The sequence below is a fragment of the Williamsia sterculiae genome (assembly GCF_900156495.1).
GTDB classification, from domain to species: Bacteria; Actinomycetota; Actinomycetes; order Mycobacteriales; family Mycobacteriaceae; genus Williamsia_B; species Williamsia_B sterculiae.
Genome location: NZ_FTNT01000007.1, coordinates 114,834 through 172,504, shown reverse-complemented (window position 1 = coordinate 172,504; position 57,671 = coordinate 114,834). Strand labels below are relative to the sequence as shown.

Here is a 57,671-nt window from a genome sequence, read left to right as displayed (position 1 = left end):
GGCGACCGGATGGCGCCAGTGCACCGCGATCACCGCGCCGCCGGCCGCCAACGCCACCGGCAACCAGTCCACGGTGGCGGCCAGCTGATCGGCCGACGCGTAGTAGAGCACCTCGCTGAGCACGATGAGGTCGAACGGGCCCGCGGGTCGGTCGGCGAAGAAGTCCGTCACCCGGATGTGTACGCGGTCACCGAACGATCGCACCCGCTCGGCGGCGAGCTCCGCGGCGCGGGGCTCGAGTTCGAGACACAGCAGCCCGTCGCATCGGCGGGCCAGCTCGGCACTGAGCACCCCGATGGAACTGCCGATCTCCAGGCCGCGGCCATAGCGCGAGCGCGGCAGCAACGCGGTGGTCAGTGCCACCTTGCGGTGCTCGTACCAGCGGTCGGTGAACCCCCACGGGTCGTCGTGATCGTGGTACATCTTGCGGAAGTAGTCGGGGTCCACGACTCAGACCACCACGGTCTCGGTGGTGCGCAGATGCCGCGCCAGCACCGCAGGTGGCAACACCACCCGGTCGGCCGGATGCGAGGACAGCGGGGCGATCTGGGTACGGAACCGCCGTAGCGCGGAGCTCTTGGCTCGTCGGTGCGCCTCAGACAGCGGCAGCCTGCGCAACCGCGACACGGGCAGCGCGGGGTCGCCAGGAGTGGCCCAGTGCCACATCCAGATCGGATAACGGATCAATGGGATCCCGCATCGGTCCGCGGTCTCGACAGACGCGTCGCCCACCACCTCGTGGTCGGGGTGGCCGTCGTGCTCCCACACCGACACCAGCAGCGTGGCGGTGACCGGTCCCTCACGCACCACGTCGGTGAGCACCTCGACCAGTCGTCCGCGACACTGCCCCAGACCGCCGTCGGGCAGCCCCGTCCATCGGACGTCGGTGACACCGAGAACACCTGCGGCGTCGATCAGTTCGTGATGCCGGAGCGCTCCGAGCTCGGGCGGTGTGTACGTCGGCGACCCGGGATGCGATCCGGCCCCGTCGGACATGCAGACCACGGTGACCGGAACACCGCGGGCGGCCATGGCGGCCATCAGTCCGCCTGCACCGAGGACCTCGTCGTCGGGGTGCGCACCCGCCACCACCACCCTGCGCGGAGTCATCACGTCGAGTTCGGCGAGCTGTCCGGACGGGGTGGCGAACCATTGCTGCCAGACCTCCTCCGGGGTGCCCTCGATCGACGCCGCGGCCAACCGTGAGCGTGCGTCCGCGCTCACAGAACCGGACCCGGCTCGGTCCCCGCGACCACCCGGCCGAGGTCGACCAGGTCGCGGACGCCGTGCGATTGGCGTAGATACACCGTCAGATCGGCGACGCGGGCGGCGTGGGCGGCATCGGTGACCAGGGGTCCCGGACCGAGCGCTTCCCCCACCTCGGCGGTCACGGCGCCGGCGACCTGCTCGACCACCCAGCGCGTGCGCATCGCGGTCCGGCGGGCGACCGCCACCGAGCGCGGGTCGGCATCGATGACGGCGGCGGCATCGCGCAACGCGGCGGCACCGGTCGCCAACCAGGCGTCCACGCAACCCAGCTGGGCCAGCAGGATCGGGTCGGGGTCGGCGGTCACCCGGGATCGCAACCGGTCCGCGACACCGGTCGCGCCGCCCAGCCAACAGGCCGCCACACCCACGCCTCCGTGCCAGAACCCGGGTCGCCGCAGGTAGTCGTCGGCCCCACCGACCGGTGTGCCGGGCACGCCGTCGAAGTGCACCTTTCGGGTGTCGGTTCGGCTCATACCCGCGGCATGCCAGCTCGTCTCACCGACACCGATCCCGGCATGCGCGAGGTCGACGGCGAACAGCGGTCGGGTGTCGCCCACCCGAGCGGTGACCAATGCGTGGGTCGCCGAGGAGGCCGCGGAGCACCACGGTTTTGTCCCACACAGTGTCCAACGGCCGCCGTTGCGGCGCGCGGTGAGCAACGGAGAGGGTGGTTCCGCCGCCCACACCCCCCACAGCTGGTCGTCGCCGACGACCGGACCGTCGAGCTCCGCCGCGATGACGACCGCGTCGAGATGGGCTTCGAGGACTCGCCCGACCGGGATGTCATCGCGGGTGTGCTCGGCGAGGTAACGGAACCGCTCGACGGTCGCCCCGGAGCCGGGCCGCGGAACCCACGTACCCGGCCGCTCGGCTCCGAGGATCGCCCGCGCAGCCTTTCCGGCGTCGGTCACGCGGGCCGGCCGATCTCGTCCTCCGCAAGCGACTGCAGGTATCCGGCGAATCCGCCGGGCGCACGTCCGTCGCTGCGGGTGGAGGTGCGCACCGGGATCCCACCCGACCACTCGAGCCGCGCACCGTGATCGACCAGTCGGGTGACCAGGTCCACGTCCTCGTGCGCGACGAGACCACGGAACCCACCGATGGCGCGGTAGACGGACGCGGCGACACCGAGGTTGGCGCCGTGCACGTGGCGATGACCGTCGCGAGCGTGGTAGTCGTCGCGAAACCGGCGGGCCACCGCTGGTGGCCAGTCGGACCAGTCGTCCGGTTCGACGGTGCCGATCACGGCGTCGACACCCGTCGCCGCGTGCCGCAGATGCGTTGTCAGCCAGTCGGCCGGGACCCGGGAGTCTCCGTCGGTGGTGGCGAACCAGGTGTGTTCCGACGACGGCACCGCCGCGAACCCCCGTGCCCGCGCGACCCCGACGTTGCGGTCATCGATCTGCACCAGTCGTACCGTCGGCGGCACCACGGTCACCGTGTCGTCGGTGCAGGCGTCGGCGACCACCACCACCTGCACCGGCACCTGCGCCACGGCATCCGCTGCACCGGCCACCGACGCCAGACATCCGCCCAACTGCCCGGCCTCGTCGTGCGCCGGTATCACCACCACGATGTCACTGACCCGCACGATCACTCACCCGCGCTCTCGGCCGATGAGCGACCACGGCATCAGACCTTTGCCCGCATCGACGACCGCGCCGGGTTGGCCTGCTCGTCGGCTTTCGGGTCCCCTTCGTCCTGCTTCTCGGCGACGTCTGCCTTGATGCGCGCACCCAGGTCGGGGTCGATGCGGTGCCAGTACTCGTAGGCCCGCTCCAGCACCGGGTCGGTGACACCGTTGAGCAGATGCCCCACCACGTTGTCCACGAGTCGAGTACGCGCCGCGTCGTCCAACACCTCGCGGACGAGAGTTCCGGCCTGACCCCAGTCGTCGTCTGCGGGGTGGTCGACGTAGGCGGTCCGGACGATGTCACCGTCGGCCGCCCACTGCGGCTCGTGCTGGCCACCGAAGGTCGCGGCAGGCCCTCCCTTGGAGTTGGGTGCGTACACCGGGTCGGATACCGGGGTGATGCGCATGCCACCGTCCTTGGAATACGAGTGCACTTCGTTGCGCGGTGCGTTCACCGGGATCTGCTTGTAGTTGACCCCCAGTCGCGCTCGGTGGGCGTCGGCGTAGGAGAACACGCGACCGAGCAACATCCGGTCCGGACTGAACCCGATTCCGGGCACGGTGTTGTTGGGCTCGAACGCCAACTGCTCGATCTGGGCGTGGTTGTCGGTGGCGTTGGTGTGCAGCGTGAACCTACCGACCTCGCGCAGCGGGTAGTCGGCGTGCGGCCACACCTTGGTCAGGTCGAACGGGTTGAACCGGTAGCTGATCGCGTCGTCATACGGCATCAACTGAACCTTCAGGGTCCAACTCGGAAAATGCCCCGCAGCAATGGATTCGAACAGATCACGGGTGTGGAAGTCGGTGTCTGCCGACGCCATCTGGTCACCTTCGTCCTGGGTGAGGAACTCCAGACCCTGATCGGTGTGGAAATGGTACTTCACCCACGTCTTCACCCCCTGGGCGTTGACCCACAGATAGGTGTGTGAGCTGTAGCCGTTCATGTGCCGCCAGGTCTTCGGAATTCCGCGGTCACCCATCAACCAGGTGACCTGATGCGCCGACTCCGGGGACAGCGTCCAGAAGTCCCACTGCATGTCGTGGTCACGCAGATTGTTGTCGGCGCGGCGCTTCTGCGAACGGATGAAGTGCTGGAACTTCAACGGGTCCTTGACGAAGAAGACCGGCGTGTTGTTGCCGACCATGTCGTAGATGCCCTCGGTGGTGTAGAACTTCAGCGCGAAACCGCGGGGGTCGCGCCAGGTGTCTGGGCTGCCCCGCTCCCCCGCGACGGTCGAGAACCGTGCCGCCATCTCGGTTGTGACTCCTGGCTGCAGGAACGCCGCGGACGTCACGTCGGAGACGTCGGCGGTGGTCTCGAAGGTGCCGAAGGCGCCGCTGCCCTTGGCGTGCGGTTGGCGTTCCGGGATGCGTTCCCGGTTGAACTGCGCCATCTGCTCGATCAGGTAATGGTCGTGCAGGACGATCGGGCCGCTCGCGCCGACGGTCAGCGAATGCTCGTCACTGTCCGCTGGGGCACCGGAATCACGTGTGGTGAAAAAAGGACTGTCAGACATCATGCCTCCCATGGGCAACTCGCGAATCGCGAGCGTCTCACCCCCTGGGGCTGCAGGGGTCGTCGGTTCGAGTCTAGACACCGCCGACGTCGCAGTGTCAACGAACGCCCGCGCCCACCTTGCGCACGCCGACCACGATGCCCACCACCGCGACGACGAGTGCGGCGAACGCACCCTTGCCGACCGAGCCGTCGGTGAGGTGACCGGCGAACAGCGACCGCTCGGCGGTGACCACGTAGGCCAACGGGTTGACGTCTACCAACAGCCGCATCCACCGTGGCGCGTTGTCCAGCGGCAACATGGTCCCGGAGAGGATCAGCATGGGGAACATCAGCGTCTGCTGGACGGTCCAGAACATCCAGTCCTGATTGCGGACCGTCAACGCCAGCGTGTACGAAAGTGCGCCGAGACCGATTCCGAAGAGGCCCAGGATGAGGATGCCGATGGCCGCACCGGCCAGGTCGATGCCGAAACCCAGGGGAAGGCCGATGAGCAGGATCACCACCGCCTGCGCGGCCAGCGGCACCATCTCCTTGAGCGCCCGGCCGATCAGCAGCGCACTACGCGACAGCGGGGTCACCAGCATCCGCTCGTGACTGCCCTGTTGCATCTCGGCCAGCAGGTTGGATCCGGTCATCGACGTACCGAAGATCGCGATCATCGCCAGCACGCCAGGGATGAACCAATTCCACACGTTGCCTGCGGTGTCGGCACCGGGCACGCCGTCGAGCAGCGGACCGAACAGCGCCAGCAGGATCAACGGTTGGATGAGGCTGAAGATCACGGTGAACGGGTCACGGACGGTGGGCCGCAGTTCACGGACCATGACCAATGACGAGTCGCGGACGACGGCGGGGGCGGAAACGGACATCGGTTTCTCCTGTGGTCGATGGAAATATCAGGCGGCGGTGGCGGATTCGCGCAGACTACGGCCGGTGAGGCCGAGGAACACGTCGTCGAGGGTGGGGTGTGTGGCCTCGGCTGCGGTGACGGTGATGCCCTGATGGGCGGCGAGGGTGATGAGTTCGGCAAGGAGTTGTCGCGACCGGGTCACCCGTAACGTGACCGTCGCGCCACGCCGGACCACCGCGTCGACCGCTGGGTTGTCTCCGGCGAGGTCTGCCAGAGCGATTGCCGCCGTGTCCTGTTCGACCGTCAGCGCGATCCGGTCACCGGCCAGGTTCGCTTTGAGCGCGGTGGCCGAATCGTCGGCGATCACGGTGCCGTGGTCGATGACCACCACCCGCTCGGCCATCGCGTCTGCCTCGTCGAGGTAGTGGGTGGTCAGGATGATGGTCGCCCCGGTCTGCTCACGCAGACGGCCGATGTGATCCCACAGGTTGGCGCGGCTCTGCGGATCCATGCCGGTGGTCGGCTCGTCGAGAAAGATGATCTCCGGACGATGCACGATGCCCAGGGCGATGTCGAGGCGACGGCGCTGACCTCCGGACAAGGTGCCCACCCGACGGTCGACGAGCTCACCGAGGTCCAGCGCGTCGACGAGTTCAACAGCCCGAGTGACGCTTTCGATCTTGCTCAGGCCGTAGCACCGACCCTGCATGATCAGTTCCTCACGGACGCGCTGGTTGTGCCCGGCGCCGTTGCCCTGACCGACGTAACCGATCCGCCTGCGAACCTCATCGGGCTCGTCGACCACGCTGCGCCCGGCCAGCAGCGCGGTACCAGCGGTGGGCTGGAGCAGGGTGGTGAGCATCCTCAGGGTGGTCGATTTGCCGGCCCCGTTCGGTCCGAGCAATGCGACCAGTTCACCGCGGCGCACCGTGAGGTCGATACCGGCGACCGCCTCGACGATGGTCTTGTGGCGTCGGAAGGTCTTGGTCAGCCCCCGCACCTCGATGACGGGGTCGGCGACGATGCTGCCTGGGTCCACGATCTCACTGATGGTCATCTGCACTCCCGGTCTGTTGTTCTGACGGTGATCACGACGCTAGAAGCAATCGAGGACAGATTCGGTCCTCGATGTGCGCGATGATGATCGACATGTTGGACACCTCGGCGCGGCTGCTGCGCCTGCTCTCGCTGCTGCAGACCCGGCGCGACTGGTCGGGGGCGGAGCTCGCGCGACGGCTCGACATCACCACCCGGACGGTGCGTCGCGATGTGGAGCGGTTGCGCGACCTCGGTTATCCGGTGGAGGCGACGGTCGGCGTCGGCGGCGGCTACCAGCTGGGCGCCGGGGCCGAGATGCCGCCGTTGTTACTCGACGACCAGGAGGTGCTGGCGGTGGCGGTGGGGCTCGACGCCGCGGCCACCGGAGCGGTGTCGGGTTTGGAGGAGGCGTCGGTGCGAGCCATCACCAAGCTGCGGCAGGTGATGCCGTCCCGGTTGCGCCATCGCCTGGACGCGCTGCAGGTCGAGTCGGTCAGCCGTCCCGCGCCGCGGTCGTCGGTGGATGCCGATGTGCTGGCCCAGATCGGGGTGGCCTGCCACCGCACCGAGCGGTTGCGGTTCGACTACCGATCCCACGACGGGACCGAGAGTCGCCGCGAGGTGGAACCATATCGGCTGGTGCGCAACGGGTTGCGGTGGTATCTGCTCAGTTGGGACATCAGCCGCGACGATTGGCGGTCGTTCCGGGTGGATCGGATGACCCCCAAGATCCCGACCGGCCCGCGATTCACCGCGCGCGCGTTGCCCGACGGTGGGGCCGCGGCGTTCGTCGCACGCAGTCTGGGTACGGTACGCCGCTCCGCGGTGGCCCGCGTGCGCGTCCACGCGCCATTGGAGACGGTCGCGGCGATGGTGCACGAGGACTGGGGCTCGGTCGAGTCCGGTGACGAATCGTTCTGTGACGTGACGCTGTTCGGACAGTCGATGACCTCGCTGGCACGATGGTTGAGCGCGTTCGACCAGGAGTTCACGGTCATCGGGCCGACGGAGTTGCGCGACGAGTGTCTCGCTGTCGCCGAGTACCACGATCGTGTGGGAGCACGCTATCGGCGGGCGATTAGGGTGGCAGAAACGTCATCCGATGTGGACCATCCGCAAGCGTAGAGGTAGCGAACAACACACCATGACCACTGTCTACGACTTCACCGCCACCGATATCGACGGCCACCAGGTCGACCTGGACATCTTTCGCGGAAAACCGCTGTTGATCGTCAACACGGCGTCACAGTGCGGGTTCACGCCGCAATACAAGGGCCTCGAGGCGCTCCACCGGGAATTCGCGGATCAGGGGCTCGAGGTGCTCGGGTTCCCCTGCGATCAATTCGGCCACCAGGAGCCGGGGAACGCCGACGAGATCAAGAACTTCTGCAGCCTCACCTACGACGTCACCTTCCCGATGTTCGCCAAGATCGACGTCAACGGCGGTGACGCACATCCGCTGTATCGGTGGCTGCGGTCGCAGAAGTCGGGCGTCCTCGGTGGCCGAATCAAGTGGAACTTCACCAAATTCCTGGTCGACCGGTCCGGCGGTGTGGTCGATCGCTACAGCCCGGCGACCAAGCCGGAGAAGCTGACGGACAAGATCGCCAAGGTGCTGTAGGGCGTCACGATGCGCAGGCCCCTGCGTGGTCGGCCTCTGGTAACCGACCGGTGCACGGGTCGGAGTCAACGGGACGCAGTATCCGCTCCAACCAACATCGCTGAATTCAGCGATGTTGGCACAGCGTTGTGTTTGAGGCCGTGAAGAGAGCCGTCGTACGGTAGTGGGCGTACGACGTGGCGCTAGGAGACGTGGATGCTGGGTGACGGCACGGATTGCATGAAAGCCCGATACCGCGAATACATCACTACGTGCAACGAGCGCCGGTTCAGCGACTTGGGTGACTTCGTTGCCGACGATGTCGTCGTAGCCGATGGCCCGGTCGGGTTGAGCGCGTATACCCAAGGACTACGTGACGTCGTCGCAGGATTTCCGGATTACCACTGGGAAATCGAGGACATCATCGTCGAAGGCTCTTTGATATCGGCACGTCTCACGGACACCGGTACTCATACGGGACTCTTTCGTGGTGTCGAACCAACCCATCAGCGGGTCAATGTGCAGGAGTTGGCTATGTACACGTTGGCCGACGATAAAATCGTCCGCTGCTGGGGCGACCTCGCCGCCGCGGTACGGGATCACCTGGTGGCAACTGGGGCCACCTTACGTTCGTTGTCCTGAATTCATAGCCGGTAGGTGACTGTAGAAATCGTCAACGTTGAAGACGTAACTCCAGGCCTCATCAGACCCTAAATCGTCTATCCAGTTCGCTATTTCAGTCCCGTTCACACCCTGACCAAGAAGCAGTCGGGGTACGCCACTTGTTCCTAACGCACCAAAAGACACGTTGTGATGGGCGTTGTACTGGTACAAGGCCTCGGCCGCTATGTCGATAACATCTTGCGGAAGATCATCACTGATCGCGTCGTACGAGCGTGCCCAGGGTCTGACCTATCGTTTCATCCGGCAGCTGTGTAATCAGCGGCTTATGTTGTCGGACCTGTAGTTCGCAGTCATATAGCCACTCAAGCATTGGCTCCAACTCCAGATTTCCGCGCAGCAGAACGTGCTCACGGGCAGGCTGCCCTTCGTAGGCGACCAGCACTACGTCCTCGAACCAATCCGGGTGTCGACCCCCGTCGTGACGTGGTCCGCGCACTTCCAGGCGCAACGCAACAATTGAAGGACTCATTTTCCCTTCCTCAATTTGATGTAATCCGATTTGGAAATATCCCCGCGATTTCGGAGTTCCCTCAGAACTTTAGTAGGAATCCGCTGCGTACGTTCTTCGCGATATCCATGGTATCCATCTTGCTCATCAGGCTGAAACACGTAGACTTTGCCGTCTTTGACCCCATACCCGTCCGACTGAATCGCCCCGGGTCTGATGGAGGCTTTCAATCCTGGGAAGGATGATGAGAGTCATGGCAGCACCGAGGAAGTACAGCGTTGAGCTTCAGCAGCGGCGACGTGGATGGCGTTGGACGCCCGGACGGACGCTAAGTCCGCGCGCGGGGGCGATCAAGCGGGTGGCCGACCATTAGTGACAGTTTTGATGATCGTGACATCGCACAAGAGACGAAGGAACCCTCTGACCTGGTGCGCGCAGTAGGATTTGAACCTACGACCGCTGGTGTGTAAGACCAGAGCTCTACCGCTGAGCTATACGCGCCTGACCGCGCGATGGGTGACCTGGGGTCCGCGCGACCATCAAGAATCTAGCGCGGCCACCGCGTTCGCCCAAAGCGACTGGTCCCGCACCTCACCGGGTCCGTTCATCTCCGCGAACGCGATCACCCCGTCGCGATCCACCAGGAACGTGCCGCGTTGGGCGTATCCGCGGTGTTCGTCGAAGACCCCGTAGCTCCGGGCCACCTCACCGTGCGGCCAGAAATCCGAGAGGATCGGGAACAGATATCCCTGCGCCGACGCCCACACCTTGTGTGTCGGAGGTGGACCCACCGACACCGCGATCACGTCGACCTGGTCGTTCTGGAACAGCGGTAGCCGGTCACGGATCTGACCGAGCTCGCCCTCGCAGTTTCCGGTGAACGCCAACGGGAAGAACACCAGCAGCACTGCTTTGCGCCCGCGACGATCCGCGAGCGTCACCCACTGATTGTTCTGGTCACGCAGCCGGAAGTCCGGCGCATCGGCCCCTACTCCCGGCGATCCCGTCGCCGGGCCCACCTCGACCGAACCCGACGTGGTCATGGACGTTTGCCGGCACGCGCCTTGGGCTGCACCAATCTCGACCCCGACCAGTCACCGAGGCTGACCGTGGAGGTCGGCGTGAGCCCCGCGGTGGGGGCGCTCTCCGCGATCTCCGACGGATCCACGTGCCCGGGGCTCCCCGTCTTGGGGGTGAACACCCAGACGAATCCGTCGTCGGCCAACGGACCGATCGCGTCCATCAGTGCGTCGACGAGGTCGCCGTCACCGTCGCGCCACCACAGCACGCTGACATCGATGACGTCGTCGGCGTCCTCGTCGAGCATGTCGGCACCGATCGCATCCTCGATGTCGGCGCGCAGGTCGTCATCGGAATCCTCATCCCAGCCGAGCTCCTGCACCACCATGCTGGGGGTGAATCCGAGCTTCTCTGCACGATTCTTCTCTGGGCGATTACCGTCCGCGGCCGTGACCAACGGGTGCGACCTCCTGCCGAATAGTGCGTAGACCGATTCATGTCACCTTCAGGCGCAGTCGACGCGGGGTTGTGTCCAGAGAACATGCTGGGCACGCAACTTGCAACCCGGTGCGTGGATTCCTCCTGTACATCACCGCCGGTCACCGCCCCATGCAGTTGTTCTCGAGCCCGGTGCCAACCGCCTCGACATGCGGCACGATGAGTGGTGAACCCCACGTGACCGCCCACCGGTGGTCCGCGTGGGAGCCGTTCGATCACACCAACGGCGGCGCAAGACGGGGGTCGACCTGCCCGGCGCACCCGACCGGCAGAGACAAGGAGTTGCAGTCAGTGCCTGACACACGCAAAGGGTCCACAACGAGCGCAGGGTCCGACACGAGTGCCGAGAACGGCTCAGACAAGCCGGGCACCGGGCCGTCTGCACCGCGACAAGGCGACCGGCAGCGGGTCCGCGTCATCCGCGAGGGTGTCGCGTCGTACCTGCCGGACATCGACCCCGACGAGACCGGCGAGTGGCTCGAGTCGTTCGACGCCATGCTCGACGAGGCCGGTCCGTCACGGGCCCGCTACCTGCTGCTACGGCTGCTCGAACGGGCTGGTGAGAAGCGGGTATCGATCCCGTCGTTGACCTCCACCGATTACGTCAACACGATTCCCACCGAGAACGAGCCCTGGTTCCCGGGTGACGAGGATGTCGAGCGCCGCTTCCGCGCCTTCATCCGTTGGAACGCCGCGATCATGGTCCACCGGGCCCAGCGGCCCGGCGTCGGCGTCGGTGGCCACATCTCCACGTACGCATCGTCGGCTGCGCTCTACGAGGTCGGGTTCAACCACTTCTTCCGTGGCCACGACCACCCGGGTGGTGGCGACCAGATCTTCATCCAGGGCCACGCCTCCCCCGGTATCTACGCCCGCGCCTACCTCGAGGGGCGCATCGACGAACAGCGCATGGACGGTTTCCGCCAGGAACACAGTCACGCCGGCGAGGGCGGTGGTCTGCCGTCGTATCCACACCCTCGGCTGATGCCCGACTTCTGGCAGTTCCCCACCGTGTCGATGGGTCTCGGTCCGATGAACGCCATCTACCAGGCCAGGTTCAACCATTACCTCGACGACCGAGGTATCAAGGACACCTCCGACCAGCACGTCTGGGCCTTCCTCGGCGACGGCGAGATGGACGAGCCCGAGTCGCGTGGCCTCGCGCAGGTCGCGGCGACCGAGGCGCTGGACAACCTGACCTTCGTGATCAACTGCAACCTGCAACGCCTCGACGGGCCGGTGCGCGGCAACGGCAAGATCATCCAGGAGTTGGAGTCGTTCTTCCGCGGCGCCGGTTGGAACGTCATCAAGGTGGTCTGGGGTCGCGAGTGGGACTCCCTGCTGCACGCCGACCGCGACGGCGCTCTGGTCAACCTGATGAACACCACACCGGACGGCGACTACCAGACCTACAAGGCGAACGACGGTGCTTTCGTCCGCGAACACTTCTTCGGCCGCGACCCGCGCACCAAGGAACTCGTCAAGAATCTCACCGACGACCAGATCTGGAACCTCAAGCGGGGTGGCCACGACTACAAGAAGGTGCACGCCGCCTACGCCGCGGCGATGGCGCACAAGGGCCAGCCTACGGTGATCCTGGCCCACACCATCAAGGGCTACACGCTGGGTAAACACTTCGAGGGCCGCAACGCGACCCATCAGATGAAGAAGCTCACGCTCGACGACCTGAAGGACTTCCGCGACAGCACCCGCATCCCGATCAGCGACGCCGAGTTGGAGAAGGATCCGTATCTGCCGCCGTACTACCACCCGGGACCCGACGCCCCGGAGATCCAGTACATGCTCGACCGCCGCAAGAAGCTGGGCGGCTTCCTCCCGGCCCGACGGACCAAGGCCAAGGTGCTCAACCCGGCCACTGACAAGGTGCTCAAGACCACCGCCAAGGGGTCGGGTAAGCAGCAGGTCGCGACCACTATGGCCCTCGTCCGCATCTTCAAGGAGTTGTTGCGCGACAAGGAGGTCGGCCCGCGCATCGTGCCGATCATCCCGGACGAGGCCCGCACCTTCGGGATGGACTCGTGGTTCCCGTCGCTGAAGATCTACAACCGCAACGGGCAGCTCTACACCTCGGTCGACGCCGAACTGATGCTCGCCTACAAGGAGAGCGACCACGGTCAGATCCTGCACGAGGGCATCAACGAGGCGGGTTCCACCGCGTCGTTCACCGCCGTGGGCACGTCGTATGCGACACACGACGAACCGATGATCCCGATCTACATCTTCTATTCGATGTTCGGCTTCCAGCGCACCGGTGACAGTCTGTGGGCCGCCGCCGACCAGATGGCACGCGGATTCGTCATCGGCGCCACCGCAGGTCGGACCACGCTGGTCGGCGAAGGGCTGCAGCACGCCGACGGGCAGTCGCATCTGCTCGCCGCGTCCAACCCCGCCGTCGTGTCCTACGACCCCGCGTTCGCCTACGAGCTCGGCCACATCGTGGTGGACGGATTGCGACGGATGTACGGCGAGAGCCCGGAGAACATCTACTACTACATCACCGTCTACAACGAGCCCATCAGCCAACCGGCCGAACCCGACGACGTGGACGTCGAAGCACTGCTGAAGGGCATCTACCTGTACCAGAAGGCCCCCGAGGCCAGGAAGTACACGGCCAACATCCTGGTGTCGGGGGTGACCATGCCCGATGCGTTGCGCGCGGCGGAACTGCTCGCCGACGACTGGGATGTGGGGGCGAACGTGTACTCGGTGACCTCGTGGAACGAACTGGCCCGCGATGGCGCGGCCTACGAGCGCGCGATCCTTCGCGACCCCGCGGGGGATGTCCCGGAACCGTTCCTCGCGCAGTATCTCGCCGACAGCGAGGGCCCGTTCGTCGCGGCGAGCGATTACATGCGCGGGGTCGCAGAACAGATTCGTGGCTGGGTGCCGGGCACCTACCTCACCCTCGGCACCGACGGCTTCGGATTCTCCGACACGCGCCCCGCCGCGCGTCGGTTCTTCAACGTCGACGCGGAGTCCATCGCGGTGGGTGCGCTCACCGCCCTGTCACGCGACGGGGTCATCGACGCCGACGTCGCGGCCGAGGCGGCCGAGCAGTACCAGATCACCGACGTGCTGGCCGCGCCCGAGCAGACCAGCGATCCGGGCGTGGCCTGACCCCGGGCCGCCTCGCCGGACACTCGACGAACGGACAGGAATACATTGACCCGATGGTGACCAACTCCGGCGCGGAATCCGAGGCGCCGGGCGATCCGTTCAGCGTCCGAGGTGCGCACGTACCGGCGCCCGCGGACGTGCACGACGCGCTGCCGGACACCCTGCTGCGTCGCATCAAGCAGTACAGCGGGCGGTTGGCCACCGAGGCTGTGCACTCCATGCAGGACCAGCTGCCGTACTTCGACACCCTCGAGGCCGCCCAGCGGTCCAGCGTGCAGCTGGTGGTCCAGACGGCGGTGGTCAACTTCGTCGAGTGGCTGCAGGACCCCGAGGGCAACGTGAAGTTCACGGTGCAGGCGTTCCAGGTGGTCCCGCAGGATCTCGCGCGCCGCATCAGCCTGCTGCAGACCGTCGAGATGGTCCGCGTGGCGATGGAGTTCTTCGAGAAGTGGCTGCCGCTGCTGGCTCGCAACGACGCCCAGCTGCGGGCGCTGACCGAGTCGGTGCTCCGCTACGGCCGGGAGATCGGGTTCGCGGCTGCGGCGATCTACGCCTCGGCCGCCGAGTCGCGGGGAGCCTGGGACTCCCGGCTGGAGGCGCTCGTCGTCGATGCCGTCGTCCGCGGTGACTCCGGCGCGCAATTGCTGTCCCGGGCGGCGGCACTGAACTGGGACGCCGATGCCTCGGCGACGGTGGTGATCGGCCGACCGCCTCCCGAGCAGAACGTGTCGGTGCCGCTGGCCATCCACAACGTCGCGCGACAACACGGCCGAGCCGCCCTGTCGGTGGTGCAAGGTACCCACCTGGTGGCCATCGTCAGCGGGACCATCGAACCGAGTGCGGACTTCGCCGTCGAACTGCTGGCCAACTTCGCCGACTCACCGGTGGTGATCGGGCCGACCATGCCCACCCTGGGCTCGGCGCACGACAGCGCGATCGAGGCGATGGCGGGTATGGACGCGGTGATCGGGTGGCCGGGCGCCCCGCGGCCGGTGCACAGTTGGGAGCTGCTGCCCGAGCGGGCCCTGCTCGGCGACCGCGCCGCGACGGACTCCCTGAACACCTACGTCGTCAAGCCGTTGGCCAAGAACGGGGCCACTCTGACGGCGACGCTCGACGCCTACCTCGACGCCGGCGGCTCGGTGGAGTCGTGCGCGAGGCAGTTATTCGTTCATCCAAATACTGTTCGCTATCGTCTGAAGCGAATCGCCGAGATCACCGGCCGAGATCCCATGAATCCCCGCGACGCGTACGTTCTGCGAGTTGCCTCGACCGTCGGTCGTCTAGCACAGCATGGACACAAACCATTGTCATGAACCACACAGGTAACAACTGTCACCGACCTCCGGAATATGACCGAGCTCACATCCGGGGACCACTCGGAGACCGTTCCGGCGTCTCGAACGGGTGACGAAGCGAACACAGCGACGGCGGCTTTTGTAGGGAACTCACAAACTGCGCGGGCAAGGTTCATCGTCAACAACACCCACAGAAGTCACCTCCAGGGTGTTCCCTAGTCACGTGCTTTCGTTGCTTGCGCCCGGACAGGGCTCTCAGACTCCCGGAATGCTCGAGCCGTGGCTCGATCTCCCCGGTGCGCGTGATCAGCTCGCCACGTGGTCCAAGCTCACCGGTCTGCAGCTGGAGAAGCTGGGCACGGTCGCGACCGCCGAGGAGATCACCGACACCGCGGTGACGCAGCCGCTGGTCGTCGCGACGACACTCCTCGCATACGACGAGTTGGACAAGCGAGGCGCCGTGCCCGACGACGTGGTCGTCGCCGGACACTCGGTCGGCGAGCTCGCCGCGGCGGCCATCGCCGGTGTCATCAGCGCCGACGAAGCTGTCAGCCTTGCCGCCGTCCGCGGTGCGGAGATGGCCAAGGCGTGTGCGCTGGAACCGACCACCATGGCCGCGGTCCTCGGCGGCAAGGAGGAGGATGTGCTCGGCCGACTCGCCGAGCTGGACCTCAGCCCGGCCAACCGCAACGCGGCCGGTCAGATCGTCGCCGCCGGTCGGGTGTCCGCGATCGAGGAGCTCGTCGCCGGTCCCCCCGCCGGCGCCCGAGTGCGTAAGCTTGCCGTTGCCGGGGCGTTCCACACCCGGTTCATGGAGCCCGCGGGAGAGGCGGTCGCCGCGGCGGCGGCCAAGATCACCCCGCAGCGTCCGACGACCACGCTGCTGTCGAACGCGGACGGCGCGCCGGTCACCTCGGGCGCCGATGCCCTGGCCAAACTGGTCGCCCAGGTCACGAGTCCCGTCCGCTGGGATCTGTGCTCCGCCGAGATGCGCGCCTCCGGCACCGACGCCGTGGTGGAACTGCCGCCCGCCGGTGCGCTCTCCGGCATCGCCAAGCGTGAGCTCAAGGGTGTGCCCAACCGTGCGGTGAAGACCCCCGATGATCTCGACATCGAGGGACTGGCCTCCTAACAGACTTGGATCGTGGCGCCGACGACCGTCGACGTCCCCGGGAAGCCGGCCGACTTGCTCACCGCAAGGCCGTCTCATCCAAACAGCTATTCAGCTGCTCCGGAATCGCTACCGAGGTAGCACTCCCACGGGAACTGATCCACAGATGGGTGAAACCATCGAGGTCCCGTGAACGACAACACAGTCAAGGAACATGGAAGGGAGCCACCGAGTGGCCGCCACGCAGGAAGAAATCATTGCCGGTCTCGCCGAGATCATCGAAGAGGTCACCGGCATTGAGCCGTCCGAGGTGACCATCGAGAAGTCGTTCGTCGATGACCTGGACATCGACTCGCTGTCGATGGTCGAGATCGCCGTGCAGACCGAGGACAAGTACGGCGTGAAGATCCCCGACGAGGACCTCGCCGGACTGCGCACCGTCGGTGACGCCGTGAACTACATCCAGAAGCTCGAGTCGGAGAACGCCGACGCCGCGGACGCGATCCGTGCCCGCATCGAGGCCGACAAGAGCGAGTAAGACGACGTGACTCCCTCCCTCCGCGAATACTCATCACTGGGTGGGGACTTTCCGAACGTGGTGGTGACCTCCATGGTCGCCACCACGTCCCTCGGAGAGGATCTCGACTCCACCTGGAAGAAACTGATCGCCGGCGAGTCGGGCATCAAAGAGCTCACCGACCCGTTCGTCGAGGAGTACAACCTGCCCGTCCGCATCGGTGGACGGCTGGTCAGTGACCCCGCCGACGAGGTCTCCCGCGTGGAGGCCCGCCGGATGTCCTACACCGAGCGCGTCTCGCATGTGATGAGCAAGCGGTTGTGGGCGCAGGCAGGCGAACCCGAGGTCGACAAGGACCGGCTCGCCGTGGTCATCGGGACCGGTATCGGTGGTGTCGATGCGATCGTCGACGCCAACAACGCCATGCGGGACACCGGCAACTACCGCAAGGTGTCTCCGCTGGCCGTGCCGATGTCGATGCCGAACGGGCCCGCCGCTGTGGCCGGACTCAACGTCGGGGCCCGGGCCGGGGTCATCACCCCGGTCTCGGCGTGTTCGTCGGGCTCGGAGGCCATCGCCCACGCCTGGCGGCAGATCGTGCTCGGTGACGCCGACATGGTCGTCTGCGGCGGCGTCGAGGGCCACATCGACGCGGTGCCCATCGCGAGCTTCGCGATGATGCGGGCAATGAGCACCCGCAACGACGACCCCGCGGCCGCGTCACGCCCGTTCGACAAGGACCGCGACGGCTTCGTGTTCGGCGAGGCGGCCGCGATGCTCATCATCGAGCGCGAGGACCACGCCCGGGCCCGCGGCGCGCAGATCCACGCCCGCCTGCTCGGCGCGGGGATCACCTCCGACGGTTACCACCTGGTGGCCCCGGAACCCGAGGGCACCGGCGCCGCCCGCGCCATGACCCGCGCGTTGCAGACCGCGGGCCTGAAGAAGTCCGACATCGACCACGTGAACGCTCACGCCACGTCGACGTCGATCGGCGACACCGCCGAGTCGCTGGCCATCAACTCGGCGCTCGGCAACGACATCGCGGTCTACGCACCGAAGTCGGCACTGGGTCACTCGATCGGCGCCGTGGGTGCTCTCGAATCGGTCCTGACGGTGAAAGCGATCGAAGACGGGGTCATCCCTCCGACCCTCAACCTGGAGAACCAGGACCCCGGATGCGATCTCGACGTCGTCTCGGGCGAACCGCGCTATGGGCAGATCGAATTCGCGATCAACAACTCATTCGGATTCGGTGGGCACAATGTTGCGCTCGCCTTCGGACGGTACTGACCCCACCCGGTCGATGCCGTGGTGTGCGACAGCGCACCCGTTGTAAGGGAGACACGATGACAACAATGGCCCCCATCACCGGCCAAGACGAAGCCGTCGATCCGCGCGACCCGCTGCTGCGGTTGACCAACTTCTTCGACGAAGGATCGATGTCGCTGCTGCACCCCCGTGACAAGTCGGGTGTGCAGGCCGCCGTCGGCCGAGTCAACGGAGTGCGCACCGTCTCGTACTGCACCGACGGCACCGTCATGGGCGGCGCCATGGGCATCGTGGGGTGCAGCCACATCGTCAACGCGATCGACACCGCGATCGCCGAGCAGGCACCGGTCATCGGCATCTGGCATTCGGGCGGCGCCCGTCTCGCCGAGGGGGTGGAGGCCCTGCACGCCGTCGGCGGCGTGTTCGAGGCGATGGTCCGCGCCTCGGGGTACATCCCCCAGATCTCGGTGGTGGTGGGCTTCGCCGCCGGCGGTGCGGCGTACGGTCCCGCGCTCACCGACGTGGTGATCATGGCCCCGGCGGGGCGCGTCTTCGTGACCGGACCGGACGTGGTCAAGAGTGTCACCGGTGAACAGGTCGACATGGAGTCGCTGGGCGGTCCGCTGACCCATGGCAAGAAATCCGGCGTCTGCCACATCATCGCCGACTCCGAGCCGGACGCCTACTGGCGGGCTCGTCGCCTGGTGGGCACGTTCAGCCAGCAGGGACACTTCAGCAGGCAGCAGGCCGAGGCCGGGGACACCGACCTGCGTGCCCTGTTGCCGGAGTCCAATCGACGCGCGTACGACGTGCACCCGGTGGTCAACGGGCTGCTCGACACCGGGTTGGCCGCCGACGGTGAGACCGAGATCAGCTCCTTCGAGGAACTGCAGGCCAAGTGGGCCCCGAACATCGTGGTCGGTTTCGGCCGGTTGTCGGGCCGCAGCGTCGGCATCATCGCGAACAACCCGCTGCGGATGGGTGGTTGTCTGAACTCGGAGAGTGCGGAGAAGGCGTCACGCTTCGTGCGTCTCTGCGATGCTTTCGGCGTCCCGCTGATCGTCATCACCGATGTGCCCGGATACCTCCCCGGCGTCGGGCAGGAGTGGAACGGCGTGGTCCGCCGCGGCGCCAAGCTGCTGCACGCCTTCGCCGAGGCGACGGTCCCCCGCGTCACCCTGGTCACCCGGAAGATCTATGGCGGTGCCTACATCGCGATGAACTCCCGCGCGCTCGGTGCCACCGCGGTTTTCGCCTGGCCCGGTTCCGAGGTCGCCGTGATGGGGGCCAAGGCCGCCGTCGGCATCCTGCACAAGAAGGCCCTCGCGGCCGCACCCGAGGACGAGCGCGAGGCACTGCACGACCGGTTGGCCGCCGAACACGAAGCCATCGCCGGCGGTGTGGGGCGTGCCCAATCGATCGGGGTGGTGGACGAGGTCATCGACCCGGCCCACACCCGCAGCATCATCGCCGAGGCGCTGGCCTCGGCCCCGGCTCGGCGCGGTCGACACAAGAACATCCCCCTGTGACGAGCTGACCCACACCACGAGGAAGGCCCCCGACCATCTGGTCGGGGGCCTTCCTCGTGGTCGGTACCGCTGAGGCGAGCGCTCAGCCCACCCGCTGCTGCAGCCAGGTCACCTCGGCGCCGGCGCCACCCATGCGGAATCGCTCCAGCGCCTCGTCCCACTCCGTGCCCAGCGCCCGGTGCAGCGCGGCCTCGGTTCCGCCGAGTCCCGCGTGGGTGGCCAGGATGGAGCGCAGTTGCATCTCACCGATCATCACGTCACCGTTGGCGCTCATGGAACCGTGCCACAGACCCAGACCGGGTACGTAGCAGAAGCGCTCACCGTCCACACCCTCGCTGGCGCTCTCGGTCACCTCGAACCGGAGCGTGGGCCATTCGCGTAACGCGTCGGTCAGCCGTGCCCCCGTGCCCACCGGACCCATCCAGTCGACGGTGGCGCGCTGCAGCCCGCCGCGGGAGTCGTCGTGCGCCTCCTGCGCGGTCCACTTCAGGTTCGCCTGTGCGTCGAGGGTCGACGACAGAGCCCACTCCACATGTGGGCACAGCGCGGTCGGTGACGAATGGATGTACACCACACCTGTCGTCAGGTCCGCAAACTGATGTAGGTTGCGCACTTTCCACCTCCGGTTTCGACAAGGTACGTCTTCCCCAACGACCTCAGAAACCCCAGGAGCTTCATCAGCCCCGGTGGATATCACACGCAACGCGTTTATTGTGCCTCATGTGGCCCGTGTTGCGCTAGTGCTGAGTGAATCCACAGCGCGCTACTACCGGTGTGCTGCCACCTCGTCGACGACCGCGACGTTGAAGTCTGCCCACCGCGGTTTGGCCCAGCCGCCGAAGGCGCGGTCGGTCAGCACCACGCAGGCCGCGCCGAGGTCGGGATCGACCCACAGGTAGGTGCCCGACTGTCCGAAGTGCCCGTACGTCTGCGGGGAGTTGTTCGACCCGGTCCAATGCGGTGATTTCTCCCCACGGATCTCCGGGCCCAGCCCCCAGTCGTTGGGTCGGTGCTTGCCGTAGCCGGGTACGAATCCGTCGAGTCCCGGGTACTGCACCCGGGTGGCTTGGTCGTGCTGCGCGGCGGAGAGCAGTCGCGGCGCCAGATACTCGCGGGCGAACACCGCGAGGTCTCCGGCGGTGGATGTCGCGCCGTGACCGGCCGGACCCCACAACGACGTGGAGGTCATCGACAACGGGGCACAGACGGCCTCATCGAGGTAGTCGGCGAAGGCGATCCCGGTCTCCCGCTCCACCAGCTCGGCCAGGATCTCGTAACCACGGCTGGAGTAGATGCGCTCCTCGGCCACACCGGCCTGTACCTCGTCGGAGTCGAACGCCAGACCCGACGCGTGGGCGAGCAGGTGGCGCACCGTGGCGCCGGGCGGCCCGGCGGGCTGGTCGAGCGCGATGGCCTCTTCTTCGACCGCGATCAACACCGCCTCGGCGACCAACAGCTTCGTCACCGACGCGAGGGCGAACTCCTCGTCGACGTCCCCGTATCGCGCGATCTCGTCGTCGGCGGTCACCACCACCGCTGCGGCGCTGTCGACCGGCCATGCGGAGATCTCATCCAGGACACTCACCCGCTCATCGCATCACAGCTCGGGTGTAGAGCGCGAGGGAGCCCGTCGCATCGGCGTGGGGATTCAGTGCAGGGCGGCATCCTTGCTGCCGTAGGTCTCCCGCAGCCGAGGTTTGACCACCTTGCCACCGGCGTTGCGGGGCAGGTCGTCGACGACGACCAGCCGCTTGGGGTGTTTGAAGCGGGCCAGGTTCTCGTTGAGGTACGGCTCCAGGTCGGCCAGCTCGAGCGGGTCGTCACCGGTGAGAGCCACCACCGCGACCGGCACCTCACCCCATTGGGGATGCGCCTCGCCGATCACCGCGACGTCGCGGATCCGCGGATGACCGAACAGGACGTTCTCCACCTCGGCGCAGTAGATGTTCTCGCCGCCGGAGATGATCATGTCCTTCACCCTGTCGACGACGAAGACGAACCCCTCGTCGTCCTGTCGCACCAGATCTCCGGAGTGGAACCACCCACCGCGGAAGGCGTCTGCGGTGCCCTGCGGGTTCTGCCAGTACCCCGACATCAGGTTCGGACCGCGGTAGACGATCTCACCCACCGTCCCCGCCGGGACGTCCTGCATCTGATCGTCGACGATGCGCGCGTCCACACACGACACCACCCGTCCCACCGACCCGATCTTGCGGATCGAGTCGGCACCGTCCATGACGCAGGTGAGCGGGGACAGCTCGGTCTGGCCGAACACCGCCACGTTCAGAGCGTCCGGGAAGGCCTCGGCCATCGACCGCAACAGGGTGTCCGAGGCCGGCGCCGCACCCCAGGTGACGACACGCAGGGCGAGGTGTCGCGGATGGGCGAGCTGTGCGGCGCACACCAGCTGCCACTGCGCGGGAACAAGGAAGATGGATGTCGTTCTCTCCCGCTCGAGTGTGTCCAACAATTCGTCGGGATCGAAGGAGCCCAGCGGATGGATCACGGTGGTGGCGCCGACGTACAGGACCGGCGCCATCGAGCCGATCGCCGCGATGTGGAACATCGGTGCCGCCGACGACAGCACGTCGTCATGCCTGGTGCCGAGCGCCTGCAGACATGTCAGCGTCTGCGCCTGCATGTTGGCGTGCGAGAGCATCGCACCTTTCGGCGTGCCGGTGGTACCCGACGTGTACATGATCAGCGCGGTCGCCTCATCGGGGACATCGATGACGGGAAGAGCCGACGGATCCTCGGCGATCAGATCGGCATAGTCGAGATGCCGCGTCGACTCCGAACCGCCGACCACGATGGTGTGTTCGAACGCGCCCGCGGCCTGTGCGGCCGCGTCGACCAGTGGAGCCAGTGCGGTCTCGGTGACCACCACCGCGGCGCCAGAGTCGGTGATGAGAAAGGCGACCTCGGCCGGACTCATACGGACGTTGACCGGCACCGCGATCGCCCCGAGCACGTTGGCCCCGAGTACTGCCTCGAGGTACTCCGGCCGGTTGAGCATCACCAGCAACACCCGATCGCCGAACCCCACCCCGCGACGATGCAGGGCGGCGGCGAGCGCGGTCACCCGTCGGTCGAGGTCCGACCAGGTGGTGGTCTCATCGCGGAACCGCAGCGCGGGTGCATCCGGACGCATGCGCGCGTGTGTGCGGAGCTGGTTGTTCCAGTGCCTGCGGCGCGATCGCAGCGGCTCCGAGTTCGGATCGATGCCACTGTCGGTGGATGCGGTGGACGCGGCAGGGACGGACACGGTGACTCCTGTCGGGAATTCCGGGTACGGGTGTGGTCTGTCCAGGTGACCGTACGCCGACGATGTGACACGCATCACGGGATCGTCCGGGTCACGTCACGACGATGCGGACCCGGTTCACCGCGTCGCGACGAGCTGACCCAGACGAACGGCGGCCGCGACGATCTCGACCCGGTCGCCCGCCCGTGCGGCCTGCCGCAACCGCGTCATGATCACCCCCGCCCGGGCCACCCTCGTCGATGGTGCACCCGCTGACCAGACCCGCATGCGTTCGGTGAGTTCGTCGCCGACCAGCCGGTCGAAGCGCCGGCCCACTCCGCATCGGTCTGCTTCGGCCTCGTCGATGATCGACCGGACGGTGTGCATCACCTGCTGATCTGCGTACGGCATGACCGTTCTGTCCTTATCCTCTGACCATGCACCGCATCGAGGTTCGGGCATTGGGAGCCCTGACCGTTTGCGTCGACGAGACCTCTGTCTCCCTGGGCGGTCCGGTACCGCGAGCCCTGTTGGCGCGGTTGGTCATCGCCGAGGGCGACGTGGTCCCGGCCGGAACGCTGATCGACGAGCTCTGGCACGGCCGACCCCCGCCATCGGCGACCGCCACGCTGCAGGGTTACGTCTCCGGTCTGCGCCGGGTGCTCGAACCCGATCACGGTCGCTCCGCACCGCAGGTGTTGGTGCGACGCGGAACCGGGTACGTACTCGCCGTGGATCGCGCCGCGGTCGACGCACACCGCTTCGTCGATCTCGCCACCGCGGGACGTGAACTGCTGCGCGCCGGTGATCCCGCCGCCGCCCGCAGCACCCTGACCGACGCCCTGGCGCTGTGGACCGGCCCGGCCTACGTCGACGCCGCCGGCTGGGAGTTCGCCGAGATCGAGGCCGACCGGTTGACCGCACTCCGCGCCGACGTCACCGAGGACCATCTGGCCGCCATCAGCGACAGCGGCGACCAGGTTGCCGCCACCACCGAACTCGAGAAGCTCGTGCGCACCGATCCGCTGCGCGAGCGGGCGTGGGAGCTGTTGGCGCTGGCGCTGTATCGAGCGGGCAGGCAGGGTGACGCCCTGGACACCCTGCGCCGGGCGCGCGCTGTCATCGCCGACGAGCTCGGTGCCGACCCGGCACCGTCGCTTGCCGCGCTGGAACAGTCGGTGCTGCGCCACGATCCCGTTCTGCTGCCGGATGTTCCGGCAGCAGCCCCGCGACGGGTGCCCACCAGCGCGGTACCGGAGCCGCTGACCCCGATGGTCGGTCGGGACGATCAGGTCGCGCAGGTGCAGCAGTTGCTGACCGGACACCGGTTGGTCACCATCACCGGACCCGGCGGCATGGGCAAGACGCGCGTGGCGGTGGAGGTCGCGCGGCGCCGCGACGACCCCGACGGTCCGTGGTTCGTCGAATTGGCAGGCGCGGCCGACCTCGCCGCGCTGCTCGACACGGTGTCCGGGGCCGTGGGATTGACCTTCACCGGTGGAATCGGCGCACTGAGCGACCTGCTGCGTGACCGCCGGTTGCTGCTGGTCCTGGACAACTGTGAACACCTCCTCGACGAGGTGGCCGAGTTCTGTACCCGGATGTTGGTCACGTGCCCGCAGATCCGGGTTCTGGCGACCAGCCGAACCGTGCTCGGGGTGGCGGGCGAACACCGGTATCCGCTCACGGGCCTCGATGCCTCCACCCAGCTCTTCCTCGACCGGGCTGGTGACGGTGCCGCAGGCGTCGACCATGCCACCGTGGCCCGCCTGTGCACCGCTCTCGACGACATGCCCCTGGCCATCGAACTCGCCGCCGCGCAGACCACCATGCTGTCGGTCCCGCAGATCATCGACATGCTCGACGACCGCTTCGCGGTCCTGCGCGGTGGGCCGCGGACCAACGACCGTCACGTCACCATGCAGGCCGCCATCGACGGATCCTTCGCGTCGCTCGACGATTCCGCGCGTGCCCTCTTCGTCGACCTGGCGGTGTTCGACGGTGGGTTCGATCTCGCCACCGCGATGCGGGTCACCGGTCGGCCGTCGCTGTTGGCCGACCTGACCGCTCTGGTCGATTCGTCCATGGTCACCGCCCTCGGTGGCGATCCGCGTCGTTACCGGCTCCTGGAAACGCTGCGCGAGTACGCGATCGGCCACCGCGACGCACAGCGGTCGGCGGCAGTGCAACGGGCGCACACCGATTGGGTGCGAGCAGTCGCTGCCGAGGCCTATCTCGCGTTGCGCGGACCCGACTGTCTGCGTTGGACACAGCGACTCGAAGCGGACATGCCCAACATCCGCGCCGCGCTCGGACGTGCCCGCGACGACGCCACCACGTATCTGGAGATCGCGGGCAACGTCTACTGGTACTGGTATCGACGCGGCCACGTCGCCGAGGGGATGCGGGCCCTCGAACCCGCACTGCGGGCCCCCGCCGACATCCCGGTCACCGTGACCATCCGCGCATTGGCCGGTCGAGCCATCATGTCGTATCTGGGTGCCGACCTCCCCGCCCTGTTCGAGGCGCTGACCGCACTCGACGTCCTGTACACCGGCCTCGACACCGACGACGAATCGCCCACGGACGACACCGCCCGCGGGGACGCGGCGGTCACGTTGGCCTTCTTCCAGGCCGGCGCGGGCGCGGTGGACGTGGCCAGGGAACGCGCCGGGATAGCGATGGACATCGGCCTGCGGCATCGCTACCCGTGGACGGTCGCCGAGTCGCTCATGGCGTTGGGCACAGCGGACTTCCGAGCGGGTGATCATGCCGCCGCGGGGGTCCACTTCGACCGTGCGCTGGCCGTCGCCGAGGAGTGCGGTTACGACTGGTGCGCGGCGTCGGTGTCCTGGTTGCACGCCAAGAGCGAGATCGCCCAACAGTTGATCGGCGGCCCCGCCGAGACGCGGCTGGCGGGGATGATCGCGTACTGCAAACGTGCGTTCGACCTCACCTCGTGGATGGTCGCGATGTCCACCCTGGCGTACGTGCTGTACCTGCGCGGGGAACACGAGCGAGCCGGACAACTGCTCGGAGTGGTGGAACGGCGTACCGACCTCACCGGCTTCTCCCCCGAGGGTATGGACGTGGTGGAGCTGGCCGACTACGGGAAGCAGATGCGAGCCGGGATCGACCCGGTGATGCTCGCCACCGCAGCCGAGCGCGGGCGCGAACTGACCGGAGACGCCATCGACGCACTCGTCGCGTGGTCGGTCGTGCCGGTCGTCGTGCCCTGATCGCATGTGTCGAGAGTCGCGCGGACCACTGGGAATCCACTGGGAACCGCGGCGTGACTCGGCCCCAGCGACCTCCAGGTGCGCGTGGGCACGGTGAAGCCCCCTCGATCCCCGAGGGCCCACCCATCGAGCAGGAGATCCCGATGAGCATCACACGCCCCACCGCGACCACCATCAGCGCCACGTCCACCGCACCGCCCCGCTCAGGTACCACTACGATGCCCACCCGGGCCGTCGGTGTCGCCCTCGTCGGCACCACCATCGGTTGGGGTACGGCTATGCAGGCGATCGGCGGCCGGGAGGGATTCGGCTGGTACTCGCTGCTCGGCGGCGTGGCCGCGCTGGCGTTCCAGGCGACGCTGATCGTGCTGTTGCTGCTCGAATGCCGGACGCATGCGATGGGGTCCGGGCGGGTGGCCCGCACGGCGCACAGGGTCCAGTTCGCGGTGATGGCAGGGGCGATGGTGTCGACCGTCCTCGATGCGTTCTGGGCTCTGCACGGAACGGTGATCTGGATGGTGTTCGACTCCTGCTGGCCGTTGTCCATGGTCGGCATGGCCGCCATCGGTATCCGGATCGTCATCGCCGGACGTTGGTCGCGACCGTTGCGGTGGCAGACGCTGTTCGCCCAGAGCTGGGTGCTGTGGGCCATCCCCCTCTCGGCCGTCCCCATGATCGGCATGGTCGGCGGACTGCTCCAGATCTTGCTCGGCTACGGCGTGCTGGGGCTGATGTTGTTCCGTGTCGGTCGGTTGCCGATCACGCCTGCGTAGACCACCTGACCAGCGCATCGGCGAGTGGGGAGCACACTCGTGAACGTGATCGTTGCGCTACCACCGTTGACCGCCGCCACCGCCGTCACATCGTGGCGTCTCGACGTCACGACGACGGTACTGGCGGTTGTCATCGTCGTCGGCTACTGGTGGGGCCGACGGCGGTCCACCGTGCCCGTCGGACGCGGAGTGGTGTTCAGCGTGGTCGGCGTCGGGATCTGGTTGCTCACCGCCGACAGCGCCCTCGGTGTCTACGACGACGAGCTGTTCTGGGTCCGGGCCGCGCAGATCGTGCTGTTGCTCATGGTGGTCCCGTTCGGGCTGGCGCTGGGTATGCCGCTGACGGTGGTCCTCGGATCCCTGCCTGCGGCTGCTGGAACCCGGTTCGAGGCAGCGTTGCACGGACATATGGCCCGTTTCCTCACCCATCCCGCCACGATGTCGGCGGCCCTGCTGGTGCTTCCCTGGTTGATCTACCTCACCGGGTGGTATCGGGCGCTGCTGACACATGGGCCGGTGGACGTACTGACCCGCCTGCTCATCGTGTTGGTCGGGTGGTGTTACTTCACCTCACGGCTACACCTCGACCCCGTGCCTCGGCACTTCTCCCCCGGTCTGTCGCTGATCATCACCGTCGTCGAGGCGATCGGCGACGGACTCCTGGGCATCGTGCTCTGGCAGGGCACACTGGTCGCACTGGATCACTACCTGGCCCTGGACCGGATGTGGGGACCGAGCCCGCGGACCGATCAGACCATCGGCGCCGGGGTGTTGTGGGTGTTCGGCGACGTCGTCGGACTGCCGTTCCTGCTCACGTTGTTGCGACGCTTCACGCTCGACGACCGGGCCCGGGCGCAACGGGTGGACGAGCAGTTGGCCTCCGCCCCGACCAGCACCGTGGACGGTGGCGAGCCGCAGGGTGGACTGTGGTGGGAACAGGATCCGCAGCTGCGTGACCGTTTCCGACGGTAGCCGTCGACACGAAGCCCTTGCGCAACCCACGATCCGCGCGGAAGCTGGGATCTCGTGCCATCCCAGCCGCCCCGACACAGACGGGCTGCCCACAGCCGAAAGGCGCCGCCTCGTCCCACCGCGGGCGAGGTCTATCGCGCGCGGTTCGGGTATGCGCCCGGCGTCTCCCGACGACGCCGGGTGGTGCTGCGGTGGAGCCGGGTCGCGGCGGCGGGCGCAGCGATCGTCATCGTGGTGGCCACCGGTCTCGGTTGGGGTGAGGCGTCGGACGTCAGCGGTGGTTTCCAGCACTCGAGCGCGCTGTCGAGGTCAGCGCCCCATTCCTCCGGCGGTGCGCAGAACATTCTCCTGATGGGGCTCGACACCCGCAAGGACCAGAACGGCGACGACCTGCCTGCGTCTGTGCTGTCTCAACTGCATGCCGGCGACGGCCAGGAGGGCGGTTACAACACCAACACGCTGATCCTGGTGCACATCCCCGCCGACGGAAAGAACATCGTCGCGTTCTCCGTCCCGCGCGACGACTTCGTCACCGTCGACGGCCTGGACGTGGCGAAGGCAAAGATCAAGGAGGCCTATGGACGTGAGAAGGCCCAGACAGAGGACACGTTGAGCAACGAGGGGGTGACCGATCAGCACATCCTGGAGACCCGGGGCCGCGAGGCCGGCCGCGCCGAGACACTGCAGACCGTCCGCGAGCTGACCGGCGTACCGATCGACCGGTTCGCCGAGGTCAGCCTGGTCGGGTTCTACGACCTCGCCGGCGCGCTGGGCGGGGTGCAGGTCTGCGTGAACCACGCCGTCCACGACGACTATTCCGGCGCCGACTTCAGCGCGGGAACCCACGTGCTGAACGCGCCGCAGGCGCTGGCGTTCGTCCGACAACGCCACGGGCTGGACAACGGTGACCTCGACCGTACTCATCGCCAGCAGGCCTTCCTGGTGTCGGTGCTGCACCAGTTGCGGTCGGCGGGCACCTTCACCGATGTCGGCAAACTGAACCGTCTGGTCGGCGTGGCCCAACGCGACGTGGTGCTCTCCGACGGATGGGATCTGGTGGACTGGCTGCAGCAGATGGCCGCGCCCACCGATCAGCACATCGAGTTCTCCACCCTGCCGGTGCAGCGTTACGCGAGCATCGACGGCCAAGACGTCAACATCGTCGACCCCACCGCCATCCGCAGCCGTATCCACGACGCGTTCGCCGCGGCCGACGGGGCCGACGGGGCCGCTCCGTCCGCCCCCGCACCGTCCGTTGCCGGCACGTCCGCCGCGAGTGCGCGGCCGTCGGGGCCGCCGGACACCGTCGAACCGGGTTCCGGCCCGGACAACGGGCGACCGGTCACCAACGCCGACGGCATCCCCTGCGTCAACTGACGCGCACGGGTCATGTTGACAACCGGCCGGGCGCCGAGCATCATTCGCCCAGGTGACAGCAGCGGTAAGCGGGTGGGAATCCCGCGCGGTCGCGCCACTGTGAGCCGGAGCGATCCGGCGAGCCAGACATCGTCTGCCACCCGGGCCGTACACCTGCGGCCCGCCACGCACGGGACGCGACAATCCCCTGACACGAGGTCGATGACAACCGATGACCACTCTCTCCAGCCATGACCACCGGTCCCGCGACTGGTCCGGCAGCGGCGCGCTGTCCCGTACCCGGGTCGCCGTCATTCTCACCGCGACGGTCCTCCTCGCTCTGCTCGCGTACTACTTCATCGGCGTCGACGAGGGGATGACATCCCTGTTCGGCCAGACGATGGTCGTCCACGAGTGGGTGCACGACGCACGCCACTTCCTCGGCTTCCCCTGCCACTGAGCGGGCGGGCATGGAAATCCGCATCATCGGCCGGGGCGCCCTGGCCGGATTGATCGCCGGTGTGCTGGCGTTCGTCTTCGCCTACATCTTCGCCGAGCCGCAGATCGACAAGGCCATCGACTACGAATCCGGGCGCGACGAGGCCATCGACGCGTTGAACAAGGCGGCGGGACTACCGGTGGGCGACGCAGGGCCCGAGGTCTTCAGTCGCGGACTGCAGTCCACTGCGGGTCTGGCCACCGGCATCATCGGTTTCTCGATCGCGATGGGTGCGCTGGTCGCCGTGGTCTACCTGATCCTGCACGGCCGTTTCGGGATTCGTCCGCGCACCTTGGGCCTGCTCATCGCAGGCTTCGGTTTTCTCGGTGTCTATCTGGTGCCGTTCGTTCGGTACCCGGCCAACCCGCCGGCGATCGGGCACGAGTTCACCATCACCACCAGGGGTCACCTCTATCTGTTGATGGTGCTGGTCTCGCTGGTCTTGCTCACCGCGGCGGTGTTCCTCGGGGTACGCCTGCGCGCTCGTCTCGGCGTCTTCGGTGCGTCATTGGTCGCCGCACTGGCGTTCGTGGTCGTCGCCGCGGCGATCATGTTCGCGTTTCCCTATCTCGGTAATCTCCGTGCGAACGTGGACGCCAAGGACTCGTTCGGCTTCGCCCGGTCGTCCACCGAGACACCGCAACCCATCACCGACACGTCGGGACGCATCGTCTACCCGGGCTTCCCCGCCGACGTTCTGTGGAACTTCCGCTTCGCCTCGGTAGCCGCCCAGGTGGTGGTGTGGGCATTGATCGGACTGATCTTCTCGACGCTTGTCGAGCGGTTCTTCCGTCCCCGGACGACGGCGGGCTCCGACGTCGCGGCAACTGCCGAGACAACTGCGGTTGCCACGCACTGACCGCGAGGTCACCTCGATAGCAACGTCTCTCCGTGTCCATCGGGTGACCAGTAGTCGAGCATCCGCGCGAAGGTGTCGAAGGCCGCGGCGGTGATGCCGTAGGGGCTCTCGAAGTGCACGCTCATCGGGAATCCCAGCTGACCGACGCCATCGATCACTCGCTGATACAGGTCGAGCATCAGTCGTTGTCTGGTGCCGGTCTCGCTCCTGGCGAGTGTGCCGACCAGAGCCTGCTCCGCGCGGACCGCGTCGTTGCCGGGATCCTGGATCAACCACCGAATGAGCCCGTTTCGCTCTTCCAGGGACGGTACGAATCCGAAGGAGAGTAGAACATCCGGCCGGTGATCGCTGGTCCTGGCGAAGTCGGTGAGGAAGTCGACGATCGTGTCGGAGTAGAGCAGCTGCGTCATCGCAAAGGTGGCGCCTGCGTCGCACTTGAATCGGAACCGTTCGCGCTCGTTGTCGCGGGTCGGGATCAGTATGGACCCCCGATGGTCGACGAGATCGCAGAACTCTGACAGTGCCTCAACGGGTGCGATGCCGCTGCCATCGCCATCGTTCATCGTTCGGGGTACACCGACGAAGATCATTCCGTCGAAACCTCCTGCACTGAGCCGGGTGATGCGCTCGCGCAACAGCGTGGGCTGCAGGAACGGTGTGACCTGGGTACACAGGCCGCGCACGCCGGGCAGTTCGGGGCTGATCAGTGACCAGAAGTCGAGCACATCGAACTTTGGTGTCATGGCCACCGGACGGTCGTCGTCCTCGTCGATCATCCCGGGGATCATCACGTGCCCGATGCGGTCGGACATGCCGACCTGCTCGGCCAGGCGCAGCACTTTGGCGCCCTCGGCGCGGGCATGGTCTGCCCCGCGGTCGAGGTTCGGCGGAACGAGTTCCAGGGCAATGGTGTTCAGGGGCACCTGTGGACCTCCAGGAGATTGTTCGTGGTCGCCGGAACGACGACCTGTGGCATGACGGAGCGTCACCGTTGGTCGTGGGTATGGACGTCGGTGACACCTCGGTACGGGACGGTGTCACTGACTTGGGGATCGACGTGTACGGGTCGACCGATTTGGGGAAACGCGCGCTGCGGACAGGCCGGTCGGTCGCACACTTTGCAGCCGGCGCCTATCGGGACGACGGTGCGTGGGTCGTTGAGGTCGACACCGATCGAGTAGACGAGTCGTTCGGCGTGCGCGACGTCGCAGCCGAGTCCGATGGCGAAGCTCTTGTGCGGTGCCAGGTATCCATCTTCTTCGGAAGTGGTGCGTGCGAGCCAGAAGTAGGACCGCCCGTCGGGCATGGACGAGACCTGGGTGACGATGCGACCAGGGGTGGCAAAGGCGTCGTGCACGACCCAGAGCGGGCAGCTTCCTCCGACGCGGGAGAAGTGAAAGGCGGTCGCGGATTGCCGTTTGGAGATGTTTCCGGCGCGGTCGACGCGGACGAAGATGAACGGGATGCCACGGTCGCCGGGCCGCTGCAGCGTAGAGAGTCGATGACAGACTGTTTCGAAGCCAACCTCGAATCCCAGACTCAGTAATTCGATGTCATATGAAGCGGTCTCGGCGGCCTCGCGGAAGATCTCGTAGGGCAACAACAGTGCGCCGGCGAAGTAGTTGGCCAGACCGATGCGGGCGACAGGAACCGATTCCGTACTCAGGTCGTCGGCTGTCATGACGATGCTGTCGATGACGTCGGCCTGGGTCAGCAGCGCCAGCTGGGTGGCGAGCTGGAAGGCACGCTGCCCCGAAGTCAGTCGTCCGGCAAGGTGGACCGTGCGGGTCGTCGGGTCGAAGCGCCGTTTGGGTGTCCGCCCGCGGACCACGGGGTCGGTGTCGTGGGTGATGGTGACCCGGATGTCGTGATGACGGACGAGGATGTCCGCGAGTTGCAGATCCAGACCGCCGATGGACAGCGAGTTGTCGGCGAACATGTGCTCGGCTGCCCTGTCGAGGACGTCGAAGTAATTGCGTCGGCCGTAGAAGAAGTCACGGACTTCCTCGAACGGCATCGGTGTCGGGTTGGGGCCGTAATCGCCGGTCGCCTGTGCTCGGTAGGTCTCCAGTTCGCCCTCGGCAGCGCTCAGACGACGGTGCAGGTTGACCAGAAGTGTGCCCACGGTGGGCATTCGCGCAACCAGTTCGGCGATCTCGGCTCGGCTGACCTCGGGGGTGTCGGCCTGCGCCGCCACGACATCCGCGAGGTCGGCGACCAATCGTGCGTCACCGTCGGGCGCGAAGTAGTCGGCATCGAGATCGAATGCGCGAGTCACGGTGAGCAGGACCGGGACGGTGATCGGCCGTTGGTCGTTCTCGAGCTGGTTGACGTAACTCGTCGAGAGATCGATGCGACGGGCGAGAGCCGCCTGCGACAACCCGCGGTCGTCACGTAATCGACGCAGGCGTGCGCCGACGAACATCCGTCGGTGCGAACCGCCCATCTCTCTGGCCACGTGGTCAGAGTACAGAGTCCCATATTCGCAACGTTTGCAGGATTCGCCTCAACCGTCCGCCAAAATACGCATTTACCAGCCCTTTTCAAGAGGAGTCAGTGATACGTACGGTGCGAACATGATCAATCACCTGGTCCGTGTCCATCGCAGCTCCGAGAACTTTCCGCAGTCCGAACACCTCGCACAGAAGGTCGCGGAGGTGGCCGCCGATTCGGTGGCGGTGAGTGCCGACGTCGCCGAGATGATCATCAATCGCATCATCGACAACGCGGCGGTGAGTGCCGCATCGGTCACCCGACGACCCGTCACCTCGGCCCGTCGCCAAGCACAGGCGCACCCGGCAACCCCGGGATCGACGGTGTTCGGCATCGAAGGGGCCTACTCCCCGGAGTGGGCGGCCTGGGCCAACGGCGTCGCTGTTCGCGAACTCGACTTCCACGACACCTTCTTGGCCGCCGAGTACTCGCACCCGGGCGACAACATCCCGGCGCTCGTCGCCGTGGGCCAGCACGTCGGTGCCGGCGGCCACGATCTCATCCGCGGTCTCGCCACCGCCTACGAGATCCAGGTCGACCTGGTTCGTGGAATGTGTTTGCACGAGCACAAGATCGATCACGTCGCTCATCTCGGCCCATCGGTGGCCGCGGGACTGGGCACCATGCTGGGGCTGGACACCGAGACGATCTATCAGGCTGTGGGGCAGGCGCTGCATCTGACGACCGCAACACGGCAGTCGCGTAAGGGCCTGATCTCCAGCTGGAAGGCGTATGCGCCGGCGCATGCGGGAAAGATGGCTGTCGAGGCCGTCGACCGTGCGATGCGCGGTGAGGGCGCACCCGCGCCGATCTGGGAGGGCGAGGACGGTGTGATCGCATGGTTGCTGGGTGGCCCGAACGTCGAGTACACCATTCCGCTGCCGGGTCCGGGCGAGGAGAAGCGGGGCATTCTCGACACGTACACCAAGGAACACTCCGCGGAGTACCAGAGCCAAGCGCCGATCGACTTGGCTCGCCGAATGCGGGAGCAGATCACCGACATCGACGACATCGAGTCGATCGTGTTGCACACCAGCCATCACACCCACCACGTGATCGGCACCGGATCAGGTGACCCGCAGAAGTTCGATCCCACGGCCAGCCGCGAGACGCTCGACCATTCGGTCATGTACATCTTCGCTGTCGCCCTGCAGGACGGAGAATGGGACCACGAGAAGTCGTACGCGACCGAACGCGCCAACCGGCCCGACACGATCGCGCTGTGGAAGAAGATCTCCACCGTCGAAGACCCCGAGTGGACACGGCGCTATCACTCGACCGATCCCGATGAGAAGGCATTCGGCGCCAAGGCGGTCATCACGATGCGCGACGGCGAGGTCATCACCGACGAGCTCGCCGTCGCCGATGCCCATCCATTCGGAGCGCGCCCGTTCGGCCGTGAGCAATATGTCACCAAATTCCGCACCATGGCCGACGGTGTCATCGATCCGGCCGAGCAGGAACGATTCCTCGGTGAGGTCGAGACGCTCGAGACGATCGCCCCTGGTGGTCTCCAAGCGCTCAACACACTCGTCGTGCCCCAGGTGTTGGACGAGGCACCACAGACCGGCAAGGGCATCTTCTGATGCCGGGCCCGTCGGTGACCGGACTGTTCTCCTCGGCCAACTCGTCCTCGGCGAAACGACGTTCGCTGCGAGCGGGTCTCGCATCAGGGACCTTGCAACGTTGGCCGGGAGCATTCTCCCCGCTCGTGGCCAAGCTGATTGCCGAAATCCGTTTCGAGGGCGTCTACGTCTCCGGTGCCGTGTTGTCGGCCGACCTGGGATTACCCGACATCGGACTGACCACTCTCACCGAGGTCGCCAACCGAGCGGGTGCGATCGCCCGCGCAACTGAACTTCCCACCCTTGTCGACGCCGACACCGGGTTCGGTGAACCGATGAGCGCGGCCCGAACCGTGGCAACCCTCGAGGATGCCGGACTGGCCGGCTGTCATCTCGAGGACCAGGTGAATCCGAAGCGCTGCGGCCACCTCGACGGCAAGGACGTCGTCCCGGTCGCGGACATGCTCAAACGACTACATGCGGCGGTCTCGGCGCGGCGCGACGACGACTTCGTCATCTGCGCGCGGACCGATGCCCGAGCCATCGAAGGCCTCGACGCCGCGATCGACCGAGCCAGAGCGTACGCCGATGCCGGCGCCGACCTCATCTTCACCGAGGCCTTGCGCGATCTCGGTGAATTCGAGCGATTCCGTGCGGCAGTCGACATCCCACTGCTGGCCAACATGACGGAGTTCGGAAAATCCGACCTGCTGACCGTCGACCAACTCCAGAGCGTCGGGTACAACGCGGTGATCTACCCGGTCACCACGCTGCGCATCGCCATGGGCGCGGTCGAACGGGGCCTGCGCGACATCGTCGCGCAGGGAACACAATCCGGCCTCCTCGACGACATGCAGCATCGGAGCCGGCTTTACGAACTGCTCCGCTACGCCGACTACAACGATCTCGATTCCGACCTGTTCAACTTCACGATCGAGGGAGCACGGCAATGACCACAGCACCGGCGCAGGCCGAAGCGGTCGAGACCCCCACCATCTACAAGGGACTCGCCGGGGTCGTCGTCGACACCACGGCGATCTCCAAGGTGGTGCCTGAGACCAACTCGCTCACCTACCGTGGCTATGCCGTTCAGGACCTGGCCGAGCACTGCTCCTTCGAACAGGTCGCCTACCTGCTCTGGCATGGGGAACTGCCCACCGACGGAGAGCTGGCGCTGTTCACTCAGCGGGAACGCGCGAGCCGTCGCATCGACCGGTCGACGCAGGCCGTGCTGCAACGTATTCCGGAGACGTGCCACCCAATGGACATCGTGCGTACCGTGATCAGCTTCCTGGGGACCGAAGACCCGGACGAGGAACTGAGCACCCCCGAGGCGAACTACGCCAAGTCGCTTCGCATGTTCGCCGTCTTGCCGACCATCGTCGCCGCGGACATGCGACGTCGCCGCGGACAGGACCCGATCGCTCCACACCACGGACTCGGCTACGCCGAGAACTTCCTCAACATGTGCTTCGGTGAGGTCCCCGATCCCGTCATCGTCCGGGCGTTCGAAAAATCCATGGTGCTCTATGCCGAACACAGCTTCAACGCATCCACCTTCGCCGCACGGGTGGTCACCTCCACCCAATCCGACATCTACAGTGCGGTCACCGCGGCCATCGGCGCACTCAAGGGGTCGCTGCACGGCGGCGCCAACGAGGCCGTGATGTACGACATGATCGAGATCGACCGGCCGGACCGGGCCCGGGCCTGGCTCAACGCCAAACTCGATGCCAACGAGAAGGTCATGGGATTCGGGCACCGCGTGTACAAGAACGGCGACTCGCGGGTACCCACGATGAGAAGAGCTCTGCACGACGTTTCCGCCCATCTCGGCGAGACCCGGTGGTGCGACATCTACACCGAACTCGAAGCGGCCATGGGCGAGCGCACCGGCATCAAGCCCAACCTCGACTTCCCCACCGGACCCGCCTATTACCTGATGGGATTCGACGTCGCCTCGTTCACGCCCATCTTCGTGATGAGCCGCATCACCGGCTGGACCGCCCACATCATGGAGCAGGTCGCCTCCAACTCGTTGATCCGCCCCCTGAGCCAGTACTCGGGCCAGCCGCAGCGTTCGTTGACATCGGCGTAACGCCTACATCCCGGTCCGACGAGAAGAGACCTACGTGTTCGACAAAGTCCTGGTCGCCTACCGTGGTCGGACAGGTCTCTCAAGTCGCTGTCGGTGATCTATTGGTCGAGATCGGCTGGACCAGGCGAGCAGCGAGAACGGGACGGCGTGAGGACGCTCGTGACATGTGTGCACAAGACTCCGGCGAACGCAGCGTGCCGCCTAACGTCGATCCGGCTCCGGCGCGTAGACGCTCGTGGTGTCGTCGATCTGCTTGATCTCGGTCATCCTCGGCTCGGTGCTGAGCCGCTCCGACAGTTTCTGCCGCCCGACGTCGATCGCCTTCTTGGTTGCTGGCGACTGACTGACCGCGCGGTACGCCCGGTTGATCTGCTCGTACCGACGCCGCCCGGCCTTGGAGCCGAGCACGTAGCCGACACCGAGGGCGGTGACGAGTCGAATCATGCGGAGCACACCTCCCGTGTGTCGTGTCCGCGGTCCCATTCGGTCCACGGACGTCACTGTCTGTGGCCCACCATCCTGCCTGATGGACGGTGAAGCCTGCACGATGGGCACGCCTCCGCCGACGACCCACCGAATTGGCATCGCCCGGTCCCGGTACGCTAAAGTCGAACACCGGCCCCGGTGCCACACCGGAGCTCGACCGATCCCCCATAGCTCAATTGGCAGAGCTTCCGACTGTTAATCGGACGGTTACTGGTTCGAGTCCAGTTGGGGGAGCTTGTCGTTTTCGGGTCATTCGACGTGCTGCGGTTTCTCTGGCGTGACCGCGCGGCGTTGCCCGCGGGCCCACCGATCGCTGGCATGGTGGAGCCCATGTTCACCTCACCTCTCCGGCTCCGACTGATCGCGGTATCCGGTGTTCTCGCTGGTGGTGCCTGCCTGATGACGGCGTGTGGATCGGACACATCCTCGTCGTCCGCGGCTCCGACCCCGGTGACCGAGACCGTCACCTCCACCAGGCCTGCCGCTCCCGACCCGAGCACAGAGGACTCGTCCGGTGGCACGACGGCCACCATCACCACCACGGGAGGAGACGGCGAACGCTGCTCGGCCCGAGACCTCACCGGACGCGTCCGGGAGACGCCGAACAACGCGGCGGGCACCACATCGGTGGAGCTGGTCTTCATCAACACCAGTGGCCGGACCTGCACGCTGCATGGCTTCCCCGGCGTCTCCTTCGTCGGCGACGGCAACGGCACCCAGATCGGCGCACCCGCCCGTCGAACGAGCGGCGACAACGATCAGACCATCACCCTGCGGGCGAATGAGCGGGGTACCTCGACCGTGCAGATCGCCCAGGCCCGCAACTACCCCGACGCGACCTGTCGGCCGCATCAGGTCGACGGTTTCCGCGTCTATCCGCCGAACGACACCGCGTCGCTGTTCATCCGCTACAGCTCCGCCACCGGCTGCGAGTCCTCGGACGTGTCACTGCTGAAGGTCACCGCACTGAACGGCTGACCGGCGTCCCCACCTCGCCGGTCCGGTACGCTGTGATCCGCCTTCCGCGTGAAGGTCAGGGGGCGGTAGCTCAGTTGGTCAGAGCCGTCGACTCATAATCGATTGGTCGCGGGTTCAAGCCCCGCCCGCCCCACCGTCGAACCTCCCCCACCCACGAGAGGATTCCATGCCACGCGGTCTCGACTACGCCGGCGGTCGACCCTCCGGGGCGGCGATCCGGGCGGCGGGGTACGACTTCGTCTGCCGATACCTGACCGACGGCGGCACCTCGTTGCCGGGTAAACAGTTGTTGCCCGACGAGGTGAACGATCTGGTGGCCAACGCAGTCGGCATCGTCGCCAACTTCGAGACGTACGCCGACCGCATGCTCGAGGGCAGACAGGCCGGGATCGACGACGCGACCTTCGCTCTCGCGCGACTGCGCCAGCTCCCTCACACCCCGTCCGCGCCGGTGGTCTACTACTCGGCGGATTTCGACACCACCCCGGAACAACAGAATGCCGTCAACGACTATCTCCGCGGTGCCGCATCCGTGCACGGCTCCGTGGCGACCGTCGGTGTCTACGGCGGTTTCTGGACCGTCAGCCGCGCCCTCGACGCCGGCGTCGCGACCTATGCGTGGCAGACACAGGCCTGGTCGGGAACCAACGTCGACCCGAGGATCGCGCTGTTGCAGCGCAACGACGTCGGGTACGTCTCCGTCGATGGGGTGCAGTGCGACGTCGACGAGACCCGCCGCGACGACTACGGGAAGTGGCCGGCCTGAACGCTGTCGCGCGACCGGTCCCGGTCACGACTCCGGTTCGACGACCAGTGACGTGAGGACGAATTCACGCACCCGCCCAGCGGTGAGAGCCGAACACGTGGACAGCAACGGTTCGGAGAGACGCTCCGCCAGCTCCACGACGATCGGGCCCCGGTCACCGGTGAGGGTGACCGTCGCGGCTCCGTCGCGCAGCTCCACCTCGACGGGGGCCAGTGCGTCAATCCGCATGTCACCGGTGGCCTCTCGTGCGAAGTGCTGAGCGGCCTGCACCACGTGCGGGTAACTGGTGCGCCCGCGGAGCAGGCTCTCCTGCACCTCACCCTCGAGATACGACCGCACCACCGACACCGGGTCACCGGAATCGACGCGCCCGTAACAGAGTCCGTGCGGGAGTATGAGCGCAGTGGCCGCGAAGCGATCGCCACCGAGGTGAGAGCACTCCCAGGTCCAGTCCGGATACTCCGCCGAGATCGCCGCGGTGACACCACGTCCGCGGACGGCGCAACACCGATCGTGTTTTCCGTGCGCGCACACCGCGATGAGCGGCTCGTACGCCTGCTCACCGTCGGATCCGTCGAGCGCGATGTCCAGCAGTTCCTCGGGTCCGCTCACCTCGCCGCGGAACAATGCCTCCGCACCCGGCCGTGAGTCCGCGATGGCCCAGCGCCAGCGCACGGGCTCGATGCGCCTCCCGGGTCGGCGGACGGCCACGATGCGCATACCGTTGGCCTCAGCCCGGCGCACGACGGCGCGCCCCACGCTCGGATCGATGATTCTGGGCGACTGCAGGAATGCCGAATGCCCCCACGCACCAGCCATCTCGACCACCAGCCACCGCATGCCCGCCGACGCGGTCGCGTACATCGGATCATGTCGGAGCACCGCCGCGTCGCTGCACGGTATCCAGTCCGGTCGACTCACCCGTCGTCCGAGGTTCCCTCGACGACGACACCCTCCCGAATCAGTCGACGCAGCACCACCAGCGAGTCGGCGCTGTCGAGTCCCGGTAACGAGTCGGCGCTCACCAGACCACCGGTGACCACGGCCGCGATCGCGTCTGCGCACTGCGCAGGGAAAGCGATGGTCCGGTCGGTTAGATGCAGATGTGCCCCCGCCACCCGGGCGATGAGCCCGTGCCGTAATTGCAGCCGCGTGTCCACGGCCAGACCCGTCAACAGATCGAGAGACCGCAACGGTCGCACCGCGATCGGCCGGGTTCTCGTCGTGAATGTCGTCCCGAGGGCCGCCGACGCGGCGGCGACCAGCTCCGGCGGCGCATCCTGCAGCGCCGCGATCACCATGCTGAGCGTCTTGTCCGACTCGGCGACCACGTCGTCGGTGCGGGTGAAGTCCAGGCCCATCGGTAGCGATGCTCGCAGCGCATCGGTTCCGGCGAGTTCGTCGAGTAGGTTGCGCACCACGTCGTAGCGGGTGAGCGGCGCCACCCCTACCGTGAGATGTATGGAGGTGTCACCGAGTGCCTGCGCCGAGTGAATCCAGCCACGCGGCAGATACAGCGCGTCACCGGGCCTCAGCACCGTGTCGATGACGGGAGTATCCCGAACCCTCGCGGCGATCGCCTCGCGGTGGTCGGTCCACGGCTGCCCGGCTAGCGGATCGGTGTGCACTGGCGAGTGCACCGTCCAGTGTTTGGAACCCGACACCTGCAGCACGAACACATCGTGTACGTCGTAGTGGGGGTCGAACCCCCGATTACTGGGTGGGGTGATGTAGGCGTTCGTCTGGGCGGGGTGGCCGACATCGTCGACCATACCGCGGACGAAATCGATGACCGGAGGCCACAACCGGTGCAATCCCTGCAACACGATGGTGGCACCCGCGGCGAATTCCGCGAGCACTTTGGCCGAGTCGACCTGGTCGGGCATCTCCGCGCCGAAACCTGCGCTGCCGGTGAAACACGACCGATCGAGCAGGGACCCCTCGCGGGCCATGCGGATGAACGGCGTGCGCACCCCGCGCTCCGCGATCAGCTCGTCCACCGCATCGGGCGAGAGCAGATCCACGAAGTCGCGGGGTAGCACATCCGCGGTGCTGAGCAACGGCGAACGCCCCCAGTGATCCCGCGCGAACTCGTCGACGGAGAGGGCGACACAACGACTCAGCATGAGCGATATTCCGTCACACCGAACCGGTCAGGCGGTGCCGTCGGCGCCGCCGTCGTGACCGTCCGGGTTCGACCCACCGTCGGCAGGGCCCTCGCCCGCCGAACCGTCGGCACCGCCGTCGTGACCATCCGGATTCGAGCCGCCGTCGGCGGGACCTTCACCGGCATCGGCGGTACCGTCGGCGCCGCCGTCGTGTCCGCCCGGGTTCGAACCACCGTCAGCGGGACCTTCACCGCCGGCGTTGCTGGAGGTGGTGATGTCGTCATCGTCGATGGCCATCGTCGATCCTCTCCTGTCAGGTTGCGGGCCGCGTTCGCGACCCTGTCACGACTGTATGCCTTGTCCGCCGGGCGTGGGCCGCTTGCTCGGACCGCACTCAGGGCGCCGTGATCTCATCCGGCTTCGGACGAGGCCACCGCCTGTTCGAGCAGGCTGCGTCGGTACGACTCGAGCGCCACCAGATCGCCGAACAACGCGTTGTACGCCTCGGGATCGTCCGAGGGCGCCATCCGCCGTAACCGTGATTTGATGTCGGCGATCTGGCTGCCCACCCAGACCTCCTGCAACCGGGCCAGCACGCTTCCGATATAACGCGGGATCATGTTGTCGCTCACCGACATCGGTTCCACTGCCAGCTCGGTGACGAGAGAGGCCAACACCTCGTCGTCCAACCCCTGGCGGACCACACCCACCCATTCGCCGCCACCGAGACCGGATGCGGTGCCACCAGCGGCCACGATCGCCCGCTGGACGGCCGCATAGGCGGGTTCCGAGAAACATTCCACCGGAAGCGAATCGAACACACTGCCGGCGATGGCGGGACACTGCAACGCGGCCTTGAGCGCCTCACGCTGAGGCCACAGTCGCGGATCCCTGGGCGCGGGCAGCCCGGGCGACTTCGAGATACTGGTCCTGGCGGGACGACGCTGCCGGCCACCGCGTACCGCTTCCTCGCGCACGCGGTTGACCACCTGCGAGATGTCGTGCCAGCCCACCCACCTGTCGGCCAGCTTGACCGCGTACTGGTCGCGCAGTGCGGTGTCCTTCATCGACGCGATCATCGGCACCGTGCGTCGCAACGCCTCCACGCGCTGCTCCTCCACGTCGAGGTCGAAACCGCGCAACTCGGCCTGGATCGCGAACTCGAACAGGGGTATCCGGCGGGCCACCAGCTCGCGCAACGCGGCGTCACCACTGGCCTGACGTAGCTCGCACGGGTCCATCCCCGCCGGTGCGACCGTGACGTAGGTCTGGGCGGCCACCTTCTGATCACCCTCGAATGCCTTGAGGGCAGCGGCCTGGCCGGCCTCATCCCCGTCGAAGGTGTAGATGAACTCGCCCTTGAAGTAGTCGTCATCGATCATCAACCTGCGCAACAAGGCGAGGTGATCCTCACCGAACGCCGTGCCACAGGACGCGACCGCGGTGGTGACGCCTGCCTGATGCATGGCCATCACGTCGGTGTACCCCTCCACCACCACCACCTGATGGCCCTTGGCGATGTTCTTCTTCGCGTGGTCGAGTCCGAACAACACCTGAGACTTCTTGTAGAGCATGGTCTCGGGCGTGTTCATGTACTTGCCCAGCTTGTCGTCGTCGAACAACTTACGGGCACCGAAGCCAATGACGTCACCGGCGAGGTTCCTGATCGGCCACAGCAGGCGACGGTGGAAGCGGTCGATGGGTCCGCGCTGCCCCTGTTTGGACAATCCGGCCGCCTCGAGTTCGGAGAACTCGAAGCCTTTGCTCAGCAGCGCCTTGGTCATCGTGTCCCACCCCGCCGGGGCGTAACCGCATCCGAACTTCTCCGCGATGGTGGCGTCGAAGTCGCGTTCGGTCAGGTAGGTACGGGCGGCCTGCGCGTCGGGCCTGCCGAGTTGTTCGGCGTAGAACTTCTGCGCCGCGGCGTTCGCCGCGACCAACCGGGCCCGGGTCCCCCGATCGCGAGCCACGCTGGTGCCGCCGCCCTCGTAACTGATCTGGTAACCCACGCGGTCGGCCAGCTGCTCGACGGCCTCGACGAAGCTGACGTGTTCCTGCTTCTGCAGGAAGGTGAACACATCACCGCCCTCGCCGCACCCGAAGCAGTGGAAGTGACCGTGGTTGGGTCGGACGTGGAACGACGGGCTCTTCTCGTCGTGGAACGGGCAGAGTCCTTTCATGCTGTCCGCGCCGGCCCGGCGCAACGCGACGTAGTCACCGACCACGTCTTCGATGCGCGCGCGTTCACGGATCGCGGCGATGTCGCGATCGGGAATTCGGCCTGGCACGGGTCCAGTCTAGGCGCCCCATCCGACGACGCCCGCCCGGTGGGAACGGTTTCGCCCGGATCGCGTCCGTCAGCCCAGGTGGGCCTGGGCGCCCGAGTTCTGCTTGTCGGTGGCCTCGAGTCGACTCTCGGTCATCGAGGCGATCTGGTCGACGATGACCCGCATCGCGGCACTCTCGTCGACGGCGTTCTCCCAGGCCGGGACCAGCAGCGGATCCAGGCCGCCGGGTGCGGCGTGCCACAGCCAGCGGGCGACCCGGTGGATGCGATCGCGCTGACGCTGTTGGTGAGCTTTGTGGCGGGTGTCGGAGAAGATGAACCGCAACGCCAACGTCTTCAACACGGCGACCTCCGCGGCGACCAGCGGCGGCACCGCGAGCTCGGCCGAATACCGGTTCACCTGTCGGTTGCCCACTGCCTCTCGGGTGCTGGTGATGGCCGCCGAAGCGAATCGTCCGACCAACTCGCTGGTGAGTCGTTTCAACGCGACCAGACTGGTCAGGGTGCCGTCGTAGTCGCGCACGTCGCGGACGATCTCCATCGCCGAGAGTCGACGCGCGGCCTCGGTCAACGCGTCGGCGTCGAGTCCGACGAACTCCCGGACACCGATGGCGGCGAGTTCACGCTGTTCGGTGTCGTCACCGAGCGATCGCAGATCGATGCGACCGGCCATCACCCCGTCCTCCACATCGTGTACGGAGTAGGCGACGTCGTCGGACCAGTCCATGACCTGTGCCTCCAGGCTGCACCGGGTGCCGATCGCACCGTCGCGGATCCACCCGAGCACCTGCGAGTCATCCTCGTATGCACCGAATTTGGTTCCCGGCTCCGCGCGGACCCACGGGTACTTGATGGTGGCGTCGAGCGAAGCCCTGGTCAGGTTCAGGCCCACGCTGACCCCGGCGGAGTCGAGCAGTTTCGGTTCCAACCGGGTGAGGATCCGTAGATTCTGGGCGTTGCCCTCGAAACCACCGTGGGCGGACGCGACCTCGTCGAGTGCGCGTTCGCCGTTGTGGCCGTAGGGGGGATGGCCGATGTCGTGGGCGAGACCGGCCAACTCCACGAGGTCGGGGTCACATCCGATGCCGACGGCGATCCCCCGCCCGATCTGACCCACCTCCAACGAATGGGTCAGCCGGGTCCGGGGGGTGTCACCCTGTTTCGGCCCCACCACCTGCGTCTTGTCGGCGAGCCGGCGCAACGCGGCCGAGTGCAGAACCCGAGCGCGGTCCCTGGCGAACTCGGTGCGGTGTTCGTTGCGGGTACCCGGAAGGCTCGCGACCTTGCTGCCCTCCGGTATCCGTCGCTCGGTGTCGTGGCTGTCGTAATCGCTCACCGTCGCGGCGGTCGCGATCACCGGCTCACGCTCGGTCAAGCACCCACCCGCGACCGACGGCGAAGTCGGTGACACGTTGACGGATGGCGATGATCTGATCGGCGGTCAGCGCACCCGACGAATCCAGCAACAACTCGGTCAGTTCCTCGGTGAACTCCCCCACGTCGAGCGCACCCTCGACGGGTCGGCCGCCACCGTGGTGGCCTCGCTGGGGCTTGCGCGAACCGTGGTCGTGGGAATCGCGCGAGTCGCGGCGGGGGCGGGACGGCGGAGCCGACTCGCCCGGCGCCTCACCGGTCACCTCGACGTTGACGGCCTTGGCACCGCGGTCGGTCTCCTCGACGTCGAACTCCACCTGCGCACCCGGCCGCAACAGCGACTCGTCGATGTCGATGTCGTTGATGTGCAGGAACACGTCGGCACCGCCCGATTCCGGTGCCAGGAAGCCGAATCCACGGTTCGCGTCGTAATGGACGACTTTTCCACTCACAGCCACAGCCACATCTCACTCTCTGACCGACCGGAACATCCACCGGGCCCCGTGCCCGCGTACCTGGTCGTCGGACCTCAACTATGACAGATCAGCCCTGCTCAGACGATCCGAGCCACCGCCCTTCGCGCGCGAGGTCAGCAGCCGATCAACTTGCCCGCGAGGTACTCGGTCACCTTGTCCAAGGCCACCCGCTCCTGATCCATGGTGTCGCGTTCACGCACGGTGACCGCATGGTCATCGAGGGTGTCGAAGTCCACGGTCACACAGAACGGGGTACCGATTTCGTCCTGGCGCCGGTAGCGTTTGCCGATACCCTGCGCGTCGTCGAAGTCGACGTTCCAGTTGCGGCGCAGCTCGGTGGCCAGGTCCTTGGCCCTGGGCGACAGCTGCTCGTTGCGCGACAACGGCAGCACCGCGACCTTGACCGGGGCAAGTCGGCGATCGAGACGCAGGACAGTGCGGGTGTCGGTACCACCCTTGGTGTTCGGCACCTCCTCCTCGGTGAGCGCATCGCACAGGAACGCCATGACCGACCGGGTCAGGCCGGCCGCCGGCTCGATGACGTACGGCGTGTACCGCTCCCCCGATGCCTGGTCGAAGAAGGACAGATCCTCGCCGGAGTGCTTCGCGTGGGTGGATAGGTCGAAGTCGGTACGGTTGGCCACACCCTCGAGTTCGCCCCACGGATTACCGGAGAAGCCGAACTTGTATTCCACATCGACGGTGCGCTTGGAGTAGTGGGAGAGCTTCTCCTGCGCGTGCTCGTAGAGACGCAGGTTGTCGGGATCGATGCCGAGGTCGGTGTACCAGCCGAAGCGTCGATCGATCCAGTACTGATGCCACTGCTCGTCGTCGCCCGGTTTGACGAAGAACTCCATCTCCATCTGCTCGAACTCCCGGGTACGGAAGATGAAGTTGCCCGGGGTGATCTCGTTGCGGAAGCTCTTGCCGATCTGCGCGATACCGAACGGCGGCTTCTTGCGGGCGGTGTTCATCACGTTCTTGAAGTTGACGAAGATGCCCTGCGCGGTCTCCGGACGTAGGTAGTGCAGGCCCTCGTCGTCGTCGACCGGTCCGAGGTACGTCTTCATCAGGCCGCTGAACGCCTTGGGTTCGGTCCAGTTGCCGGGCTGACCGGTGTCGGGGTCGTTGATGTCGGCAAGGCCGTTCTCCGGCGGGTGTCCGTGCTTGGCCTCGTAGGCCTCGATGAGATGGTCGGCGCGATAGCGTTTGTGCGTGTGCAGCGACTCCACCAGCGGGTCGGTGAACACCTCGACATGGCCCGACGCCTCCCACACGCGACGCGGGAGGATCACCGAGGAGTCCAGACCCACCACGTCGTCGCGAGAGGTGACCATGCTGCGCCACCACTGACGCTTGATGTTCTCCTTCAGCTCCACGCCGAGTGGACCGTAGTCCCAGGCCGAACGGGTTCCGCCGTAGATCTCGCCGGCGGGGAAGACCAGACCCCGCCGCTTGGCGAGGTTGACGACGGCTTCGACTTGGTTGGACTTACCGGCCACGATGAACTTCCACTCCGACAACTGTGCACGAGATACGGGGATCTCTGACGGCCACTTCAGGTACCCGTACAGCGTAACGGGGGCAGTGGCGGCGCCGACCGGCGGTGGACAGGTTGACATGCCGGTTCATGCATATGAAAATGATTCCTGATAAATTGACGTGTGATCGGTGTTCGAGATCCCGGCGATCGGTGATCTCGTGGGCCGCGAACGGAGGAGAGCCGTGACCCAGCAGTCGCATGTGAGCCGACGGTCGAGCACCGAAACGGGCGCGGTCACACCCCCCGCCGACGTCGATCCGGGTGCACGGTACGGGGCCGCGGGGGAACTGTTGCGCGCCCTCGCCGCGCCGGTGAGGATCGCGATCGTCGTCGAACTGCAGGAGCGCGCGCAATGCGTCCACGAGCTGGTCGGCACCCTGGGGCTGCCGCAGCCGCTGATCAGCCAACACCTGCGGGTGCTGAAGTCGGCGGGCGTGGTGGAGGGTCGGCGCAACGGCAGGGAGATCCTCTACCGACTGGTCGACGACCACCTCGCCCACATCGTCACCGATGCCATCGTGCACAGCAATGAACAGACCGGGACGGCGGCGGAACGCGAGCGGCCGCATGGCGGTCAGGTCTCGACGAGTGGTGAGGTCGCGTGAGCGGGGCGTCGTCGGGCGACCTGCAACCCGCCACCGCGATCCGCTCCACCCGACAGCGGCTGGCGATCGCCGAGGCCCTCGCCGCCTGCGACGAGTTCCGATCCGCACAGCAGATCCATGAGCAACTGCGGACCTCCGGCTACTCCATCGGTCTGACCACCGTGTACCGGAACCTGCAGGCGTTGGCCGACGCCGATCAGGTGGACGTCTTACGCAACGACAACGGCGAGTCGCAGTACCGCCACTGCTCCACCGGGCACCATCACCACCTGGTCTGCCGGTTCTGCGGCGCCACGGTGGAGGTGCAGGCCGACCCGGTGGAGCGATGGGCGGGCAAGGTGGCCAAGGACTTCGGCTTCAGCGAGGTCACCCACACCGTCGAGGTGTTCGGTCGATGCCCGGCCTGCGTGTGATCGATCACCGCGATGGTTCTGCGCTGCCGGACGTAACGCATACGTAGCGGGAGTCGACGACTGTCGCGGGAACGCGTCCGACTCCGCCATCGCCTCAGGCGGTGAGCCCTCGGGCCATCTCCGACCCCGACGCCAGCACCATGTGGAGCACCGTCAACAGCGGGATGTCGTCGAGACCACCGGCCGGAAAACTGTAATGCTGCAACACGTCCGTGGTGACATCGGTCGCCGTCGTGCGTTTGACGCTACCGAAACTCAGGCCACCGGCGAGACGTTCGATGTCGGCGCGCAGTTCGTCGGTGTTGGGAAGATCCCAGGCCAGCACCTGCGTCAGCGAGACCACGTCGAGACCGGGAGCGAGGGTGACCGCACGTACCGCGGCGCGGGTACCGTCGTAGGTCAGCGTCAACGATCCGTCGGCGGCGCGGGTCACCTCCGCGACGTCGGTCAGCAGGTCGGCGGCCCGGTTGATCAACGCGGTCGCCGCGTCCTCCGGTTCAGACACCCGGCACCTCCTCGGGGTAGGTGACGCCGCCGAAGCGGCGATCGCGCGACGCGTACTCCACACAGGCCGCCCACAGGTCGCGACGGTCGAAGTCGGGGAACAGCTTCTCTTGGTAGACCATCTCCGCATAGGCCGACTGCCAGAGCAGGAAATTCGACAGCCGCTGCTCGCCCGACGGCCGGAGGAACAGATCCACGTCGGGCAGGTCCGGCTCGTCGAGATGACGGGCGAACATCTGCTCGGTCACCTTCTCCGGATTAAGTTCACCGGCGGCGACCCGACGGGCGATGGCCCGTGCGGCATCGGCGATCTCGGCTCTGCCGCCGTAGTTCACGCACATGGTCAGGGTCAGCGTGGTGTTGTTCCCGGTCAGCTCCTCGGCGATCTCCAACTCCCGGATGACGCTGCGCCACAGACGCTGTCGACGACCGGCCCAGCGCACCCGGACACCCATCTCGTGCAGCTCGTCGCGCCGGCGACGGATGACATCACGGTTGAAACCCATCAGGAAGCGGACCTCCTCGGGACTGCGCGACCAGTTCTCGGTGGAGAAAGCATAGGCTGAGAGCGCGGAGACACCGAGTTCGATACAGCCGCAGACGGTGTCCATCAACACCGCCTCACCGCGCTTGTGACCCTCCGTACGGGGCAGTCCGCGCTCGGTGGCCCAACGGCCGTTGCCGTCCATCACCAACGCCACATGGCGTGGGATCAGCTCGGGCTGCAGCATCGGCGGTCGCGCACCGGACGGGTGTGGATCCGGCGGCCGGACGACCCGCGGCTCCGGCACCCCCTCACCGACGTGGGCGCGGCGTCGCACGATCACTCATCCTCCCGGGTGGACTCGACGGCTCGTCGGCGCGTGCCGCGCCGACCACCTCCAACCTAACCCGCACCGATCGGGTCGGTGCACATCGTCGAAAGACCACCCTCGCGATCCCGTCTCGTCACGAGACGACGCGGTGCGGTGCGTCGCGCTCGACGAGCGGAAGGGTCCGCAACTGTCGTTCCAGATGCCATTGCAGGTGTGCCGCCGTGAGTCCTGCCGCCTGCTTGCGCATGGTCGGGGTGATGTCGACGGTGTACTCCCATTGACCCCGGTACAACGCGTCCATCAGGTCCAGCACGCCGGGTGCCGGTGTTGCCGAACCGGGCGGGCGGCAGTGGACACACACCGCCCCGCCCGCGGCGACGTGGAACGCGCGGTGCGGGCCCACCTGACCGCACCGCGCACAGTCGTCGAGGGCCGGCATCCAACCGGCGAAATCCATCGCCCGCAACAGGAAAGCGTTGAGTACCAGTTCCCGGGGTCGGTTCCCCTCGGCGACGGCGCGCAGCGCGCCCACGGTCAGCCGATGGAGCCGCCGAGCAGGCGCCCGCTCCTCACCGGCGAGGCGTTCCGCCGTCTCCAGGATCGCGCAGGCGGTGGTGTACCGGCCGTAGTCGGCGACGATGTCACCGGCGAAGGCGTCGATGCTGTGCACCTGGGTGACCACGTCGAGGTTGCGGCCGGGGTACAGGTACACGTCGATGTGGGCGAACGGTTCGAGTCGGGCACCGAACTTGGACCGGGTGCGGCGCACCCCCTTGGCGACGGCGCGCACCAGCCCGTGTTCGGCGGTGAGCAGGGTGACGATGCGATCGGCCTCACCGAGCTTGTGCTGGCGCACCACCACAGCCTGATCCCGATACATCCGCACCGCGCGTACTCCTGCCCACCTGATGGTCGAACGACCAGTGTCCCACCGTCGACGACGACGGGGCCCGCGACATGCGGTTCCCGGGTCAGCCGCCCGACGAACTCCTACGCGGCGTTCGGAGCGGATGCCGTGACATGCTCGCGCCGCAGACCGCGGGCGTCGTACACCTTGGTCACCAACCCGAGAACCAACCCGAGAACCAACCCGATGACGCACATCAGGATCGCCGAGCCGAGTCCGGCCGTGAAGCTGCCGTCGAAGTAGGTGATGGACCGGACACCGAGGTAGACCTGGTGCATCGGTAGGACATGCGCCAACACGCCGAAGATCCTCGGGCTGGCCTCCAACGGCAGCGCACCGCCGGACGACGGCAGTCCGAGTATCACGAAGAAGATCAGGTTCACGATCAGACCCGGTGGTCCGAACACCCCGACCACGGCCACCGCGGTGATCCCGACCGCGGTGATGGCCAGGACGGAGAACATCCAGAGCTCGAACGCGTTGGGCATGTACATCCCCACCGCCCACGCGATCAGCAGGTAGAGCGACGACTGGATGATCGCGACCAGGAACATGATCCACCACTTGGTCACCACCGTGCCGAATCGGGAGATCGGGTGCCGGAACCGTTGCCGATAGATGGGTCCCGCCTCGTAGGGCGTGAACCCCGAGGCGCTGTCGACCATGCTGTGCACCACCATCGCCCCGGTGAAACCGGCCAGGATCAACAGGAGGGTGAAGTAGAACGCCGACAATCCGCCTGCTGCCCCGTCGGGCAGTGGCGAGGCCTCCTGTACCTCGAAGACGACCGGCGCGGCCAGCGCGACCTGGATGGCCCCCGTGAACGCCACCTTGTTCTGTTCGAGGCGGGTGCGGACCTGGTCGGTGAGCTGACCACCGACCTTCTCGTTCACCTGGGTGCGCAACCGATCGGCGAACTGGTTGGTGACCGCCGACGCGAACGCCCCGGACCGCCGGTCGGAGTAGACCTCGATCGTGGGTGCCGCGGGTTTGGTGAGCGCCACACTCGAACCGGCCACGTCGATGAGGTGCTGAGAGAACTGTGGCGGGATGATGACCATGGCGAAGGCCTGCGCCGAGTTCAGCCGGTCATAGGCGGTGGACCGGTCGACGGGATCGAGCACGATGCCGGTGCCCTTGACCCCTTCGAGCATGCCGTCGACGACTTGTTTGCCGAACACCTGCCGGGTGGGCTGCTGCGCCGAACCCGTGACCGCACCCGTGTCCTCGTTCACCAGGGCGATGTGGAAGTCGTGCAGGTTGCGTTGCGGGTTGACGATGGCTCCCAGGTAGGACACCGCGAGCAGCGACATCACCCCCACCACGGCCGCGATGGGCAACAACCAGAATCGTGGACTGCGCAACAGCGCCATCACCGAATCCATCATCACCCCCGAGGAACGGGGATCGGAACCGTCGGGTCGGATCGCGGGATCGGGGGCCGCGACCCCGTCGTGCTTCTCGTCGTCGGACTTCTCGTGCTGTCCCATCAGAACCCCAGCCGTCCGAGTTGTTTGGGATCGCGCTGCCAGTCCTTGGCCACCTTGACGTGCAGGTCGAGGTAGACCCGCGACCCGAGCAGTCGTTCGATCTGTGCGCGCGCGGTGGTGCCCACCTCTTTGAGCCGAGCACCTTTGCGGCCGATGATGATGCCCTTCTGGCTGTCGCGTTCGACGTAGAGGACGGCGTGGACATCGACCATCGGCGGTTCCTCGTCACCGCGATCTTCCCGCGGGATGATCTCCTCGATCACCACGGCCAGTGAGTGCGGGAGTTCGTCGTGCACCCCTTCCAACGCCGCCTCGCGGATGAACTCGGCCATCAACACGGTCTCGGGTTCGTCGGTGAGCTCGCCGTCGGGGTAGAAGGCCGGTCCCGGCTCCATCAAGGACACCAGGACGTCGACCAACACGTCGAGCTGTCGGCCCGACTTCGCCGACACCGGGACCACCTCCGAGGAGGCACCGAGCAGTTCGGACAGGGCGAGCAGCTGCGCCGCGACCCGATCGGGGGTGACGCGGTCGATCTTGGTGACCACGCCCACCACGGTGGTCGTGGGCGCCATCGCCCGGACCTGACTCACGATCCACCGGTCTCCCGGACCGATCGCCTCGTCGGCGGGCACGCACACGCAGATCACGTCGACCTCGGAGTAGGTGTCGCGGACGAGGTCGTTGAGTCGTTTGCCGAGCAGGGTGCGCGGGCGGTGCAGTCCGGGGGTGTCCACCAGGATCAGCTGCGCATCCGACCGGTTGACGATCCCGCGGATGGTGTGCCGGGTGGTCTGCGGCCGATTCGAGGTGATCGCGATCTTCTCACCGACCAGGGCATTGGTCAGCGTCGACTTACCGGTGTTGGGGCGGCCGACGAAACACACGAAACCGGAGCGGAAGGTGGCCTCGCCAGATCCGGTGTGATCGCCGGCCTGGACCACCATCGGGGCGGGGGTCGGTTCGGTCACCGGTCACCGCCTTCCGGCGTATCGACACGTTGCTGCACCCGGCCCCGGCGATCGGCCAGTATCGCGTACCCGGCCTGTAGCTCCCACAGCACCCCGACGTCCTGGTCCTCGCCCCGCTGATCGCCGTCGGCGCCGACCACCACGCCGGCCTCGAGCCGGGTCGCCCCCGACGACACGGCTGCGGCAACCGCGGCCTGCAGCGCGGTCAGCGACAACGTCCGCAGCCACACCGGGGCAGCGGCGTAGGTGCGGCCGTCGGTGTCGCGCACCGCGGCGCCACTACCCGCCTCGGCACGACCCATCGCACCGCGGGCCAGGACGAGCAGTTTGCTGTCCTCAGGATCGAGTTCGGGGGGATCGAGCTCGGCGTCGGTCACCGGACCTCCTCGCTGTCGCGCCGCGACCGACGGTCTGCGGCATCGTCATCTGGGGCATCGCCATCATCGCGCACCCGCGTGCCCGAACCCGGCTCGTCGGACTCCCGGTCGTGGGACCGGGACGACTCGTCGCGGGAGCCGGAATCGTGGGGGTCCGACTCGTCCGGGTCGTCGCGGGTCACCACCACCGAGGTGATGCGGACCCGACCCCGCCGATTGGGTCCGCCCTCGGCGACCAGTTCCAACCCGTTGCTGCGCACGCTTGCCCCCGGAAGCGGCACCCGGCCGAGCTCCAGCCCCAGCAGACCACCCACGGTTTCCACCTCGTCGGCGTCGATGTCACGGTCGAACAGCTCCCCCAGATCCGTGATCGGTAACCGTGACGACACCCGGTAGCGTCCGTCACCGAGGTCGTCGATGGGGGCGGGTTCGTCGGTGTCGTACTCGTCGTTGATCTCGCCGACGATCTCCTCGAGCGCGTCCTCGATGGTGACCAGACCGGCGATACCGCCGTATTCGTCGACCAGCAGCGCCATGTGGTTGCGCATACGCTGCATGTCGGCCAACACCCGGTCCAGCGACTTGGAGTCGGGGATGAATTCGGCGGGACGCATCAGATCCGACACCGACACCGATCCGGGCCGTCGCGGCGGCAGGGTCTGTTCCACCAGATCCTTGAGATACACCACGCCCAGCACGTCGTCGGGGTTCTCGCCGATGACCGGGATACGGGAGTGTCCCGACCGCACCGCCAGGCTCACGGCCTGCGCGGCGGTCTTGTCCGATTCGATCCACACCATCTCCGGTCGGGGCACCATCACCTCGCGGGCGATGGTGTCCCCGAGGTCGAACACCGACTGGATCATCCGCCGTTCGCCCGCGTCCACCACGCCGCGTGCCTCGGCCATGTCGACCAGCTCGCGCAACTCCACCTCGGTGGCGAACGGGCCGTTGCGGTACCCCTTGCCGGGCGTCAGCGCGTTACCGACGAGGATGAGCAGCCGGGTCAGGGGGGCCAACAGCACCCCGACGACTCGCAACAGCACCGCACCGGGGATGGCGATGGCGTAGGCGTGCTGTCGTCCCAGCGTGCGCGGCCCGACTCCGATGATGAGGTAGCTGGCCAGGACCATGGCGACGACAGCGATGGTCAACCCGCCGGCAACACCCACCGCACGCACGGTGTAGGTGGCCAGCAGGGCCGTCGCACCGATCTCGCAGAGGATGCGCAGCAGCACTGTGAGGCCCACATAGGTGCCGCGCTGCGGCACGATGGTGCGCAGACGGGCGGCCCCGGGCCGCCCTTCCTTGACGAGTTCGTCGACGCGTGCGACGGATACGGTCAGCAGGGCCGAGTCGAGGGCTGCGAAGAGTCCGCCGATCGGGACCAGGATGATGGCCGCGATCAGCAGCGTGTCAGGCACCGCCGTGCTCGTCGTGGGTGCGGTTGCCCGCGTCGAGGCGGACCGCGGCCGCGTCGTCGGTCACGAAACCGGTGTTACCGAGCAGTCGGTCGTCGCGGGCCGCGAGTCGGCGATCCCGAGCGCGGCGACGCCGGTCGGAATACCACTCGTCGAGGACCCGGCCCTGGATGCCGAACATCTCCTTCTCCTCGTCGGGTTCGGCGTGGTCGTATCCGAGCAGGTGCAACACACCGTGCACGGTGAGCACCGCCAGCTCGTGGTCGGTGGAGTGATGCGCCGCGGCGGCCTGGGTGGCCGCGAACTCGGGACACAGCACGATGTCACCGAGCATGGCCGGCCCCGGTTCCGGACTGTCCGGACGTCCGCCCGGGGTCAGCTCGTCCATCGGGAAACTCATCACATCGGTGGGACCCGGGAGATCCATCCACTGCAGATGCAACTCGGCCATCGTCTCGGAGTCGACGAGGACCATCGACAACTCGGCCGCCGGGTGGACGTCCATCCGGCCGAGCGCGAAGGTCGCCACATCGACCAGGAGTTCCTCCGGCACATCGACGCCGGACTCGTTGGAGACCTCGATGCTCATGAGCGTCGACCGGCGGCTCGCCGGCCCGCGCGGTTGTTCCCCTGGGCGAAGCGGCTCGCCTCTTCCGATCGACCGTAGGCATCGACGATGTCGGCGACCAGCCGATGGCGGACGACGTCGGCGCTGGTCAACTCGGAGAAGTGGATGTCGTCGATGCCGTCGAGGATGCGGGCCGCGGCGCGTAGACCGCTCTCGGCCCCGCCCGGAAGATCCACCTGGGTGACGTCGCCGGTGACCACGATCTGGGAGTTGAAACCGAGCCGGGTGAGGAACATCTTCATCTGTTCACCGGTGGTGTTCTGCGCCTCGTCGAGGATGATGAACGCGTCGTTGAGGGTGCGGCCGCGCATGTAGGCCAGCGGTGCCACCTCGATCACCCCGGCGGCCATCAGCTTGGGGATCGCCTCGGGGTCCATCATGTCGTGCAGCGCATCGTGCAACGGCCGCAGATACGGGTCGATCTTCTCGTGCAGGGTGCCGGGCAGGAAGCCCAGGTTCTCCCCCGCCTCGACCGCCGGCCGGGTGAGGATGATCCGGTTGACCGCCTTGTTCTGCAACGCCTGCACGGCCTTGGCCATCGCCAGGTAGGTCTTGCCGGTACCCGCAGGACCCATTCCGAAGACGATGGTGTTCTCGTCGATGGCGTCGACGTAGCGCTTCTGGTTCAGCGTCTTGGGTCGGATGGTCTTGCCCCGCCGGGACAGGATGTCGAGGCTGAGCACCTCCGCGGGCGATGCACCCGACCCGTTGGTCAGCATCGAGACGCTGTTGCGGACCAGCTCGGGTGTCAACGTGGTGCCCTTGCCGACCACCGACACCAATTCGGCGAGCACGCGTTCGGCGGTTGCCACGTCGGCGGGGGTGCCGCTCAGGGTGACCAGGTTGCCGCGCACGTGGATGTCGGCGGCGAGTTGTTCCTCGAGTTCTCGCAGGTTCCGATCACCGGCACCGAGCAGCCCGAACACGACCTGTGGTGCGACCTCCACACTGGAGCTGACCTGGTTGGAACGAACCTGGTTGGGCCCGGTGGTCGTGTCGTCATCAGTCACGTAGGTGGCTGCTCCTCGGTTCTGTCGGTGTGCTGGTCGATCGGCGGTCCTCGCTGGTGAGACCGGTATCGATCACCAGAATGCTTCTCAGTCTACCGTCACTCAACCGATTTGATGCCCTCTCCTGTTCCCCCCGGATCGGTGACGGTTCGGCGCGGGCGACGCACCTACAGACCCAGCGCCCGGACCGTCGCGCGGTGCGCCAGGCTGTCCGGTGTCACGAACGCGTCGTGGCCCTCGCCTGGGACCTCCACGTACTCCACCGACTGGCCGCGTGCGCCGACCCGGTCGACGTAGTCCCGACTCACCGACGGCGGAATCGATGTGTCGAGAGCACCGTGCAGCACCACCACGTGCGCTGCGAGCACCGGTAGACACACGGGTGAGGCGTCCCGGTACCGCTGGGGCGCGGTGTGGACGTTGACACCCAGCAGGGCGCGCACACTGGGCCGACCGGCCACACCCGCGGCCTCGAGGTCGAGTGCCGCGGACTGGGCGACCACCGTGGCGACGGTGAACTGCGACCGCGCATCGTCGGCCGCGAGCCGGGAGACCGCCCACAGCGCGAGCTGCCCGCCCGCGGAGTGTCCGACCACATCGATCCGATCCCATGCGATCACGCCCGCGAGCTCGGCGGACAAGGCGGCGCGGACCGGGCCGTCGAGGGCGCGCAGCGCCGCCACCACGTCCAACCCGGTCCGTGGCCACCCGCCACCGGGTTCCCCCACCCTGCGGTACTCGACGTTCCAGACCACGGCCCCGCGGCCGGCGAGGTCGCGGGCGATGGCGGTCTCGATGATGAGGCCGAACTCGGTGGTCCAGTAACCGCCGTGCACCAGCACCACCAACGGAACGGAACCGGTCGACGGATGGTCGGGCAGGTACAGGTGTCCGTATTGCGACGGGGCGTCGCCGTAGCGGATCGTCAGTCGCCGCACACCGCTCCCAGGCCGACGTCCTCAGACGTCATCGAGCGCCCCTGGTGTGGACCAGCGGTCGGTGAGCACCCCGACGGCGGCGAGCGCCAACGCGGCCGCGGTGGAGGTCCGCACCACCTGCGGTCCGAGCAGCACCGGGGTGGCCCCGACCGCACGCAGATCGGCGACCTCGTCGTCGGCGAGACCACCCTCGGGTCCGACGACCACGACGATCTCGGTCGCGGTGGCCCACGACACCACGCCGAACGGGGCATCGGCGTCCTCGTGCAACACCGCGACCACTCCGCCTCGACCCACCGCATCGGCGACCAGGGCGCGGACGTCGATGGTCGTGTACACCCCGTCGATCTCCGGGATCCGCGCGCGGCGGCTCTGTTTGGCGGCAGCGGCCGCCGCGGACCGCCACTTGGCCAGGCCCTTGTGCGCGCGATCCCCGTGCCAGCGGGACACACAGCGCGCGCTCTGCCAGGCGATGATGCGGTCGGCGCCGGCCTCGGTGGCCAGCTCGACGGCGAGTTCGGATCGTTCCGACTTGGGCAGCGCCTGGACCACGGTCACCGGAGGCTGCGCGCCCGGCACCGACGACCGGGCACGGACGCGCAACTCGAGGTGGTCCTTGCCGTGGGTGCCGAGTACCTCGGCTCGGGCGACCGCACCGCGGCCGTCGGCGATCAGCACGGTCTCCCCCGCGCAGATCCGGGTCACGGTCACCGCGTGTCGGCCCTCGGAACCGCTGACGGTGACGTCGCCGCCCCACGGCACCTCGTCGACCCAGAACAGCGGTGGGCTCATCGGGTGACGTCGCCGGATCAGCGTCCGGCGAACGCGCTACGCAACCGGGAGAACAGCCCCCCGCCGGCGGCCGGACTCGACGCGTGCACCACCTCGGCGACGTCGTCGGGCGTGCTGTCGCGGTACCGGGTGAGTAGATCGGTCTGCTTGTGGTCGAGATGCGAGGGCACCACGACCTCGAGATGGACGTGCAGCGCACCGCGGACACCGGTGTGCAGATGCGGCATGCCCTGACCCTTGAGCCGGACCACCGCACCGGG

General features: G+C 67.0%; 57 protein-coding genes, 3 tRNA genes and 1 riboswitch (2 of these 61 cut by a window edge). Of the genes, 24 read left to right on the top strand and 36 right to left on the bottom strand.

The genetic code is table 11. The features are described from left to right. From BW971_RS12875 to BW971_RS12845, 7 genes are all read right to left on the bottom strand, one after another. Positions 1–447, bottom strand: partial view of an SAM-dependent methyltransferase gene (locus BW971_RS12875; RefSeq protein WP_234974390.1) — the 5' portion only. 150 nt of this gene lie to the left of the window's left edge; only the first 447 of its 597 coding nucleotides appear in the window; its start codon is at positions 445–447; its stop codon lies beyond the left edge, outside the window. Positions 448–450: 3 nt separating this feature from the next. After that, positions 451–1,224, bottom strand: coding sequence for a PIG-L deacetylase family protein (locus tag BW971_RS12870; protein WP_076480141.1), 774 nt, complete (start codon positions 1,222–1,224; stop codon positions 451–453). Further along, positions 1,221–2,180 carry an acyl-CoA dehydrogenase family protein gene (locus BW971_RS12865; RefSeq protein ID WP_076480140.1) on the bottom strand — a complete coding sequence of 320 codons (960 nt, stop codon included), beginning with the start codon at positions 2,178–2,180 and terminating at the stop codon, positions 1,221–1,223. The genes BW971_RS12870 and BW971_RS12865 overlap by 4 nt, the downstream gene beginning before the upstream one ends. Beyond that, positions 2,177–2,860 carry a glycosyltransferase family 2 protein gene (locus tag BW971_RS12860; protein WP_076480298.1) on the bottom strand — a complete coding sequence of 228 codons (684 nt, stop codon included), beginning with the start codon at positions 2,858–2,860 and terminating at the stop codon, positions 2,177–2,179. The genes BW971_RS12865 and BW971_RS12860 overlap by 4 nt, the downstream gene beginning before the upstream one ends. 41 nt (positions 2,861–2,901) lie before the next feature. Then, entirely contained in the window at positions 2,902–4,419 is a 1,518-nt protein-coding gene (locus BW971_RS12855) for a catalase (RefSeq protein ID WP_076480296.1), read from the bottom strand. A 97-nt stretch (positions 4,420–4,516) separates the two neighbouring features. Further along, a complete protein-coding gene (locus BW971_RS12850) occupies positions 4,517–5,290 on the bottom strand; it encodes an ABC transporter permease (RefSeq protein WP_076480138.1) in 774 nt (257 codons plus the stop codon). A gap of 27 nt (positions 5,291–5,317) precedes the next feature. Beyond that, positions 5,318–6,328, bottom strand: a complete 1,011-nt coding sequence (locus BW971_RS12845; protein WP_076480294.1) for an ABC transporter ATP-binding protein — start codon at positions 6,326–6,328, stop codon at positions 5,318–5,320. Between the two features lie 92 nt (positions 6,329–6,420). Between BW971_RS12845 and BW971_RS12840 the strand changes: the two genes are divergently transcribed. The 3 genes from BW971_RS12840 (at position 6,421) to BW971_RS12830 (ending at position 8,551) form a co-directional block, all read left to right on the top strand. Next, positions 6,421–7,434, top strand: coding sequence for a helix-turn-helix transcriptional regulator (locus BW971_RS12840; protein ID WP_076480292.1), 1,014 nt, complete (start codon positions 6,421–6,423; stop codon positions 7,432–7,434). A gap of 19 nt (positions 7,435–7,453) precedes the next feature. Continuing rightward, positions 7,454–7,930: a glutathione peroxidase gene (locus tag BW971_RS12835; protein WP_076480135.1), complete on the top strand. Its 477-nt coding sequence runs from the start codon at positions 7,454–7,456 to the stop codon at positions 7,928–7,930. A gap of 195 nt (positions 7,931–8,125) precedes the next feature. Further along, positions 8,126–8,551, top strand: a complete 426-nt coding sequence (locus BW971_RS12830; RefSeq protein ID WP_143690339.1) for an ester cyclase — start codon at positions 8,126–8,128, stop codon at positions 8,549–8,551. Positions 8,552–9,467: 916 nt separating this feature from the next. Here the strand turns inward: BW971_RS12830 and BW971_RS12820 are convergent. The 3 genes from BW971_RS12820 to BW971_RS12810 all read right to left on the bottom strand — a co-directional run bounded on the left by BW971_RS12820 (position 9,468) and on the right by BW971_RS12810 (position 10,518). Then, a tRNA-Val gene (locus BW971_RS12820) sits at positions 9,468–9,542 on the bottom strand. 38 nt (positions 9,543–9,580) lie between these two features. Continuing rightward, a complete protein-coding gene (locus BW971_RS12815; protein ID WP_076480132.1) occupies positions 9,581–10,084 on the bottom strand; it encodes a peroxiredoxin in 504 nt (167 codons plus the stop codon). Further along, the gene (locus BW971_RS12810) at positions 10,081–10,518 is read right to left on the bottom strand and encodes a DUF3052 domain-containing protein (protein WP_076480130.1); all 438 of its coding nucleotides are present in this window, start codon (positions 10,516–10,518) and stop codon (positions 10,081–10,083) included. Before BW971_RS12810 ends, BW971_RS12815 begins: the two co-directional genes overlap by 4 nt. Positions 10,519–10,976: 458 nt before the next feature. Here BW971_RS12810 and aceE point away from each other — a divergent pair, with 458 nt between their 5' ends. The 6 genes from aceE to BW971_RS12780 all read left to right on the top strand — a co-directional run bounded on the left by aceE (position 10,977) and on the right by BW971_RS12780 (position 19,424). Further along, the gene (aceE, locus tag BW971_RS12805) at positions 10,977–13,697 is read left to right on the top strand and encodes a pyruvate dehydrogenase (acetyl-transferring), homodimeric type (RefSeq protein WP_076480288.1); all 2,721 of its coding nucleotides are present in this window, start codon (positions 10,977–10,979) and stop codon (positions 13,695–13,697) included. A gap of 53 nt (positions 13,698–13,750) precedes the next feature. Further along, positions 13,751–15,013 carry a PucR family transcriptional regulator gene (locus tag BW971_RS12800; RefSeq protein WP_076480129.1) on the top strand — a complete coding sequence of 421 codons (1,263 nt, stop codon included), beginning with the start codon at positions 13,751–13,753 and terminating at the stop codon, positions 15,011–15,013. Between the two features lie 205 nt (positions 15,014–15,218). Next, positions 15,219–16,127, top strand: coding sequence for an ACP S-malonyltransferase (locus BW971_RS12795; RefSeq protein ID WP_076480286.1), 909 nt, complete (start codon positions 15,219–15,221; stop codon positions 16,125–16,127). A 211-nt stretch (positions 16,128–16,338) separates the two neighbouring features. Next, entirely contained in the window at positions 16,339–16,644 is a 306-nt protein-coding gene (gene acpM / locus BW971_RS12790; RefSeq protein ID WP_076480127.1) for a meromycolate extension acyl carrier protein AcpM, read from the top strand. Positions 16,645–16,650: 6 nt separating this feature from the next. Then, a complete protein-coding gene (locus BW971_RS12785) occupies positions 16,651–17,916 on the top strand; it encodes a KasA/KasB family beta-ketoacyl-ACP synthase (RefSeq protein WP_076480126.1) in 1,266 nt (421 codons plus the stop codon). A gap of 56 nt (positions 17,917–17,972) precedes the next feature. After that, complete coding sequence (locus BW971_RS12780; protein ID WP_076480124.1) at positions 17,973–19,424, top strand: acyl-CoA carboxylase subunit beta; 1,452 nt, start codon at positions 17,973–17,975, stop codon at positions 19,422–19,424. A gap of 82 nt (positions 19,425–19,506) precedes the next feature. Here the strand turns inward: BW971_RS12780 and BW971_RS12775 are convergent, their stop codons facing one another. The 4 genes from BW971_RS12775 to BW971_RS12760 form a co-directional block, all read right to left on the bottom strand. Continuing rightward, positions 19,507–20,037, bottom strand: coding sequence for a DUF3145 domain-containing protein (locus BW971_RS12775; RefSeq protein WP_076480122.1), 531 nt, complete (start codon positions 20,035–20,037; stop codon positions 19,507–19,509). A gap of 153 nt (positions 20,038–20,190) precedes the next feature. Then, a complete protein-coding gene (locus BW971_RS12770) occupies positions 20,191–21,009 on the bottom strand; it encodes a serine hydrolase domain-containing protein (RefSeq protein ID WP_076480121.1) in 819 nt (272 codons plus the stop codon). A 63-nt stretch (positions 21,010–21,072) separates the two neighbouring features. Next, positions 21,073–22,689: a fatty-acid--CoA ligase FadD5 gene (gene fadD5 / locus BW971_RS12765; protein ID WP_076480284.1), complete on the bottom strand. Its 1,617-nt coding sequence runs from the start codon at positions 22,687–22,689 to the stop codon at positions 21,073–21,075. Between the two features lie 117 nt (positions 22,690–22,806). After that, a complete protein-coding gene (locus BW971_RS12760) occupies positions 22,807–23,079 on the bottom strand; it encodes a hypothetical protein (protein WP_076480119.1) in 273 nt (90 codons plus the stop codon). 26 nt (positions 23,080–23,105) lie between these two features. On the opposite strand from BW971_RS12760, the gene BW971_RS12755 reads away from it, so the two are divergent. From BW971_RS12755 to BW971_RS12730, 6 genes are all read left to right on the top strand, one after another. Further along, positions 23,106–25,907 carry an AfsR/SARP family transcriptional regulator gene (locus tag BW971_RS12755; RefSeq protein ID WP_076480118.1) on the top strand — a complete coding sequence of 934 codons (2,802 nt, stop codon included), beginning with the start codon at positions 23,106–23,108 and terminating at the stop codon, positions 25,905–25,907. A gap of 143 nt (positions 25,908–26,050) precedes the next feature. Beyond that, the gene (locus BW971_RS12750) at positions 26,051–26,680 is read left to right on the top strand and encodes a hypothetical protein (RefSeq protein ID WP_076480282.1); all 630 of its coding nucleotides are present in this window, start codon (positions 26,051–26,053) and stop codon (positions 26,678–26,680) included. A 45-nt stretch (positions 26,681–26,725) separates the two neighbouring features. Then, positions 26,726–27,652, top strand: a complete 927-nt coding sequence (locus BW971_RS12745; RefSeq protein ID WP_076480280.1) for a cytochrome c oxidase assembly protein — start codon at positions 26,726–26,728, stop codon at positions 27,650–27,652. 183 nt (positions 27,653–27,835) lie between these two features. Further along, complete coding sequence (locus BW971_RS12740; protein ID WP_076480278.1) at positions 27,836–29,029, top strand: LCP family protein; 1,194 nt, start codon at positions 27,836–27,838, stop codon at positions 29,027–29,029. 39 nt (positions 29,030–29,068) lie between these two features. After that, positions 29,069–29,181: riboswitch (cobalamin riboswitch) on the top strand. A 59-nt stretch (positions 29,182–29,240) separates the two neighbouring features. Continuing rightward, on the top strand, positions 29,241–29,468 hold the full coding sequence (locus BW971_RS12735) for a CbtB domain-containing protein (protein ID WP_076480116.1): 228 nt from the start codon (positions 29,241–29,243) through the stop codon (positions 29,466–29,468). A gap of 10 nt (positions 29,469–29,478) precedes the next feature. After that, on the top strand, positions 29,479–30,366 hold the full coding sequence (locus BW971_RS12730; protein ID WP_076480114.1) for a CbtA family protein: 888 nt from the start codon (positions 29,479–29,481) through the stop codon (positions 30,364–30,366). Between the two features lie 8 nt (positions 30,367–30,374). On the opposite strand, the gene BW971_RS12725 is transcribed toward BW971_RS12730, so the two are convergent. Together BW971_RS12725 and BW971_RS12720 are read right to left on the bottom strand one after the other, a co-directional pair. Further along, complete coding sequence (locus BW971_RS12725; RefSeq protein ID WP_076480113.1) at positions 30,375–31,289, bottom strand: mycobacterial-type methylenetetrahydrofolate reductase; 915 nt, start codon at positions 31,287–31,289, stop codon at positions 30,375–30,377. A 62-nt stretch (positions 31,290–31,351) separates the two neighbouring features. Next, positions 31,352–32,791 (bottom strand): short-chain fatty acyl-CoA regulator family protein, encoded by a 1,440-nt coding sequence (locus BW971_RS12720; RefSeq protein ID WP_083709889.1) that lies wholly within the window; start codon positions 32,789–32,791, stop codon positions 31,352–31,354. A gap of 151 nt (positions 32,792–32,942) precedes the next feature. Here BW971_RS12720 and prpD point away from each other — a divergent pair, with 151 nt between their 5' ends. The 3 genes from prpD to BW971_RS12705 are packed head-to-tail and all read left to right on the top strand — an operon-like array spanning position 32,943 to position 36,522. Next, the gene (gene prpD, locus BW971_RS12715) at positions 32,943–34,445 is read left to right on the top strand and encodes a 2-methylcitrate dehydratase PrpD (protein ID WP_076480110.1); all 1,503 of its coding nucleotides are present in this window, start codon (positions 32,943–32,945) and stop codon (positions 34,443–34,445) included. Further along, positions 34,445–35,377: a methylisocitrate lyase gene (gene prpB, locus BW971_RS12710; RefSeq protein ID WP_076480108.1), complete on the top strand. Its 933-nt coding sequence runs from the start codon at positions 34,445–34,447 to the stop codon at positions 35,375–35,377. The genes prpD and prpB overlap by 1 nt, the downstream gene beginning before the upstream one ends. After that, complete coding sequence (locus BW971_RS12705; protein WP_076480106.1) at positions 35,374–36,522, top strand: bifunctional 2-methylcitrate synthase/citrate synthase; 1,149 nt, start codon at positions 35,374–35,376, stop codon at positions 36,520–36,522. The genes prpB and BW971_RS12705 overlap by 4 nt, the downstream gene beginning before the upstream one ends. Before the next feature lie 201 nt (positions 36,523–36,723). Here BW971_RS12705 and BW971_RS12700 read toward each other — a convergent pair whose 3' ends face one another. Continuing rightward, positions 36,724–36,966, bottom strand: a complete 243-nt coding sequence (locus BW971_RS12700) for a hypothetical protein (protein WP_076480105.1) — start codon at positions 36,964–36,966, stop codon at positions 36,724–36,726. A 203-nt stretch (positions 36,967–37,169) separates the two neighbouring features. Between BW971_RS12700 and BW971_RS12695 the strand changes: the two genes are divergently transcribed. The 4 genes from BW971_RS12695 to BW971_RS12680 all read left to right on the top strand — a co-directional run bounded on the left by BW971_RS12695 (position 37,170) and on the right by BW971_RS12680 (position 38,752). Continuing rightward, positions 37,170–37,242 (top strand) — tRNA-Asn (locus BW971_RS12695). Positions 37,243–37,338: 96 nt separating this feature from the next. After that, on the top strand, positions 37,339–37,986 hold the full coding sequence (locus BW971_RS12690; protein WP_076480277.1) for a DUF4232 domain-containing protein: 648 nt from the start codon (positions 37,339–37,341) through the stop codon (positions 37,984–37,986). A gap of 59 nt (positions 37,987–38,045) precedes the next feature. Further along, positions 38,046–38,119: transfer RNA gene (locus BW971_RS12685), tRNA-Ile, on the top strand. A 33-nt stretch (positions 38,120–38,152) separates the two neighbouring features. Next, positions 38,153–38,752, top strand: coding sequence for a glycoside hydrolase domain-containing protein (locus BW971_RS12680; RefSeq protein WP_076480103.1), 600 nt, complete (start codon positions 38,153–38,155; stop codon positions 38,750–38,752). Positions 38,753–38,776: 24 nt separating this feature from the next. Here BW971_RS12680 and BW971_RS12675 read toward each other — a convergent pair whose 3' ends face one another. The 7 genes from BW971_RS12675 to BW971_RS12645 all read right to left on the bottom strand — a co-directional run bounded on the left by BW971_RS12675 (position 38,777) and on the right by BW971_RS12645 (position 46,499). Next, a complete protein-coding gene (locus BW971_RS12675; RefSeq protein WP_076480276.1) occupies positions 38,777–39,616 on the bottom strand; it encodes a sucrase ferredoxin in 840 nt (279 codons plus the stop codon). Between the two features lie 53 nt (positions 39,617–39,669). After that, a complete protein-coding gene (locus tag BW971_RS12670; RefSeq protein ID WP_076480102.1) occupies positions 39,670–40,878 on the bottom strand; it encodes a cupin domain-containing protein in 1,209 nt (402 codons plus the stop codon). Positions 40,879–40,905: 27 nt separating this feature from the next. Then, positions 40,906–41,157 carry a BatC protein gene (locus tag BW971_RS12665; RefSeq protein ID WP_076480100.1) on the bottom strand — a complete coding sequence of 84 codons (252 nt, stop codon included), beginning with the start codon at positions 41,155–41,157 and terminating at the stop codon, positions 40,906–40,908. Between the two features lie 113 nt (positions 41,158–41,270). Continuing rightward, complete coding sequence (gene dnaG, locus BW971_RS12660; protein ID WP_076480099.1) at positions 41,271–43,148, bottom strand: DNA primase; 1,878 nt, start codon at positions 43,146–43,148, stop codon at positions 41,271–41,273. 69 nt (positions 43,149–43,217) lie between these two features. Then, positions 43,218–44,483: a deoxyguanosinetriphosphate triphosphohydrolase gene (locus BW971_RS12655; protein WP_234974396.1), complete on the bottom strand. Its 1,266-nt coding sequence runs from the start codon at positions 44,481–44,483 to the stop codon at positions 43,218–43,220. Positions 44,484–44,508: 25 nt separating this feature from the next. Beyond that, positions 44,509–44,979 carry a cold-shock protein gene (locus tag BW971_RS12650; RefSeq protein WP_076480097.1) on the bottom strand — a complete coding sequence of 157 codons (471 nt, stop codon included), beginning with the start codon at positions 44,977–44,979 and terminating at the stop codon, positions 44,509–44,511. Positions 44,980–45,110: 131 nt separating this feature from the next. Continuing rightward, entirely contained in the window at positions 45,111–46,499 is a 1,389-nt protein-coding gene (locus BW971_RS12645) for a glycine--tRNA ligase (protein WP_076480272.1), read from the bottom strand. A gap of 223 nt (positions 46,500–46,722) precedes the next feature. Here BW971_RS12645 and BW971_RS12640 point away from each other — a divergent pair, with 223 nt between their 5' ends. After that, on the top strand, positions 46,723–47,145 hold the full coding sequence (locus tag BW971_RS12640) for an ArsR/SmtB family transcription factor (RefSeq protein ID WP_234974389.1): 423 nt from the start codon (positions 46,723–46,725) through the stop codon (positions 47,143–47,145). Next, positions 47,142–47,558: a Fur family transcriptional regulator gene (locus BW971_RS12635; protein WP_076480095.1), complete on the top strand. Its 417-nt coding sequence runs from the start codon at positions 47,142–47,144 to the stop codon at positions 47,556–47,558. The genes BW971_RS12640 and BW971_RS12635 overlap by 4 nt, the downstream gene beginning before the upstream one ends. A 94-nt stretch (positions 47,559–47,652) precedes the next feature. Here BW971_RS12635 and BW971_RS12630 read toward each other — a convergent pair whose 3' ends face one another. The 12 genes from BW971_RS12630 to dnaJ form a co-directional block, all read right to left on the bottom strand. After that, positions 47,653–48,063 carry a hypothetical protein gene (locus tag BW971_RS12630; protein ID WP_076480093.1) on the bottom strand — a complete coding sequence of 137 codons (411 nt, stop codon included), beginning with the start codon at positions 48,061–48,063 and terminating at the stop codon, positions 47,653–47,655. Then, complete coding sequence (locus BW971_RS12625) at positions 48,056–48,883, bottom strand: isoprenyl transferase (protein ID WP_268811130.1); 828 nt, start codon at positions 48,881–48,883, stop codon at positions 48,056–48,058. The genes BW971_RS12630 and BW971_RS12625 overlap by 8 nt, the downstream gene beginning before the upstream one ends. A gap of 127 nt (positions 48,884–49,010) precedes the next feature. Then, a complete protein-coding gene (gene recO, locus BW971_RS12620; RefSeq protein WP_076480089.1) occupies positions 49,011–49,763 on the bottom strand; it encodes a DNA repair protein RecO in 753 nt (250 codons plus the stop codon). Positions 49,764–49,867: 104 nt separating this feature from the next. Then, positions 49,868–51,274: a YhgE/Pip domain-containing protein gene (locus tag BW971_RS12615; RefSeq protein ID WP_076480087.1), complete on the bottom strand. Its 1,407-nt coding sequence runs from the start codon at positions 51,272–51,274 to the stop codon at positions 49,868–49,870. After that, complete coding sequence (gene era, locus BW971_RS12610; protein WP_076480270.1) at positions 51,274–52,221, bottom strand: GTPase Era; 948 nt, start codon at positions 52,219–52,221, stop codon at positions 51,274–51,276. Before era ends, BW971_RS12615 begins: the two co-directional genes overlap by 1 nt. Positions 52,222–52,241: 20 nt before the next feature. Continuing rightward, positions 52,242–52,547 (bottom strand): hypothetical protein, encoded by a 306-nt coding sequence (locus BW971_RS12605; RefSeq protein WP_076480268.1) that lies wholly within the window; start codon positions 52,545–52,547, stop codon positions 52,242–52,244. Between the two features lie 71 nt (positions 52,548–52,618). Next, positions 52,619–54,046 (bottom strand): hemolysin family protein, encoded by a 1,428-nt coding sequence (locus tag BW971_RS12600; protein ID WP_076480085.1) that lies wholly within the window; start codon positions 54,044–54,046, stop codon positions 52,619–52,621. Then, complete coding sequence (ybeY, locus tag BW971_RS12595; protein WP_076480083.1) at positions 54,039–54,632, bottom strand: rRNA maturation RNase YbeY; 594 nt, start codon at positions 54,630–54,632, stop codon at positions 54,039–54,041. Before ybeY ends, BW971_RS12600 begins: the two co-directional genes overlap by 8 nt. Then, a complete protein-coding gene (locus tag BW971_RS12590; RefSeq protein ID WP_076480081.1) occupies positions 54,629–55,681 on the bottom strand; it encodes a PhoH family protein in 1,053 nt (350 codons plus the stop codon). Before BW971_RS12590 ends, ybeY begins: the two co-directional genes overlap by 4 nt. Positions 55,682–55,848: 167 nt before the next feature. Further along, the gene (locus BW971_RS12585; RefSeq protein ID WP_076480079.1) at positions 55,849–56,619 is read right to left on the bottom strand and encodes an alpha/beta hydrolase family protein; all 771 of its coding nucleotides are present in this window, start codon (positions 56,617–56,619) and stop codon (positions 55,849–55,851) included. Between the two features lie 21 nt (positions 56,620–56,640). Continuing rightward, on the bottom strand, positions 56,641–57,411 hold the full coding sequence (locus BW971_RS12580) for a 16S rRNA (uracil(1498)-N(3))-methyltransferase (RefSeq protein ID WP_076480077.1): 771 nt from the start codon (positions 57,409–57,411) through the stop codon (positions 56,641–56,643). A 17-nt stretch (positions 57,412–57,428) separates the two neighbouring features. Next, positions 57,429–57,671, bottom strand: the end of a protein-coding gene (dnaJ, locus tag BW971_RS12575; protein WP_076480075.1) for a molecular chaperone DnaJ. The gene runs 915 nt beyond the window's last position; the window shows 243 of its 1,158 coding nt (coding positions 916–1,158); its start codon lies off the right edge, out of view; the stop codon is at positions 57,429–57,431.

What these genes read in the sequence shown, in the direction of transcription:
- BW971_RS12855 (WP_076480296.1), bottom strand. Translation starts at nt 4,419, where the DNA reads ATGTCTGACAGTCCTTTTTTCACCACACGTGATTCCGGTGCCCCAGCG.
- BW971_RS12850 (WP_076480138.1), bottom strand. Translation starts at nt 5,290, where the DNA reads ATGTCCGTTTCCGCCCCCGCCGTCGTCCGCGACTCGTCATTGGTCATG.
- BW971_RS12845 (WP_076480294.1), bottom strand. Translation starts at nt 6,328, where the DNA reads ATGACCATCAGTGAGATCGTGGACCCAGGCAGCATCGTCGCCGACCCC.
- BW971_RS12840 (WP_076480292.1), top strand. Translation starts at nt 6,421, where the DNA reads ATGTTGGACACCTCGGCGCGGCTGCTGCGCCTGCTCTCGCTGCTGCAG.
- BW971_RS12835 (WP_076480135.1), top strand. Translation starts at nt 7,454, where the DNA reads ATGACCACTGTCTACGACTTCACCGCCACCGATATCGACGGCCACCAG.
- BW971_RS12830 (WP_143690339.1), top strand. Translation starts at nt 8,126, where the DNA reads ATGCTGGGTGACGGCACGGATTGCATGAAAGCCCGATACCGCGAATAC.
- BW971_RS12815 (WP_076480132.1), bottom strand. Translation starts at nt 10,084, where the DNA reads ATGACCACGTCGGGTTCGGTCGAGGTGGGCCCGGCGACGGGATCGCCG.
- BW971_RS12800 (WP_076480129.1), top strand. Translation starts at nt 13,751, where the DNA reads ATGGTGACCAACTCCGGCGCGGAATCCGAGGCGCCGGGCGATCCGTTC.
- BW971_RS12780 (WP_076480124.1), top strand. Translation starts at nt 17,973, where the DNA reads ATGACAACAATGGCCCCCATCACCGGCCAAGACGAAGCCGTCGATCCG.
- BW971_RS12760 (WP_076480119.1), bottom strand. Translation starts at nt 23,079, where the DNA reads ATGCCGTACGCAGATCAGCAGGTGATGCACACCGTCCGGTCGATCATC.
- BW971_RS12755 (WP_076480118.1), top strand. Translation starts at nt 23,106, where the DNA reads ATGCACCGCATCGAGGTTCGGGCATTGGGAGCCCTGACCGTTTGCGTC.
- BW971_RS12750 (WP_076480282.1), top strand. Translation starts at nt 26,051, where the DNA reads ATGAGCATCACACGCCCCACCGCGACCACCATCAGCGCCACGTCCACC.
- BW971_RS12735 (WP_076480116.1), top strand. Translation starts at nt 29,241, where the DNA reads ATGACCACTCTCTCCAGCCATGACCACCGGTCCCGCGACTGGTCCGGC.
- BW971_RS12730 (WP_076480114.1), top strand. Translation starts at nt 29,479, where the DNA reads ATGGAAATCCGCATCATCGGCCGGGGCGCCCTGGCCGGATTGATCGCC.
- BW971_RS12720 (WP_083709889.1), bottom strand. Translation starts at nt 32,791, where the DNA reads ATGTTCGTCGGCGCACGCCTGCGTCGATTACGTGACGACCGCGGGTTG.
- prpD (WP_076480110.1), top strand. Translation starts at nt 32,943, where the DNA reads ATGATCAATCACCTGGTCCGTGTCCATCGCAGCTCCGAGAACTTTCCG.
- prpB (WP_076480108.1), top strand. Translation starts at nt 34,445, where the DNA reads ATGCCGGGCCCGTCGGTGACCGGACTGTTCTCCTCGGCCAACTCGTCC.
- BW971_RS12705 (WP_076480106.1), top strand. Translation starts at nt 35,374, where the DNA reads ATGACCACAGCACCGGCGCAGGCCGAAGCGGTCGAGACCCCCACCATC.
- BW971_RS12700 (WP_076480105.1), bottom strand. Translation starts at nt 36,966, where the DNA reads ATGATTCGACTCGTCACCGCCCTCGGTGTCGGCTACGTGCTCGGCTCC.
- BW971_RS12690 (WP_076480277.1), top strand. Translation starts at nt 37,339, where the DNA reads ATGTTCACCTCACCTCTCCGGCTCCGACTGATCGCGGTATCCGGTGTT.
- BW971_RS12680 (WP_076480103.1), top strand. Translation starts at nt 38,153, where the DNA reads ATGCCACGCGGTCTCGACTACGCCGGCGGTCGACCCTCCGGGGCGGCG.
- BW971_RS12675 (WP_076480276.1), bottom strand. Translation starts at nt 39,616, where the DNA reads ATGTACGCGACCGCGTCGGCGGGCATGCGGTGGCTGGTGGTCGAGATG.
- BW971_RS12670 (WP_076480102.1), bottom strand. Translation starts at nt 40,878, where the DNA reads ATGCTGAGTCGTTGTGTCGCCCTCTCCGTCGACGAGTTCGCGCGGGAT.
- BW971_RS12665 (WP_076480100.1), bottom strand. Translation starts at nt 41,157, where the DNA reads ATGGCCATCGACGATGACGACATCACCACCTCCAGCAACGCCGGCGGT.
- BW971_RS12615 (WP_076480087.1), bottom strand. Translation starts at nt 51,274, where the DNA reads ATGGGACAGCACGAGAAGTCCGACGACGAGAAGCACGACGGGGTCGCG.
- era (WP_076480270.1), bottom strand. Translation starts at nt 52,221, where the DNA reads ATGGTGGTCCAGGCCGGCGATCACACCGGATCTGGCGAGGCCACCTTC.
- BW971_RS12605 (WP_076480268.1), bottom strand. Translation starts at nt 52,547, where the DNA reads ATGGGTCGTGCCGAGGCGGGTAGTGGCGCCGCGGTGCGCGACACCGAC.
- ybeY (WP_076480083.1), bottom strand. Translation starts at nt 54,632, where the DNA reads ATGAGCATCGAGGTCTCCAACGAGTCCGGCGTCGATGTGCCGGAGGAA.
- BW971_RS12580 (WP_076480077.1), bottom strand. Translation starts at nt 57,411, where the DNA reads ATGAGCCCACCGCTGTTCTGGGTCGACGAGGTGCCGTGGGGCGGCGAC.